Consider the following 57,671-nt stretch of genomic DNA (forward strand, 5'->3'; position numbering starts at 1 on the left):
ACATAAAGGATATGCAACAAAAGTTCATCGGGAGCAAATTATGGCATTGGGGGCAACCCCGATGCATCGGCGCAGTTTTCTGGGCAACCTGCTTGGAGAGCAGCAATCTTTGTTTTAAACACGGGTTTGAAGAAAGGAGGGGGAGAGATTTGAATATCGGTTCCATGATAAAGGGGTTAATGGGAGACAGTAAGCCCGGCAATGCCAAACCGCTTGAATTAAAGGAAGGTCAGGTGGTTCGTGGCTCCGTCGTTAGTGTATCCGATGATGGGGGAGAAGCAGTTCTGCAGATTCAAGGTGTGCAAGTGCGCGCCAAGTTGGAGACTCCACTCCGTCCGGGTGAGACCACGTTGCTTCAAGTGCAGCCTCCAGGTGAAAATGGCATAACGGTAATGAAACCTATGACGGGTACACTTGCTGAGCTGCCACAAGCTTCGCTGAACAACCTGCTTAAGGATGTAGGACTGCCGGATACAAAAGGGAACCGGGAACTGTTACTTGCCATGCAGCGTAGCGGATTGCCTCTCACGAAGGATAATGTGGCTATGGTCCAGAATATGATGACTGCCAAACCTGCACAGGTCCCTGTGGAAGAATGGGTGCAGGCGACAGGAATTGCTTTTCAGCGTGGTCTTCCGGTTACGGCGGAAACAGTAAAAGGATTACACCAGACGGTGTTTGGCCCCCCTCTGCACCAGTTGTTAAGCGGGTTGGCTGACCAGTTGGAAACGATGCTGACTCAAACAACAGGTAAACCGCTATTGCCTGGAGAACAATCTGCTACGTTGAAACCAGCAGTCGTGGCTGGTGCACCTGTTGTACCGAATGCTTCACAGACGGAAGAAGGATTGGCTGTATCAGGCAATGGTCGTCAGGTGACTGGAACCGGAACACCTGCTTTGTCAACGCAACAAGGACAAGCGGCATTGGCAGGATCTATATCCATGACGGATGGCGGGGCAGAGGATGCAGGTACTGCGGTGAAAGGAAACGTGCAGACCGGCGGAGGCACAGGAAATGCTGAAGCCGGGGCAAAGGCAGTTGCCAGCAACGTTGAAACGGCTGGCAAAGGGGGCGCAGGTATTCCGTCTGGAACCGGAATACCTGGAGAGAGCTCGCGCTGGGCTGACGCGGGGCAGGCTGGGAGCCGCCCAGGTACATCGGGGGCGGCTACTGAATCTGTGGCTGGCCGTGTAAGTGCAGGCCAGCCTGAAACAGGCGCGGCCGGGCGGACTGACGGCCGCGCTGAAACGCCTGCTGCTGCAGGGACGCCGTCCGCAGCAGGCCAGGCGGCGCCAGCAGCGCCTACGGCAGCGCAGCTGGCGCCCAAGCTGCTGGCGCTGCTGGACGCCCTGCGCAGCGCGTCCACTGCCGCACCGGCACAGCCTGGTGCGGCAGCACAGGGCGCCCCTGCATCGCAGGGCGGCCAGGCGGCTGCGGTTGCCGGAGGCGTGCCGCAGCCGTTGCCAGCCGGCGCTGATGCGCCGCCGGCTGGCGGTAGTGCCGCAGCACCTGCGGGAGCTGCGGCAGTGCACGCGCCTGTCACCCACGAGGGGGACCCGTGGGTGGGGCGCGTGCTGAAGCTGCTCGGTGCGGAGCACGAGCAGCAGGCCGTTCACGGCGCGGCAGTGCAGCCGCGCGTGGGGGATGCGGCGAGTCCGGCAAATGCGGACACGCTGAAGGGCTTACTGCTGCAACTTGCCAGCAGCGAAGGTGCACCGGCGGCGCTTAAGGATGCCGCCGGACAGGCTGTGCAGTATCTGACAGGTCAGCAGTTATTGCTGACGACAGATCGCAGTGCTACTTTTGCACAGATGCACTGGTTTATTCCGATCACTGGACCGGACGGGGAAGAAACGGCGTCTGTCCAGATTCAATCACGTCGTGGATCTCGTGGAGAGCTGGATGCGTCCAACTGCCGTCTATGGTTTGATCTGGACATGAAAAGTCTTGGGCCTACTCTGGTAGATGTCCATGTGGTTAATAACATTGTCAGTCTGCGTGTATTAAATGATCGCGAAGGAATGGGACCGCTTCTGGAGAGCGGACGAGAGGTGATCCATCAGGCATTGGACAAGCTGGGCTATCAACTGCTGACCTTCAAGGCGGAACCGTGGCCTGCGGGCCAGGAGCCGGGCGCGGAACGAAAAACGCGGGCCTCGGACTATAGTCCTGAACGATACAAAGGGGTGGACTTGAAGGTATGAAAGACGAGTCGTCACAACCGGACCTGCTTTCCAAAAAGGCGGTTGCCCTAAAGTATGTCCCTGGAGAGAGTGAAGCACCTGTTGTTGTAGCCAAGGGGCGCGGCAAAGTGGCAGAAGCCATTCTGGATAAAGCCAGAGAAAACGGCGTGGCTGTTCAGGAGGATGCAGCACTTGTGGAGGTGCTCTCCAAGTTGGATCTGGATGAACAGATTCCGGCAGAACTGTATCAACTGGTCGCAGAGGTGCTAACGTACGTCTACCGTGCAGATCGCATGGCCTCAGGACGTGAGGAAAATGAGTCATGGTAGAACGTAGATTGGGTCAGGACCCAGGATTAAAGCTCACACGACAGCAGAAAGGCCGATTAGGTGAAGAGGCTGCCTGTCAATGGTTGCGAGAGCACGATTATCGGATCATTAGACAGAACTGGCGTTGCCGTAGCGGTGAGATTGACATCATTGCTTCCTACGAGGGCCTGATTGTCTTTGTGGAAGTAAGAAGCAGAAGTGGAGCCGCTCAGTACGGTACACCTCAGGAATCGGTTGATATGCGTAAAATGCAGCAGGTACGTTCAACCGCATCCGTATATTTGCAAATGACGGGAGAGACGGAACTTCAGATCCGTTTTGATGTAATTGCCGTAATGCTTGATCAAGCAGGAGAAATTGTCTCTGTGAATCATATTGTTAATGCTTTTTAAGAATTACATTCGAAGTTACTGCTGCATTAATCGATACGAATTGTATCTTTTTTAATATGAGTCGGTCAGTTATTTCGAAGTACAAGTTTAATTATGTTTTATCTTTGCATTCGTTTTAGTTTTAAAATTAGTTAATATATTAAAGCCTTAGTTCCTATTTATACAGGATCTGCGGCTTTTTTTGATTTAACTATGAAATCATTAAACAGAGGATAGAGCATTGATAATAAAATCATTGTATTTCAGAAATTTATAGATACAAAATGTATCATTTGTAATAAACTAAGAAAGTTGAATTTTAAAGAGAGGTTGGTGGGATGTATGAAAGAGCTTCAGAATACTTCGAACAACACAGTAAAACAAGTATGGGAGTGCCCTCGGATGGAAGTGCTGGATATCAGCGAGACCATGAACGGTGGACAGGGGATTTGGCAATATGTTTGGGACGGAGAATTCTGGAAGCTTGAGCTTATGGTCAGTTAATTTAAGAAGTTAAAGAGGAATGTTTGATCAATAAAATAAATGGTGAGGTGTAGTGAGAAGATGCAGACAAGTATCAAATGGATCATTCGACTAAGTACACTATCTTTATGTTTCATTTTGTTTGGAATCATGTATTCCGGAGTTTCTTATGCAGCCGATCCGTCTACACAGGCAAGTGTATCAGGTAAAGTTATTGATCGTCAGGGATTACCTGTCCAGAACGCTACTGTCAAGTATTGGCTTAATTATCGTGGGGATACGTCAGAGAAAAGCGTGAAGACGGATGGGAATGGACGGTATCATATTATAGAGTCCGTTGAAGACAATACGGACATTACTTTTGTAGTTGAAGCAGAGGGTTATGTGACGTACAGACACTATGGCTCCTACGGATTGTCCGGTGGAGAGCAAATACAACTTGATTTTCGTATTTATGAGCCATCCACGATTGTAGGAACAGTCAAAGATCAGGCAGGCAGACCGGTTCCAGATGCTCGTATAAAAGTAACAAGTGTCTTTGATCGTATAGTGAAAACTGATCAGCAAGGTCGATATGCGGTTACAGGAATTGATTACGCCTATAATCCGAACATTGCAATATGGGTAGATGCCGATGATTATATGTTATATGAACAGGATCGCTTGGGTGTCCGGGAGGGAGGAACCTTGAGAATGGATGTTGTTTTGGCAGAGGCGGCACACGTGCGGGGAAAAGTTGTAGATGAGTCGGGCAATCCAGTAAGTGGGGCTAAAGTTAATGCTGGAGGTTCGGCAACAACAGATGCTCAAGGCAACTATTTAATAAAGCGCGTACCAACAGGGGCTAGAACGATAACGGGAGAAGCAGCAGGATATCTAAAAACGAGCCTGAGCGTTACTCTTGTAAAAGGAGATCATAATACGTTTAATATCGTACTTAAGAAGGATGCAGATATTACACCTCCAGTAACCAAGTACAGATTAGTTCCTATTACAGATACTGTGAACGGGAAAATATACATCAAAGGATTTACATTCAGACTTCAGGCAACAGACGAAGTCAAAGGTTCGGGCGTAAAAACAACGCAATATCGAATTAACGGGGGAGAATGGAAAAACTATGAAGGACCCGTCAAGTTTTATGCCCCTGATGTCAAGGTGGTAGAGTACTATAGTACAGATGTTGCAGGTAACCAGGAGAAGTACAACAAAATGGATTTTATTAATGGCACATTTGAAGGGAATGGCACGTTTGAAGGGGAGAGTTACGACGATTGATTAATCGTTGATATGATATGTGAATCAATAACATGAGAATAAAAGACGGTTCTGACTTTATGATCCCTCGTGGTGAATCAAGATTCAGAGTCGTCTTTTCTGTTGGAATGACCCTAACGGTACTGACCTTTGCCTCCCCTTTGAATCTCGTGATCAGATGGGTGTATAATCAAGAAGGTAAACTGGTATTTTATTATGTCATAAAGAAATTATATTGAATGTACAAGGCCGCGAATCACTATTGCGGTTGCAAATGATTTTATAAACAGGAGGTACGGCCGATGAGTAAAGCTACGAAAACAACAAATGAAGTCAGAAATGCGATTCAAAACCGTCGTACGGTGAAAAAATTCAAAAAAGAAGCTGTTCCTACACAGCAGATTATAGAATTGCTGGATACGGCAGTCTGGGCTCCTAACCATAAACTGCGTGAACCTTGGAGATTTTTGTTGTTTACAGGGAATGGACGGAAGAAACTGGCTGAGGCTATTGATGCAGAAATGGGAGAAGACAACAAATTCTCACCCAATATTATGCAAGTTCCATCCGTTATGCTTGTTGTGCTGGAAGAAGATCCAAGACAGAATATCTGGGACGAAGACTTCGCTGCGGTTAGTGCATTGGTTCAAAACTTTATGCTTGCAGCCTGGAGTGAAGACATTGGAACGTTCTGGGTGACCAAGCCATTTTTGTACGCTCCCAAATTCCGCAAATCGCTTGGAATAGAGGCGGGAGAGAAGATTGTAGGCATGATTTATATGGGTTACCCTGATGTTATTCCTTCTGCCAAAGAACGCACACCAGCCAAGGACAAACTCACTCTTTTTGAATAATAAATTATTGTAGACCTTAGCTATATAAGATCCCCTTACGTTTACAGGGGAAATCCACGTACAAGTACCTTTCTTCACAGAAGAGAAGGGCTTGTACGTTTTTTTGTCATGTTGGCGTATCCGCATTATAAAATCTGCATAAGGAATCCTTCTCGATCTTCCTCTGCTGTTTACAGTTTCATGCCCATTTCACTGCCTTTGCGTAAATCGGCCTGTTCTTCCCTCCATATGCTTCTAAAATAGCTTCAAAATAAATTAAGATCCAATTGACGATACTGGATGGCTTCAGCCACATGAGCTGTCACAATTTCACCTTCATGGTCCAGATCGGCAATTGTCTGCGCCATCTTGATAATCCGATCATGTGCACGCATGCTCAGGTTTAACGTTTGCAGCGTTTGCTCTAACAGTTGCTCTGCCTCTTGGGGGAGATGGATCGTTCGTCGCAAAAGCGTGCCCGAAAGCTGGCTATTCCAACGGACTGAACTTTTGGCATAACGTGTAGCCTGAATTTGATGAGCGTGGATCACTTTTGCCTGCATTTCTTCAGAGGAAGGAGAAGCAGCAGACTTGCGCCACTCGCCTGGTGGAGGAACCTCAACCTGAAGATCAATGCGGTCCAGAAGTGGTCCTGAAATTTTGGCTCGGTACGCGGCAACACGGGCTGGACTACATATGCAGCGTTGCTCCTCCGAATGAGCGGACAAATATCCGCAGGGACAGGGATTCATGGAACATGCAAGCATAAACTGGGCCGGAAAGGTGAAAGCAGCCCGTGCCCGACTAATTGTCACTGTGCGATCCTCTAACGGTTGCCTTAATACCTCCAGCACTTGGCGCTGGAATTCAGGTAATTCATCCAGAAACAATATGCCCCGGTGGGCAAGGCTCACTTCACCCGGTTTTGGGATACCACCGCCTCCAATCAGACCAGAGGTGGATATCGTGTGGTGAGGGGAGCGAAAAGGTCTGTCTGCAATCAGGCCTTGAGGAGCTTCTTTCAATTTGCCTGCGGCACTTAATACTTTGGTGACTTCCAACGCTTCATCTTCTGACAAAGGAGGAAGGATGGAGGGTAGCCGTTTGATTAACATCGTTTTGCCCGTGCCTGGCGGTCCAACGAGCAATATGTTATGCATGCCTGCTGCTGCAATCATAAGCGCGCGTTTTACATGATGCTGCCCTAGAACATCACTATAGTCGTCTGCAAATAATGGTGTTTGTCTCGGCTTCCTATCCGCCATCTTATGAGTCTTATCAGTTATAGGAGCAGCGAGGTGTGCATAATTTTTCAACACGACTGGTCCTGCATTCGAATTGTTTGGTATTCCCACTGAACTAGAGGGTTGATCTGGGTTTTCCGGAGCAATATCCTGTAAATGACGAATGCCAAACACCTGGATACCTCGAATCAGTGACGCTTCCTCCACGTTATCCAAAGGTAGGAGCACGGACGTAAAGCCTTGCCGTTTGGCCAGATCCACCATGGATAAAATGCCCGGCACGGACCTGAGCGAACCGTCCAACGCCAGTTCGCCAACCACTAGTGTCCGTTCCTGGGGAGGAAGTACAAGCTGGCCGCTTGTCATAAGTAAACCAATAGCAATGGCTAGATCAAAGGAAGATCCTTCCTTGCGTAGATCAGCGGGGGCCAGATTGATTGTGATCCGCTGTAAAGGATACTGATACCCGCAGTTTTTAATCGCTGCACGGACACGTTCAACGGCCTCACGAATAGCTGAATCCGGTAAACCGATGATGGACGTCTGTGGCAGACCATTGGATAAATCAGTTTCCACCTCGATCAGAACGCCATCAATTCCGTACAAACACGCACTGTGTAATTTTCCGTACATAACAAAGAAACACCTCACTCGATTCTTGACTCCGCATAATACGGGCCAGTCTACGAATTAAGGTGCTTCCTCAGCTTCTATTAAGCATTTTATATAAAAGGAATCATGGAGTCAACCTGTCATTATCATTGCTGTAGTCATCTTTCCTGATCCCTGAATTTTATTTCTGGAAGGAAATCATTAAATTACTTTGGCCAAAATGGCTACGTATAAACTTTCATTATGTTTATTAAATTTGACCCGAGAAAGCGTGAATCTGTTCGATGGACTTATCTATTATTGTTGTTAAATCATGGGGATGAACTGCTGATTATCTTTATGTTTTACACAATCTAATTTATCATAATTAAATTGAATAGTAAAATCATTTGTGCTCAATTATTCTGTTTTTTTTCTATTTTGTGATAGTATAGATCTATAGTTCCTGTATTATTAGGAATAGATTGCACAATAGGCAGGTGAGAAAGACATATGCAGACTGACAGTTTGAAGCTGGATAACCAATTATGCTTTGCCATATATGCTTGTTCACGTGAGATTACGAAGATGTACCAGCCTTATCTGGAGGTACTTGGCGTAACGTATTCCCAGTATTTGGTGTTGATGGTTTTGTGGGAACGTGAAGAATGTACGGTTAAGGAGATCGGGGAGGCTCTCTATCTCGATTCGGGAACGTTGACACCACTTCTCAAACGTTTGCAGTCAGCAGGACTTATTAATCGCGAACGCTCGGCTCAGGACGAACGAAAAGTATTAATTACACTAACCGACTCGGGCCGTGAGTTGCGGAACAAGGCATTATCCATACCTGAATCCATTCAGGGAGATGCATGTTTGAACAGCACAGAGTTTGAAACATTGCTGGGTCAGTTCAAAGGATTGCTGGAGAAAGTTCACGAAACCAACACCAACGCAGCCAAAAAATAAAATCTAGTTTTACATCAAGGAAACCTCAGTTTTTATCTGGGGTTTTTTCCATATATACCCAAGCATTCACAATATGGGATCATACTCATATCAAAATACTGTCTATTAACCATTAGTTTTTTAAGGAAAGCGTTTTAAAAACGTGTTACAATGAATTGGGCTTGAGTGAAAATAGTCAACATTTGTCTTTTGTTAGTCTACCAACCCGCCTTGTTGCAGTCATGTTGATAGGAGGATTCGAGAATGAATATCCATGAATATCAAGGAAAAGAAGTACTGAAACAGTATGGAGTTACCGTTCCAAACGGAAAGGTTGCTTATACAGTCGATGAAGCGGTCGCGGCCGCTGAGGCATTGGGCAGTCCAGTGACTGTTGTCAAAGCACAGATTCACGCAGGTGGCCGGGGTAAAGCCGGCGGCGTAAAAGTGGCAAAGAGTACGGATGAAGTTCGTGCCTATGCTTCCGAAATTCTGGGCAAAGTATTGGTAACACACCAGACTGGACCAGAAGGTAAAGAAGTGAAACGTCTTCTGATTGAAGAAGGATGCGATATCCGCAAAGAGTATTATGTGGGTGTTGTTGTGGACCGTGCCACAGGCCGTGTAGTTATGATGGCTTCCGAAGAAGGCGGTACTGAGATTGAAGAAGTAGCTGAAGCTACACCTGAGAAAATTTTCAAAGAAATCATTGACCCTGCCATTGGATTGCAAGTGTTCCAGGCCCGTAAACTGGCCTACAGCATTAAGATTCCAAATGAACTGGTGAACAAAGCTGTTAAGTTCATGCTCGCGCTGTACACTGCATTTGTCGAAAAAGATTGCTCTATTGCAGAGATCAATCCTCTCGTTGTTACCGGAGATGGAAACGTTATCGCGCTAGATGCGAAATTAAACTTTGACTCCAACGCCCTGTTCCGTCACAAAGACATTTTGGAACTGCGTGACCTGGATGAAGAGGATGAAAAAGAAATCGAAGCTTCCAAATACGACCTCAGCTACATAGCACTTGATGGCAACATCGGCTGTATGGTCAATGGTGCGGGACTTGCGATGGCAACGATGGATATTATTAAATACTACGGTGGAGACCCGGCCAACTTCCTTGACGTTGGGGGCGGTGCAACAACAGAGAAGGTGACTGAAGCATTTAAGATCATCTTATCCGATGCCAAAGTAGCTGGGATCTTTGTTAACATCTTCGGTGGCATCATGCGCTGTGATGTTATCGCCAATGGTGTTGTTGAAGCCGCGAAGCAGCTTGGCCTGACCAAACCGCTGGTTGTTCGTCTTGAAGGAACTAACGTGGAGCTTGGCAAACGTATTCTGGGTGAATCTGGCCTGAATATCGTTCCTGCTGATTCCATGGCCGATGGTGCACAGAAAATTGTTGCCCTCGTAAAATAAGTTCATTCCTTAGTACCGGAGCTGTCCGGGAATTGAAAAATAACCGTAAGGATGTGAAGCAACGTGAGTATTTTGATCGATAAAAATACAAAAGTCATTACGCAAGGCATTACGGGTTCAACGGGAATGTTCCACACGAAGGGCGCATTGGACTACGGAACCCAGATGGTAGGCGGAGTTACACCGGGTAAAGGCGGAACTAATGTGGATATCACGTTGGAAGACGGTACAGTAGCTAGTCTGCCGGTGTTCAACACTGTGCAGGAAGCGAAGGAAGCTACAGGCGCAACAGCGAGCGTCATTTACGTTCCTCCTGCATTTGCAGCAGATTCCATTATGGAAGCTGTTGATGCTGAGCTGGACCTCGTGATCTGTATTACAGAAGGTATTCCGGTTCTTGACATGATCAAGGTTGACCGCTTCATGGAAGGTAAAGATACTGTCCTGATCGGACCAAACTGTCCAGGTGTCATTACACCAGGAGAATGTAAAATTGGTATCATGCCTGGTTACATCCATATGGCAGGGCACGTAGGCGTTGTTTCCCGTAGTGGAACACTTACCTATGAAGCCGTTCATCAACTGACGACACGTGGTATTGGACAATCTTCAGCTGTAGGAATCGGGGGAGACCCTGTAAAAGGCTCGGAGTTCATTGATATCCTCAAACGGTTCAATGAAGATCCACAGACTCATGCGGTCATCATGATTGGTGAGATTGGTGGTACAGCTGAAGAGGATGCTGCAGATTGGGTACGTGAAAACATGACCAAACCGGTTGTTGGCTTTATCGGTGGCGTAACAGCGCCTCCAGGCAAACGGATGGGCCATGCTGGCGCTATTATCTCTGGCGGTAAAGGTACAGCCAAAGAGAAAATTGCTAAGCTGGAATCATGTGGAATCAAAGTAGCACCAACTCCTGCTGAGATGGGTTCGACTTTGGTGAGTGTACTTGAGGAACGCGGTATTTTGAATTTGTGCACGACACATTAATTCTTTTTCGTTATAATAGAAGAAACGGCTCGGAAATGATTTATTTCTGGTAGACCGACTATTATGGTTACGGAAAAGGTAAGCAACCTTTTGTCCTTGAACAGGGCGAAGGGTTGCTTTTTTGCGTTTTTTTTACGGGAAAAGGGGGAGGAATTGTCTCTCATCTGCGTAAACGCTTGCATTCCGTGGTCACTTAACACACAATATGAGGGAAGATCTCTTCCCGCTTTGGGAGGTTTATGGTATGGAAGAAAGATGGATCTTGTTTGGGTTACATGAGATGGAGGGCATTGGCAAGAAAACAATCTCGAAACTGATTCTGGGACAACATGAATTACCCGAACTATTGAATTATGGGGAAAGCGACTGGGTCGCAGCAGGCTTGCGCAAAGATCAAGCTGCACGCTTGGCTAGCCAATTTACTATCGACTGGATCGAGAGTAAAAGAGAACACGTTTACAATCAGGGGATAGAGGTTATTACTTATCTGGATCAGAAATATCCCATATTAATGAAGGAAACCGTTCAGCCTCCCTGGGTAATGTATGCTCGAGGGGATATTAGTTTGCTACACAATTCGTCTATTGCCATGGTAGGAACTCGTATGCCAACGGTGTATGGGCGCAAAGTTGGAGAAAAGCTGGCAGAGCAATTATGCAATGCAGGACTGACGATTGTAAGCGGGCTTGCCCGTGGTATTGATAGCGTATGTCATGAGGCAGTACTACGTGCTAAAGGAAAAACGATTGCAGTATTCGGAACAGGGATTGATAATATATACCCACCCGAAAATACAAGCCTCGCTGAACGAATCGCGGAGACGGGGCTGCTTTTGTCGGAATATCCACCAGGTACGAGAGCACGCCAAGGATTATTTCCGGAACGGAATCGAATCATTGCTGGTCTGACACTGGGAACATTGGTTGTTGAGGCTGACATTCGCAGTGGTTCACTCATTACAGCAGATGCTGCACTTGAAGCAGGCAGGGATGTATTTGCAGTCCCTGGACCGATTACATCGCCGAAAAGTCGGGGAGCACACAATCTTATCCGTCAAGGGGCTAAATTGGTCACTTGTGCAGCAGATGTATTGGAAGAGTATCGATTGGGCTTGCCAAATGCAGAACAACTTCCTTACAATAGAGGACGTTCGACCGTAACAACCGAGCTTTCCGGGCGAGGGATATTCGCTGAGGTTAAGCTCTCTCCAGATGAACAACGTGTGATTTATCTGTTGGAACAGGGAGAACAATCATTGGATCAAATGGTTGAGCTGCTTGGTTGGGATTTTGGACATTTGCATTCAGTTCTGTTATCTTTAATCATAAAAAAGCAGATTAGCCAATTACCAGGCACTAAATACGCGAGGGTATGACCAAGCTACAACCTACGTAGTGCGTGGAAATATATAATTAGCAGAAGTTATTAACTATGCATAAGCTTACAGAAACAGTTTCATGACAGTTTCATGACTGAGAGGAGGATGAACCTATGGCGGATGCACTCGTAATCGTGGAGTCGCCCTCAAAGGCGAAGACGATAGGCAAATATTTAGGCAGCAAGTTCATCGTAAAAGCTTCGATGGGGCATATTCGCGATTTGCCAAAGAGTCAGATTGGCGTTGAGGTAGAGAATGATTTTAATCCGAAATATATTACGATCCGCGGCAAAGGTTCAATTTTGAAAGAACTGAAGGATGCACGGAAGAAAGTGAAAAAAGTGTATCTCGCAGCTGACCCGGATCGCGAAGGTGAGGCTATCGCATGGCATTTGGCCCATGCCCTTGAACTGGACGATACGGCAGATTGCCGGGTAGTATTTAATGAAATTACAAAACAGGCGGTCAAAGATGCGTTCAAAACGCCGCGGAAAATCAATATGGATTTGGTTAACGCGCAGCAGGCAAGACGTATTCTGGATCGGCTCGTTGGATATAAAATTAGTCCGTTATTATGGAAGAAAGTGAAAAAAGGTTTGTCTGCAGGCCGGGTTCAGTCCGTGGCTGTTAAAATCATTTTAGATCGTGAAAATGAAATTGATGATTTTGAGCCGGAAGAATACTGGAGCATTACCGCCAAGCTGACAGCAGACGGCAATCCGTTTGAAGCCAAGTTTCATAAACTGAACGGGGCCAAAACAGAGCTGGGCAGTGAAGCGGAAGTGCAAGCGATCCTGAAACAGATCGAAGGTGCAGACTTTACGATCAAGGAAGTTAAAGAGAAAGAACGGAGCCGTAACCCTTCCGCCCCGTTTACGACAAGTTCGCTGCAACAGGAAGCGGCGCGTAAATTGAATTTCAGAGCTTCCAAGACGATGTCGGTCGCCCAACAACTATATGAAGGTGTAGACCTTGGAAAAGAAGGCACAGTAGGTCTCATCACGTATATGCGTACGGACTCCACACGAATTGCGGCATCTGCACAAGAAGAAGCCAAAGAATATATCGTTGGTAAGTATGGTGAGCCATTTGCACCTGAGACTCCACGAAACTATTCCAAAAAAGCAGCTAATGCTCAGGATGCGCATGAAGCGATTCGTCCAACTTCAATTTTGCGTGACCCTGACTCAATCAAGTCATTCATGAGTCGCGATCAGTTCCGGTTGTATAAACTGGTATGGGAACGTTTTGTAGCGAGCCAAATGTCTTCGGCTATCTTGGATACACTCTCTGTAGATATTGCTGCGGGGGACACCATTTTCCGTGCAGCAGGTTCGAAGGTACGATTCCAAGGTTTCATGAAGGTATATGTTGAAGGAAACGACGATGGTACAACCGATGAAGATCGTCTGTTGCCCCCGTTGAAAAGTGGAGATGTGCTTGAGAAGCAGGAGATTGAGCCAAAACAGCATTTTACACAACCGCCACCACGATATACGGAGGCAAGGTTGGTTAAGACGCTTGAGGAATTGGGTATAGGGCGTCCGAGTACATATGCGCCAACACTGGAGACCATTCAGAAGCGCGGATATGTTGCAATTGAGGAAAAGAAATTCATGCCGACCGAGCTGGGTGAACTGGTCATCGAACAGATGGAAGAGTTTTTCCCTGAAATCCTGAATGTAGAGTTTACCGCGAACATGGAAGGTGATCTTGACCATGTGGAGGAAGGTTCGGAGGATTGGGTCAAAGTACTCGCAGAATTCTATGAATCTTTTGAGAAACGCCTTGAGTTTGCGGAAGAAGAAATGAAAGAAATCGAGATTGAAGACGAAGTATCCGATGAGATCTGTGAGAAGTGCGGCAAACCGCTGGTTTATAAACTCGGACGTTTTGGCAAGTTTCTTGCGTGCTCGGGCTTCCCTGATTGCCGGAATACCAAACCGATTATCAAGGATATCGGCGTGACTTGTCCGAAGTGTAAGGAAGGTCATGTTGTTGAGCGTCGTAGCAAAAAAGGACGTATTTTCTACGGTTGTGACAAATATCCTGAATGTGATTTTGTCTCATGGGACAGACCTTCAGCCAAACCATGTCCAAGTTGCGGATCGCTAATGATTGAAAAGCGGAACAAAAAGGGAGCACGATTGCAGTGTACTTCATGTGATCATCAGGAGCCGGTGGATGAACCGGATGACGAATCAGCAGATTAGTATATATGTGAATCAATACAATTATAGTGAAATATGAAATTGCTTTATGGGGGTAAATGATTTTGACGAATGAACAACAAGTAACCGTTATTGGTGCCGGGCTGGCAGGAACAGAAGCGGCCTGGCAGATTGCAAGTCGCGGCGTACGCGTAAAATTATACGAGATGAGACCTGTTGTGAAAACGCCAGCCCATCATACGGATAAATTTGCAGAACTGGTATGTAGCAACTCGCTGCGTGCGAATGGATTGACCAATGCAGTAGGTGTGTTAAAAGAAGAAATGAGAATGCTCAATTCTCTTGTATTGTCAGCAGCAGACAAACATGCAGTTCCCGCAGGTGGGGCGCTTGCTGTGGACCGGGATGGATTTTCAGGTGAGATTACATCCACGTTGCACCAGCATCCGCTCATCGAAGTGGTGAATGAGGAATTAACTTCTCTGCCGGAAGATGGTATCGTTGTTGTGGCAACGGGTCCGTTGACTTCACCGGCATTGTCTGAGCAAATCAAGGCACTAATGGGTGAAGAATATTTCTACTTCTATGATGCAGCAGCACCGATCATCGAAAAAGATTCAATTGATATGAATAAAGTGTATCTGGCTTCCCGTTATGATAAGGGTGAAGCGGCATATCTGAACTGTCCGATGACAGAAGAAGAGTTTGATGTCTTCTATGAAGCTCTCATTACTGCTGAGGTTGCTCAATTAAAAGAGTTTGAGAAAGAAATCTACTTTGAAGGCTGTATGCCAATCGAAGTGATGATGAAACGCGGGAAACAGACGGCTCTGTTTGGTCCAATGAAACCGGTAGGTCTGGTTAACCCTCATACAGGAGAGTTGCCACATGCGGTTGTTCAGCTTAGACAGGACAATGCAGCTGGAACCCTGTATAACTTGGTGGGCTTCCAGACGCATCTGAAATGGGGAGAACAGAAACGTGTCTTTTCCCTTATTCCTGGACTTGAAAATGCAGAGTTCGTTCGTTATGGCGTAATGCACCGTAATACATTTATTAACTCTCCTAAACTGCTTCTTCCGACGTATCAGTTTAAAGAGCGTCCAAACCTGTTCTTTGCAGGTCAGATGACGGGTGTAGAAGGATATGTGGAATCTGCTGCATCAGGGCTTATTGCCGGCATGAACGCAGCCAAAGCAGCACTTGGGCAGGAACTGGTGGTATTGCCAGTAGAAACAACACTTGGCAGTATGGCTCAGTATATTACAACTGCTGACTTCAAGCACTTCCAACCAATGAACGCAAACTTTGGTTTGTTGCCGAAGCTTGAAACAAAGATTCGTAACAAAAAGGAAAAAAATGAAGCTCTTGCACAGCGTGCACTGGATGGCATTACTAGTTTTGCTGCGGCAGAAGGTCTAACTGTTCCGGAACGCGTATAAATTATTCGTGGGAGGATGCTGATATCATGGATATGTCATTTCATGCTACAACGATCTGTGCTGTTCGTCATAATGGTAAGGCTGCAATCGCAGGAGATGGTCAGGTGACCATGGGCCAAAGTGTTGTGATGAAGAATACAGCCAAGAAGGTAAGACGTTTGTACCGCGGACAGGTTGTTGCTGGCTTTGCTGGTTCTGTGGCGGATGCGATCACCCTGTTTGAGAAATTCGAAGGTAAGCTCGAGGAGCACCATGGTAACTTGCAACGTGCTGCTGTAGAGCTTGCCAAGGATTGGCGTCAGGATCGGATCTTGCGTAAGCTTGAGGCACTGTTGATTGTGATGGACAAATCAGGTATGCTGCTCATTTCAGGCGGCGGGGAGATAATTGAACCGGATGATGACGTTATTGCTATCGGATCAGGTGGAAACTTTGCCTTATCTGCTGCGCGTGCGTTGAAACGTCATGCAGTAAACCTGGAAGCGAAAGATATTGCGCGTGAATCACTTCAGATTGCCTCGGAGCTATGTGTATATACCAATAATAATATTATTGTAGAAGAGTTATAAGCCAAAGAAATCTCCCGTAGTGGAGCATGATTCTGTAATCTGCTCCAGGACGTCTAGGGGATTCTTTGTCCTTGTTAGGAAAAATAAATTCAACATACTGGTAGGAGGGAAGCAATATGAATACTCAAGCGTTAACACCGAGACAGATTGTTGCAGAGCTTGACAAGTATATTGTAGGTCAAAAGAAAGCTAAAAAATCGGTAGCTGTAGCCCTTCGTAATCGATATCGGCGTAGCCTTTTGCCTGAGCACACTCAGGACGACATTGTGCCTAAAAATATCTTGATGATTGGACCTACCGGTGTGGGTAAAACGGAAATCGCCCGTCGCCTTGCTAAACTGGTAGGTGCGCCATTTGTGAAAGTGGAAGCTACCAAGTTCACTGAAGTAGGTTACGTTGGCCGTGACGTTGAATCGATGGTGCGTGATCTGATTGAGACATCACTGCGGATGGTGAAGCTGGAGCGGACTGAAAAAGTGAAGGACAAAGCTGAAGAAGCTGCCAATGAGCGAATTGTACATATTTTGGCTCCTTCACAGTCTAAGTCCAAGAGTCAGCGTAATCCCTTTGAGATGATCTTTGGTAATAATGGCAACAACGTTCAGGAACAGGATGAGCCAGAACCAGATACCGGGGTTGCCGAACGCCGCCGTAAGATCAAGTTTGATCTGTTGTCCGGCAAGTTGGAGGATGACATCATTGAGATTGATGTCGAAGACACTGCGCCTAACATGATGGACATGTTTGCTGGTCAAGGTAATGATCAGATGGGCATGAACATGCAGGAGATGTTTGGTAGCTTGTTGCCTCGTCGTACGAAAAAGCGCAAGCTCGCTATCAAAGAAGCTCGCAAAGTGTTGATCCAGGAAGAAGCAGGCAAATTGATCGATATGGATGATGTTACACAAGAGTCCATTCGCCGGGCGGAGCAGACAGGTATCATTTTCATAGATGAAATCGACAAGGTTGCCAGTCAAGGACGCGGTAGTGGACCCGATGTATCCCGTGAGGGTGTGCAACGTGACATTCTGCCTATCGTAGAGGGCTCTACAGTGATGACGAAATATGGCCCTGTCAAAACGGATTATATTCTGTTTATGGCAGCTGGCGCATTCCATGTCGCCAAACCCTCTGATTTGATTCCTGAGCTTCAGGGACGCTTCCCAATTCGTGTGGAACTAAGCAGTCTAACACTGGAGGAGTTTGTATCCATTCTGACTGAACCCCAAAATGCACTGACCAAGCAGTATGTTGATCTGTTGCGCACAGAGAATATTGAGATTGAGTTCTCGGATGAGGCTATTCGCGAGATTGCCAAATTGGCTGAATCCGTCAATCAAAATACAGAAAATATAGGTGCACGTCGATTGCATACGATTCTTGAGAAGCTTTTGGAGGATTTATCCTTTGAGGCACCTGAGCTTACACTGGAACGTATGGTGATTACTCCGGAGTATGTCCGGGAGAAATTAAATGATATTGCGCTTGATCGTGATTTGAGTCAGTATATCCTGTAACATGCGGCTGCGGCTAGTAATGTAGTTGTTAAAATGATGTTATAAATGAACGGTATGCAAGAGAGTAGAGAACATTTGTGTGATCGACAAAGGGAAGCGATCCTTTAACGAATCACAAAGGCCCTCTTACTTAACGCATATCGTTTATTTTTGTTTCTATCTAAAGGATTTTGATGTTACAACCGATAAAAGATGTGTGGTTGTTATACGGATCGACAAAACCTAGGACTTGTGCCGCATGTATCCGGAGTTAAAACCTATCGGAGTGGTAGTTATTCTTCCATTCCATACCCAATGATTCCCATTAAAAGAATTTTCCTTATTCCAAGTCTGGTCATCGGTTTAGTCGACAGATTGGTAAATGTTGCGTAAATGCGCAAAATGATGAATTGTTGAAAAGTTTGAAGCCACTAATTGTTTTCTTAAAATTAAAATATATAGACCCCACTGAATTGTTAAGAAAGTGTTGTGTGGGCAAGACGAGTTTTCTTTATTCTTGAAAGATAATTTGTCAATTGATTAATATACAGCTTTGTATGTATACCTATCATATTGTCCTTAAACCCTTAGTATGACGGCAAAAAATTCTAACATTATCAACTATGAAATATTCGGAAATATACATAATTACGGGCGTTATAAGCTCATGCTGAGACTCGAAATTTTTTTTTTATTTTAAGAATGTTAAAGAACAATAAGGGAGAGTATTAACATACTTTTGTTTTGGGCCCGAACATTTACGAAAAAATTCATAATTTGCAGAAAATACACAAAAAGCCCCGTCTTTCAGAAAAGATAGGGCTTTTTTCTTATTGTAATAAATCCCAAACTCGAAGAAACTTATGTTATACGACAACATCAGAGTTAATTCTACTTAAGTCCTAGAAAACCGTGTAAAGACGAATGTTTTTGTCGAAAAAAACATAAGAATTTTCAAGGGAAAAGATACAATCTTTTTCCATAACTTCTAAAGAGAGGAGGGGGATTGTGAATCTTTTAAACGATATCAGCTTTAAAAGATTGCAAGGTGCACTCGATGCGTCCAATATCAGACAACGAACAATTGCTGACAACATCGCGAACGCCGATACCCCGTATTTCAAGCGCTCGGACGTTTCTTTTGAAGAAATGTTGCAAGGGCAAATGAATGGAGATATGCCTGTTCTTAAGGGTAAAGTAACTGATGCAAGGCATTTTGTCATAGGTCCTTCCTCTTCCGTACCCACGCCAGTAGTTAATATGGACCAGTCAACCTCCATGAATAACAACGAAAACAATGTCGATATAGACAGAGAAATGAGTCTTCTGGCGGAGAATCAGTTACGTTATAACGCTTATATTCAGCAAGTGAATGAACAAATTAAAATCATGCGTGTTGGCGTGGAAGGGAGATAACCTAAATTGAACATTAGTAATAGTTTTAGTATCAGTAGCTCAGCTCTGACAGCCCAACGGTTGCGGATGGACGTTATATCTTCCAACATTGCCAACGCAGAGACTACGCGCGCGAGCGTATCCAATGGTGAAGCGGTCCCTTACAAACGTAAAATGGTTGTGCTTGAGCCGAATAAAACGTCATTTGGTACGATGCTGCAAAATCAGATGAGAGGTAGCGGTTCAGGAGATGGCGTAAGAGTAACGGAGATTCGCGAGGATCAGTCACCTCTGAAACCTGTGTATGACCCTTCTCATCCGGATGCAAACGCAGAAGGATATGTATTTATGCCTAATGTGGATATTGCGAAAGAAATGGTCGACATGATCTCTGCTTCGCGTTCCTATGAAGCAAACGTAACAGCACTGAATTCAACCAAAGCGATGATCTCCAAAGCTTTGGAGATTGGAAGATAATCTGCTTAAAAATGAAAATAAGAAAAATACAAACCAGGATGAAGGGGAGGGACATTAATGATTCAGAACAACATGTTTAGCACACAGGGGATACAACCGCTACAGATGAAGAGTGCAACCGAAAGTAAGCCTTCTACACCAGCCGAAACCATTCAGAGCTTCGGTACATACTTACAGAATGCATTAGGGTCCGTTGCAGCACAGGAGGCTCAATCGCATGAAATGTCGAATCAATTTTTGGTCGGCAAAGCGAATGTGGATCAAGTGATGATTGCTTCAGAACAGGCCTTGTTAAGCCTACAACTCACAACTCAAGTCCGAAACAAAGTGGTCGAAGCATACCAAGAAGTTATGCGAACGCAGTTATAGAATAACCTACTTGCGCTTCGATAATAGCGCTGATCATTACAACAAAGCAGCTGCGATGCTGCTCCTGATCGTCAACCTATGAAACGGTTTGGGTTGAGTAAGGACAGACTAAGCAAAGTTTCGGATGGGGTGACAGAGTGAATGAGAGAATCGCCCAGTACAGGGATAAGGCATCCCAGTATTGGAATAGTTTTAGCAAAAAGCAAAAAGTATTATTTATATCCACCTTCCTGTTCCTGATTTTGGCTGCAGTTGTACTCACGATGCAATTGTCCAAAACGGAATATGAAGTTGCTTTTACAGATTTGAATGCAAGTGATTCAGCGGGCGTGATCAGTTATCTCGATTCATCTAGCATTCCATACAAATTAAGTTCAGATGGCAAGACCATATCCGTACCGAGTACAAGTGTTGCAATTGCAAAGGTGAACGTTGGATCTCAAGGGATTATTCAGAATGGTTCATTAGGGTATAAGTCATTCGAGGAGTCATCATCCCCCATCGGGATGACGGATAAAGAGTTTGATGTAAAGTACAACAACGCTATAAACGGAGAAGTTGAACAGTTACTTCAGCGGATGCAAGGGATACAGGATGCTAAAGTACTGGTTAATATGCCGAAAGATAACATCTTTGCTGGTTTAGAAGAACAAGACAAAGCATCAGCATCGGTAGCTCTTCAATTCAAACCGGGTTATCACCCAAATCAGGCAGCGGTAGATGGCTACTTTAACTTGGTTAAGACTGCAATTCCTAATCTGCCTGTTGAGAACATCACAATTACGAACACAGATGAAGCAGAATTGATTCCAACTGCCCGAGGTGGCAGTGGCGGGTTGTCTTCCGAAGTTCAAGAGAACATGGCACTACAGAAAAAGTTTGAAAACGATGTCCGTAATAACGTAAAGCAATTCCTTTCCCAGATTGTAGGCGAAGACAAAGTTAATGTTTTGGTAGCCTCCAAGCTTAATTTTGACAAAGAAACACGTAAGGAAAATCTGGTCACACCTGTTGATGTAGATAATATGAAAGGCATCGAGATCAGTGTGCAGGAGATTCAAAAGAGCTACACTGGCGCAAGCAATCCAACAGGTGGTGTTGCTGGCACAGGACAAGAGGAAGTTCCGGGTTACCCATCATCTGATGCAACCGGTAACTCTACCTCCGAAGAATCATCAAGCACTATAAACTACGATGTTAATCGAATTGCCAAGGATATTATTTCCAGTCCGTATACTGTAAAAGACTTAACCATTAACGTTGCGGTTGAACCACCGAATGGAGAAACAGAATTACAGGGACCGGTTCAGGACGCAATTGAGAACATTTTGGTTAACATTGTTCGTGCTTCACTGGCAGACTCAGGCACTCTAATAAGTGACGCCGATCTGACAAAGAAAGTTTCAGTCATGTCACAAGGCTTCCAGACTGCCTCTGCAGACAATACAGGTTTCCAGCTTTCCTCAACGATGATGTGGGGTGGAGGCGCACTCATAGCGGCATTGATCGCAGCGGTAGTTATTTTGTTAGTACGCCGACGCCGCAAACAAAACGAAGTCGAAGAAGAAGAGATTCCTCTTCCAATAGCAACAGAGTTCCCGTCCATTACGCTGGACAGTGTAACGAACGAAAGTCAGGTGCGCAAACAATTGGAGAGTTTGGCCAAGAAAAAGCCAGACGAATTCGTCAATCTGCTGCGTACATGGCTGGCTGACGAATAGAGGTGAGCGCATTGGCAAAGGCAAGCAGTCAAGGTTTGACTGGCAAACAAAAAGCAGCAATATTGTTGATTACATTAGGTCCGGAAGTATCGGCTCAGATATTCAAACATCTGCGTGATGAGGAGATTGAGCAACTTACGTTGGAGATTGCCAACGTTCGCAAAGTTGATTCTTCTGAAAAGGATATGATCATGGCCGAGTTTCACCAGATCTGTCTGGCGCAGGAATATATCTCTCAGGGCGGTATCAATTACGCCAGAGAAATCCTGGAAAAAGCTCTGGGTTCATCAAAAGCACTTGAAGTCATTAATCGTTTGACAGCTACGCTGCAAGTCAGACCATTTGACTTTGCGCGCAAAGCAGATCCGAATCAAATTTTGAACTTTATTCAGAATGAAAGCCCGCAAACGATTGCCCTGGTTCTGTCTTACCTGCAATTCGAACAGGCAGCAGCGATTCTATCATCCTTGCCACAAGAGAAACAGGCAGATGTCGCTCGCCGGGTGGCTGTTATGGATAGTACTTCGCCGGAAGTCATCTCTCAAGTGGAGCGGGTTCTGGAACAGAAGTTATCCTCTACCGTAACGCAGGATTACACCAATGCAGGTGGTATCGAATCGATCGTTCAGATTCTGAACGGAGTCGATCGGGGTACAGAACGTACTATTTTGGACTCGCTTGAAATTCAGGATCCAGAGCTTGCAGAGGAAATCAAAAAACGCATGTTTGTATTCGAAGATATCGTCAATGTGGATGATCGTTCGATTCAGCGCATTATTCGGGATATCGACAACGCAGATTTGCAGCTGGCACTCAAAGTGGCAAGCGAAGAAGTTCGGGATGCCGTGTTCCGGAATATGTCGAAACGGATGTCCGAAACATTCAAAGAAGAGATGGAATTCATGGGACCTGTGCGATTGCGTGATGTTGAGGAAGCTCAGACACGTATCGTAGGAACGATACGCAGATTGGAAGAAGCCGGTGAGATCATTATCGCACGCGGTGGAGGAGATGATATCATTGTCTAATTTGATTAAATCTTTCCAGTATGTACCCGTTGATGACCGTAAAAAACTTGAAAATCATCATCATTATGGTGGTGCTGAGGAGTCTGAAACGGAATTAAATGGTGTGAGTGCTGAAGGTTCTGAAGTTGAAACACTTCAAGCACGCGTGGACGAAGAAACACAACGTCTTACCGCAGAAATGCTGGAAGATGCCAAGGAGTTTGCAGAAAAGCAAGTACGTGAAGCTTCAGAAGAGGCAGAGCGCATGCTTCAAGAGGCCCGTGAACAGATCGACAGCTGGTGGCAGGAACAACGACAACAGGATGAACATCTGACTGAAGCGCTTCGTTCACAAGGTTTCCAACAGGGTTTTGAAGAAGGCAAAGTACAAGCTGAACTGGATCTCCAGGTGCAAATCGAAAAGATGATGATTGAAGCCCAGGAAGTGCTCAAGGAAGCTTATGTAGCTAAAGATCAGATCATTCAGGAAGCCGAACCGTTCCTCGTGGAGCTCGCTTGCGGGATCGCTGAGAAAGTCATTGATAAGCAACTTACCATTGAACCCGATCATACATTGGAACTGATTCGTCAGAGTTTGTCACGTAAACGGGAACAGGGTTTGATCACACTCTGTGTGGCACCTGATCAGTTTACATTTGTACAGGCAGCTCGTGAAGAATTGTCTCTGTCTATTGACTCTCAGGCAGAATTGCAGATTTTGCCTGATTCAACGGTCAAAGATAAGGGATGTGTCATTCGTTCTTCGTTCGGAAGTGTAGATGCGAGAATTGATACACAGCTTGCTGAGATTAAAAAAGAACTGGTCCGCATAGCACTTGAGGATGAGGAGCGAAAAAATCAACATGAAGGTTCTTAGTTCACAGCGATATATGGAACATTTGCGCCAATTCGATCCTGTTCGTATTAACGGCAAAGTTACTCAGGTCATTGGTCTTATGGTGGAGTCAGAAGGGCCAGATGCAAGTATCGGTGACGTATGTTATATCTATCCTGGGAAATCGGCCAAGCCTCTTCAGGCCGAAGTTGTTGGGTTTCGAGATAACAAAGTGCTGCTTATGCCACTGGGTGAACTTCAATCCATCGGTCCTGGTTGCGATGTAGTAGGTACGGGTAAACCACTCGGCGTTCAGGTAGGCTCCGAATTGCTCGGTAAAGTATTGGACGGACTTGGACAACCGCTGGACGGTTCCCTCCTTCCATCCAGAATGCCGATGTACTCTACCTCCAATACACCGGTTAATCCAATGGATCGTCCACGTGTACTTGAAACGATGGGTGTTGGTGTAAGAGCTATCGACGGATTGTTGACCGTAGGTAAGGGACAGCGTGTAGGTATTTTTGCCGGTTCTGGTGTTGGTAAGAGTACATTGATGGGCATGATCGCTCGTAATACAGCAGCAGATGTCAATGTCATCGCGCTTGTGGGTGAGCGTGGACGTGAGGTACGTGACTTTATTGAACGGGATCTGGGTCCGGAAGGACTGGAACGCTCCGTAGTCATTGTTGCAACTTCAGATCAGCCTGCCCTGATTCGGATTAAGGGAGCAGTTATTGCGACCACTATTGCAGAATATTTCCGAGATCGTGGAATGAACGTGATGCTCATGATGGATTCGGTAACCCGATATGCGATGGCACAAAGGGAAGTGGGTCTGGCTGTAGGCGAACCTCCGGCAATGAGAGGATATACGCCATCGGTTTTTGCAAGTTTGCCCAAACTGCTTGAACGGGCGGGTACAGGACCTACGGGTTCGATTACAGCCTTTTACACCGTTCTGGTCGATGGGGATGACATGAATGAACCGATCGCGGATGCGGTAAGGGGTATTCTGGATGGACACATTGTGTTAAATCGATCCATTGCAAATAAAGGTCATTTTCCAGCGATTGATGTGTTAGCCAGCATAAGCCGTGTTATGAAGGATATTGCTCCAGAAGAGCAGTTGGAAGCCGTTAATAATATGAAACGTTTGATGGCTGTGTACAAAGAATCGGAAGATTTGATCAATATTGGAGCTTACCAGCGGGGATCAAATGCAGCCATAGATGAATCGATAGACCAGATTGATAGTATATGGAACTTTACCAAGCAGAAAGTCGACGAGAAAGTCACTTTAAGTGAAGTACAGGAACGTTTGATTCTTGAATTTGCAAGGAGATGAATGGGTAAACGATGAAATTTCGATATCATTTCCAGAAAGTTGTTGACCTGAAGAGTAATGAAAAAACACAGGCAGAGTGGATGTTATCCACAGCGATCGGTAAACTTCAGACGGAGGAAGAACATCTGATACAACTTCTTAATGATAGAAGTAATCTGATCGGCATTATCCAATCTGCTACGGAAAATACAGCGTCTGTAAACAGTCTGCAGGAGATGCAGCGTTATGTACATCACCTTGACGAGTGCATTTCACGCAAAAACAGTGATGTTAAACATGCTCAGGTCAATGTGCAACGGAATCAGACGTTTCTGAACGGTAAGATGGTTGATGAAAAAGTATGGCTTGGAGCGAGAGACAAGGCAAAAATCAAATTTCAGCAGGAGATGCTCCTCCGGGAACAGAACGATCTGGACGAGATGGCTACTGTACGCTTCGCTGCCAAAGCCGGACGCGCGAATTGATGTGAGCCGGACGCGAAGTTGTCTCGTGAAGGAGGAATAAACGATGGCTGTTAAAGATGATAGCGACATGGAAAAAGAGTCGGGAGGCGGTTGGGAAAAGTTTCTCATGATTTCTATCCCGATTGTATTCACCGTGGTATTGCTAGGTGTACTACTTACACTATTTAATGTAGATATTCGTAATAATTTGTTTGAATTTGCCAACAAGATACCGGTAGTTAAGGAATGGGTACCTGATCCTGTACTGGATCCGGAGAAGGAGAAGCTGGAGAAGAGTGAGCAGCAGGTTGAAAGTGCTGAAGCCACAATCGAAAAGCTGAAATCCCAAGTAACTGCCAAAGAAACAGAGCTCAAGGCAGCACAGGAAGCGACAACAACTGAAGCAAAGAAGGCCACGGACCTTCAGAAGAAGTTGGATGATGCGGAAAAAGCGGCTGAAACGGCTACAGCAGCAACGCCCGAAACGGAATCTGATTATCAGAAACAAATCAAAGATTTGGCTAAAATGTATGCTGACATGAGCCCAAGCAAAGCTGCACCGATTTTGCAAAATATGACGAATGAGGAAATGGTATTGTTGTTAAATGCCATGCAGTCATCTGCTCGGACCAAGGTGCTTGAAAAGATGGACCCGAAAACGGCAGCCGATGTCACCGTGATGATGAAGGATGCCAAACCGTCCGGGGATCTGGCGCTGGATGCGCTGCAATCCAGATTGAAGAAAGAAACCACAGCAACTTCAACTGCATCCACAACCACAAGCAAAAACCTGGATAAAAACCAGCTTAGTCAAACATTTGCTTCGATGTCTGCTTCAAGTGGTGCCAAGCTATTATTGGAAACATACAAGTTAAGTCCTGACAAAACATTGACCATCCTGAATTCAGTAGATGATGCAACACGCTCTCAATTGCTTGAGAACATGTCTTCAGAGGATTCGGTTGAAACTGCAAAAATTTTGAACAGATTAATGGGTAACAAGTAGAACTGATTACTCTGTATAACCGAGAGGAGGTGAAAATAAATGTCGATTGTATATCAAATGGCATCCACAGCATCTGCAAAAGTAACGGGGACAGGTCAGACAACCGGAGCACAATCGAAAGGTTCAGCTGTAGGTGCTAGCGGTGAATTTCTCCAAACTCTTGCACAATCGCTATCTGGAGGAAACACAGAAGGTGATAGTTCAAGCGCTACTGGAAGTTTAACTGCCAATCCGTTGGTGTTTTCCTTTGCTACAAGTGAAGAAGGAGAAGCGGCATCAATCACGGCTATACTGAATTCGTTGTTCACGGACTTGGATTCACTTGACGAAGCTTTGGAAAATGACCCAGCTCTACTTGCAGGTTTGCAAACTCTGATTCAACAGATGTATACACAATTAAGTGATCCTTCAGGTACTAATGCAGAAGGTTCCGACGAGTCTTCGAACGGAGCGGAAAGTGTAAAAACAGTACCCGCAATTGAACTGTCGCAGCATCCTGCAGCAGTACGTTTTGTTCTGCAAGATATGCTTACACAATTAGTAGCTGGAATGAATGATCCTGAGAGTAACGTTGCGAAGAACGCTCCTGAATTCAAACATTTGTTACAATCTCTGCAGAGTCAGCTTCAAGAGGCTGGAGTGGATACCACTAGTAACAAAGGATGGACTGAACTGAAATCCATACTGGATACATTGACTGCAGTTAAGGATCAGACTGCACAAGTTGCTCCAAGTACTTCGCTTCAAACATCCAAACAGGATTCGGTCGTACCACAAGTTCTTGTTGCGGCAGTGGCGAATTCTGGAACCCAGGTGAAAGCTGAAGCTGAGACAACATCTGCTTCAAATGCAGGTGGAGAAGTGGAACACTCAACCATCATTACTGCAGGAGAGCTGTCCTTGCGTTCATCAGGTACAACAGCAGGAAAACCGGCTGAACCTGTAATGCAAACATCACAGTTTGCGAAGGAAATGACCCAGTTTGTTGTTAACAAGCTGGATATTGTCCAGCAAAAAGGATTTTCCGAGGCGACCATCTCACTTCGGCCTGAGCATCTAGGTAAGTTGGATGTTCAAATTACCTTACAGAACGGGCAGTTGGTTGCACGGTTTATGACTGAGCATACGATGGCTAAAGACATGCTTGAACAACAAATGACGCAGCTGCGTTCTTCACTTCAAGCCCAGGGAATTCAAGTGGAACGACTTGAGGTTACCCAGAACAGTTCAATCGGATCACAGATGTATCAGGACGGAGGCCGTCAGCCGGGAAGTAACTCTCAACAACAACGCCGTTCGCGTGAGCGTGAGGAACAATCGGATGATGCTATAGCTACAGCAGGGATTCAAGAAGAATTGCGTAACTGGCGTAGCGAGCAAGTCGAAGGAAATGAATTACAGAGAGATACGTTTAGTGCTGAGGCTTAAACAGAAATGAGGTGAGCATATGGCTAATGAAATTGTTTCAACGAATAATACCTGGCCGAACTATTCGGCAGCCAATAAAGCAACCACAAGTGCCGCAACAAAGGAATTGGGTAAAGATCAGTTTCTAAAAATCCTGATTACCCAGCTGCAAAATCAAGACCCGATGCAGCCGATGGAGGATAAGGAATTTATCGCTCAAATGGCACAGTTCAGCTCAGTGGAACAACTGGTCAATATTTCTACGCAGCTTAAAACATTGAACCAGTCCCTTGGTGCTGTATCCGGTATGATTGGCATGGAGGTAAGTTGGCTTTCTTCTAATAAAGATGATAACGGAACTCTTCGTCAGGGTATTGTAGATTCCATCATTGTAAGAGATAGCGTTCAATACGCAAAAGTGGGCAACGACGAGATTAAGCTGGATGAGATCATTCAGGTGAATTATCCAAAACAGGCAGAAGAGAGTCAAACTCCGGTACAGAACGTTCAGGATGTAACTCCTGAAACGAACGAGAGCCAGGAAGTTGAATCATCCGCTGAAACGGGTGATACGGAAGATAGCGGGAAAACGATATGAGTGATCGCATAACGGTTGGACAATTATACGCAGGCCCGATTACACCGAATATGCTTCAAAGACCCAAAACGGGAGAAGCTTTGGCTATACCCGAAAAACCTTTTGCAAAAGTGCTGGAAGATAACCTTCTGAAATTGAGCAATCATGCTGCCAAACGATTGGAACAGCGTGGTATTGAACTCAAGACTGAGCAAATGGAACAGATTGGTTCTGCTTTGGACAAAGCTGCTGCCAAAGGAGCCAAAGAGTCATTGATTTTAATGCAGGATATGGCTTTTATCGTCAATGTCAAAAATCGTACTGTGGTTACAGCTATGGATAGTGAGAGCATGAAGGATAATGTGTTCACTCAGATTGATAGTGCCGTAATCATTTCTTAACCGGCTGGCCCTTCTCGGGAGCCGGAATGCCGCTGACCGACTGATGCGGTAACCAAATGAAGACTGGGAGGATTTTTAAAAATGATAAAATCAATGTACTCAGGCGTTTCCGGGATGCGGGGTTTCCAAACAAAACTCGACGTAATTGGTAACAATATTGCGAACGTAAACACGGTTGGCTTCAAAGGCAGTCGGGTTATGTTCAAAGATATTATGAGCCAAACAACGGCAGGGGTAACTGCTCCTGGCGATGCAAGTGGTGGTGTCAATGCGAAACAAATCGGTCTTGGTGTAACGGTAGGTTCAATTGATACGCTGCATCTGGCAGGTAGCCCAATGACAACGAATAATCCAACAGATCTTCGGATTAATGGAGATGGATTCTTCTTGGTACGTTTGAGTGAAGATCAGGAAGTACCTTACCTGACTCGTGCAGGGGATTTCCATGTGGATGCTGCACGTAACCTTTTGACTTCGGATGGATTGTTTGTTCTGGATAACGGTGGTGGAAATATTACGATACCGGATGATGTTGTTTCCTTCACGATAGGTCAGGATGGAACAATTAACCAAACCATGGCAGACGGAACCATCGAAGCGGGTCCACAGCTTGGAATAGGTAAAGTTGTCAATCCAGAAGGCCTTGAGAAAATTGGGGGCAACTTGTACCGTATGACAGCAAACGCGAATCCGGATGGGGCGCTGGAACCATTAACAGCGAACAGTGCTGAGGACGGAACAGGAGCAATCATTGCTGGACAGCTCGAGATGTCTAACGTGGATCTGACAGGAGAGTTTACTGAGATGATCGTAGCTCAACGTGGATTCCAGGCAAACTCCCGAATCATTACAACGTCGGATGAAATACTTCAGGAAGTTGTTAACCTGAAACGTTAATAACTGATTAATGAATTTTTAAAACGTGGGGGAGCTTGCTCCTCCCACTCTGATTAAGGGGGCTTAGCATGATTTCGGTTACGCGGTTAAATGGTTCTCCCATGTGGTTAAATGCGCTGATGGTTGAAATTGTGGAAGAGACGCCGGATACGTATATTACTCTGGTAACTGGAAAGAGACTGATTGTGCTTGAAAAAGCCGCTGACGTTATTTCCAAGATTAAAGATTACAACCGTGAAATCGGGGTTCAGGCAGCCACTATTAAAGTGCAGCAAACGGAGGAATCCTGATGAAAAAAATGATGCCCTGGCTTGCAACAATGTTGCTGGCGATAACACTCATTGTGGTGGTTGTGTTTGTATTTATGCAAGGACAGAACGGGAATAAGGACGACACACATACGGCGGCAGCCTCAGAAGCTAAGAAGATGACTGCGGATGAGATTGTAGAGGTTTCCTCTGAGCTTGGAGAAATTAAAACCAATTTGGCTGATACGGATCATGTTGTAGTTGTCAGCTTCTCATTCAAGTTGTCAGACAAAACAGCCAAAGAAGATTTCGAGAAAATCAAAGAAATTACAGTGAAGCCTATTATCATTCAGACGTTTGCGGATACAAAGTCTGAGGAGCTGGCTACAGCGAAGGGCCGCGTACAATTTAATGAGAGATTGACGGGACTAATTAATGAAGCTTTACCTGAAGGTAAGTTGAGCAGCACCAGTTTTTCAGCTTTTGTAATGGCGCCAATGTAAATGAACAGAACACGCTGTAGACCTGTAAGGGGGTGAGAACATGGTGGATGTATTATCACAGAATGAGATTGACGCCCTATTAGCAGCCCTTTCTTCTGGTGAAATGGACGCAGAAGAATTGAAGAAGGAAGAAACTCAGAAGAAAATCAGATCGTACGATTTTAAGCGGGCAGTGCGTTTTTCCAAAGACCATATCAGAAGCTTGACTCGTATTCACGAAAACTTTGCACGCTTTCTCACCACTTATTTTTCAGCCCAACTGCGGACGTTCGTTCAAATCAATGTCGTTCAGGTCGAACAGTTGCCTTATGATGAGTTTATCCGTTCTATTCCTAAGATGACGATATTGAACATTTTTGAAGCGGAGCCACTACAGGGACGAATGGTGATGGAAGTCCATCCAAACGTGGGATATGCGATGTTGGATCGCCTGCTTGGTGGAACCGGAATTGCTCCAACCAAGATCGCATCCATGACGGAGATTGAGACGACCATCATGGAGCGGATATTCAGCCGAGCATTTGAAAGTTTGCAGGAAGCATGGAAAACTGTGTTGGATATTTCCCCAAGGATGGAAGCGCTCGAGACCAATCCGCAATTTATGCAGATTGTATCTCCCAATGAGACCATTGCTCTGATCTCGCTCAGTACCAAAATTGGTGACACGACAGGCATGATCAATCTATGTATACCGCATGTCGTTCTTGAACCTATTATGTCACGGTTGTCAACTCATCAGTGGTTTGTTTCGGAGAAGAAAACGAGAGCTCCGGAGGAGTATGATGCTCTAAAAGAGCGTGTAAACAAAGCCAAGTTACCAATCGTTGCGGAATTGGGAGAATCGAGAATTTCAATTGCAGAATTTCTGGGTCTGTCCGTTGGCGATGTCATTACGTTGAACAAACCAGTTGATGAGGGACTTTCCATAAAAGTGGGTGACAAACTGAAATACATGGGCAGTCCGGGGACAATCAAAGACCGTGTGGCTGTGCAAATAGACAAGATTGTCACCGAAGGAGTTGAAGAATTTGACGAGTAAGGATTATTTATCCCAAGAAGAAATCGATGCTTTGCTCAGGCAATCGGAATCGATAAACAGCTCGGAACCCGCTGAAAAGACGGTTGATGATTTTTTGACCGAGCTGGAGCAGGATGCCTTGGGGGAGATTGGTAACATTACATTTGGTAGCGCGGCAACAGCCTTATCCACGCTATTAGGCCTCAAAGTAGATATTACAACACCTAAAGTTTCTATCATTAGTCGAACGCAGTTTGAAGAAGCTTTTCCTAAGCCACATGTTGCCGTTCATGTGAATTACGTGGATGGATTCGAAGGTATTAACTCACTTGTTATCAAGAAGAGAGATGCCCAAGTCATCGCTGATTTGATGTTGGGTGGAGAAGGAAATCCGGTCGATGAAGAACTGAATGAAATCCATATTAGTGCAGTACAGGAAGCGATGAACCAGATGATGGGTTCCTCTGCAACCTCAATGTCCACGATTTTTAATCGTTTTGTGAATATTTCCCCTCCGGGAATCGATATTCTCAATCTGGAGAGTGGAGAGGGTGTAAGTAATCTTCCAGCAGATGAGACACTTATCCAAGTTTCATTTCGTTTGTTAATCGGGGATCTGATCGATTCCAATCTGATGCAGTTGCTTCCAGTACATTTTGCCAAAAGCATGGTAGATATGCTGATTGGAGGCGCTCAGGAGTCAACTGCCAGCGCACCAGTGGCATCAACACCTGAACCTGCGCCAGCAGCTGTACCAGCAACGCCACCACCGGTTGCGGAGCAGCCGCCCGTTCAGCACCAACAGGCTCCACAGGCTCCACAACAGCCTGCTCAGGACTATAACGGATATGGACAGGCCCCGATGGGTATGCCTCAAGGAATGCCGCCACAGCAGCCGTATGGCATGCCACCGCAGCAACCTTATGGTGCACCTCAACATTACGGTGGAATGCCAAATAGGAATGTTAACGTACAACCAGTTCAATTCGCCAATTTGCAAAATGGGGCGTATGGTCAGGTAGACGAAAACAATTTGAATTTATTGATGGACATTCCCCTTAAGGTCACCGTAGAATTAGGAAGGACCCAGAAGCAAATTAAAGATATTTTGGAACTGTCACAGGGTTCGATTGTCGAACTGGATAAGTTAGCCGGGGAACCTGTCGATATTTTGGTGAATAACAAACTGATCGCCAAGGGAGAAGTTGTCGTTATTGACGAAAACTTTGGTGTTCGTGTTATAGATATCGTTAGCCAATGGGACCGAATTCAGAAATTACAATAAGCACAATTTAGGGAGGACTTGAATCAAGATGGCAAACCGAATTTTAGTCGTAGACGACGCTGCATTTATGAGAATGATGATCCGGGACATTTTGTCCAAAAATGGATATGAGGTTGTTGGTGAGGCACAGGATGGCTCACAAGCAATTGAGAAATTTAAAGAGCTTCGTCCGGATCTGATCACAATGGATATTACGATGCCTGAGATGGACGGCATTGCAGCTTTGAAAGAAATCAAGAAGATTGATGCTAACGCTAAAGTAATTATGTGCTCCGCGATGGGTCAACAAGCGATGGTAATCGACGCTATTCAAGCAGGTGCTAAAGACTTTATCGTTAAACCGTTCCAATCTGACCGGGTTATCGAAGCGATCAGCAAGACACTGGGCGTTTAAGAGACATGATGATGGCTCAGGGTGATATTCCAGGAGGAGCTGGCGTGGGAAGTAATTATTATTTACAGCTTGTATGGGTGATTGTTGTCCTGGCCGTCATCCTGGCCCTTATTGTTTATCTGATCCGTTTTCTAAACAAAAGGAATCAGCAAATGTTCCGGCACGGCACAATTCGTACCCTGGGCGGAGTTGGACTGGGGCAAAACAAGTCATTGCAAATTATGGAAATTGGTGGGTGTGTATATCTGCTTGGTGTAGGTGAAGACATCCAGTTGATAGATAAGGTTTCGGATTTGGAAGAGGCCCAAAGAATCATTGATTCCTTCGAACGAGATGCTGCTGCACAACAAGGAAATCTCTCACCTCTCATTGCCAAGCTCACAAAACGTTTCCGTAAAGAAGAACCGCCGCGGGAAATGGAACTAGAGGACACAACTTCTTTTCACGAAATGTTTGAATTCAAACTTCGGCAGATGCCTAACCGTAAAGAGAAGATGGAAAAGCTCCTGGATAAAGACAATACTACAGATCGGTCGAGGGATTCATGAAGAAAAAGATTTGGTTAGCGTGTTGTTTATTAGGACTTATCAGTCTGGCATCTGTAACGGTTGCCTTTGCCGAACCCATTCCGAATATTGATATTCAGATTGGAAACGGTGATGGAGGGACACCAAGCACGAGTTCACTGTCCATCATTCTGTTAATTACAGTGCTTAGTATTGCTCCAGCAATGCTTGTACTGATGACCAGCTTTACCCGGATTGTAATTGTGCTCGGTTTTATACGTACATCTTTGGGTACACAACAAATGCCACCCAATCAGGTGCTGGTCGGTTTGGCGCTATTTCTGACACTTTTCATTATGTCGCCGACGTTGTCTTCCATAAATCAGGTAGCGCTTCAGCCCTATCTCCAGGGAGAGCTTACGCAAACCGAGGCACTTGAAAAAGCAGCGGATCCCATGAAGAAATTTATGTTTAGTCACACCAGAGAAAAAGATCTTCTGCTGTTTATGAAGTACAATCAGACTGAACAACCAAAGACCTATCAGGATATCCCAATTACTGTTATGGTGCCGGCATATGTAATCAGTGAGTTGAAGACAGCATTCCAGATGGGGTTTATGATTTTTATTCCGTTTCTGGTTATAGACATTGTTGTCGCGAGTACACTCATGGCAATGGGGATGATGATGCTTCCGCCGGTCATGATCTCATTACCTTTCAAAATACTGCTCTTTGTCCTTGTGGACGGGTGGTATCTGGTTGTCAAGTCACTGTTACTGAGTTTTAACACTTGATCCGGAAAGTTAAAGGAGGACGGTCATGACTTCGGAATTTATTATCGGTCTGGCCGGGAAAGCGGTATACACGTCATTGCTGGCCAGCGCACCTATGCTTATACTAGCTCTGGTTGTAGGACTTGCAATCAGTATTTTTCAAGCGACAACTCAAATTCAGGAACAAACATTAGCTTTTGTGCCCAAGATTGTTGCCGTACTTCTGTCAGTACTTTTGTTTGGACCTTGGATCTTAAATATCTTGGTCGATTTCACGTTTAACATTCTCGATAATCTATACAGATACATAGGGTAGGCTTTAGCAGATGGAGACATTGTTGCAAAGTTTCCCTGTCGCTCTGCTTATGTTTTGTCGAATCACATCATTTTTTGTAACTGCGCCAGTTTTTTCGGCTCGAAATGTGCCGGCTTCAGTTAAAATAGGTATCTCTGCATTTGTCACATTATCTGTCTATCTGATTTACGGAATAGACCAGACCGTACCCACAGACCTGAGTTATGTCTTATTGATCATCAGAGAGATTCTAATTGGCCTGCTTTTAGGTTTTGTGGCTTATCTGTTGATGACGGCTGTTCAGACTGCGGGGACCTTTATCGATCTACAGATCGGTTTTGGTATGGCCAATGTATACGATCCAATGACAGGTGCTTCCGCTCCACTTACGGGTAACTTGAAGTATGCATTTGCTATGCTTCTGTTTCTAACGATGAATGGTCACCATTATTTGCTGGATGCGATAGTTTACAGTTACCGGTGGGTACCATTATCTAATGTGTTTTTCCTACGGTTGGCAGATGGAAGTATTGCTGAATTTTTGATTCAGACCTTAGGTCAATCATTTATGCTGGCTTTTCAGATGTCGGCTCCGATTGTAGTTGCGTTGTTTTTGACGGATGTTGGATTGGGTTTTTTGGCCAAAACTGCTCCTCAATTTAATGTATTTGCAGTTGGGTTGCCGCTTAAGTTACTCGTTGGTCTTGCTATTTTGCTTTTGCTGGTTCCCAGTTTCTCCTTTGTATTTAGTCAATTGTTCGAAGCGATATTCAGATCGATGGAAAAATTGCTTGGAACCATTGGACAAAGGCCCGGCTGAGTGAAACGGAGGAAAAGACACGGATGAAACTTCAACTCGACCTCCAGTTGTTTTCAGGGGAGAAGACGGAGAAAGCTACCCCGAAAAAGAGACAGGATACACGAAAAAAAGGACAGGTTGTAAAAAGCGCTGAACTATCTGGCGCATCCATTCTCCTAATCGTGTTTTTGATCATGATGGTATTCAGCAATTTCTATAAAGAACGTATAGTTCGTCTGTTTACAGATATCTTCATCAATCGATTGAGTATGGATATCACCGGAGAGAATGTGATGGCGCTTATGATGCGCTATGGCATTGAAGTTTTGTTATTGATCGCTCCCGTTTTGCTGGGTGCGTTCCTGGTTGCTTTGATCGTTAACTACATGCAAGTTGGTTTTCTTCTTGTAGGGGAAGGTTTGAAGCCAAAACTTGAGAAACTGGACCCGATTAAAGGTTTCAAAAATATATTCTCTCTCCGCTCATTAGTGGAATTTGCTAAATCCATTTTGAAAATGTCGCTTATCGGTTATCTCGTTTACAGTACAATTAAAGGCTACCAGTCAGATATTGCTTCACTTTCTCATTTTTCATTGGATGCTATTTTACATTTCGCTGCGTCGATTACTTTAAGTCTTGGTATCAAGATTGCAGTGGCATTAATGATACTTGCGATATTTGATTACATGTATCAAAAGTATGACCATGAGAAGAAGATTCGTATGTCCAAGCAAGACATCAAAGACGAGTACAAGAAAATGGAAGGTGATCCGCTGATCAAAGGTAAAATCCGGGAACGCCAGCGTCGTATGGCTATGCAGCGCATGATGCAGGAAGTGCCAAATGCGGATGTGATCATCACGAACCCGACCCACTTTGCGGTTGCGCTAAAGTATGAAGGTTCCGAGATGGAGGCACCACAGATTATTGCCAAAGGTCAGGATTATGTCGCCTTGCGTATTAAGGAAATAGCCAAAGAAAACGGTGTTATTACGATGGAAAACAAGCCGCTGGCACGGGCATTGTTCCAGAGAGCCGAGATTGGTGACGCTATACCGGCCGATTTGTTTCAAGCGGTAGCTGAAGTGCTGGCTTATGTATATAAACTAAAGGGCAGAACGAAATAAAAGGGGATCGGAGGCCGTACATTCATTGAAGATTAAAGATATAGCTGTCCTTGCGGGTATCATTGGCATTGTGTTGATGATGATTCTTCCGATCCCAACCTGGCTGTTGGACTTGTTGCTGGTCGTCAATATTTCAATTGCACTGATGATACTCCTTGTTGCAATGAACAGCAAAGAAGCGTTACAGTTTTCTATTTTTCCAGCTTTGCTGTTGATCACTACACTATTCCGACTGGCTCTGAACATTTCGACTACCAAGCTAATTCTTGGTGAAGGGGATGCTGGAGCTGTAGTTGCTACCTTTGGTAGCTGGATTGCTGGAGGGCAAATTGCAATTGGATTTATCGTGTTTTTGATCCTCGTTGTCGTTCAGTTTATCGTTATTACAAAGGGGTCTGAGCGCGTAGCTGAAGTTGCTGCCCGATTCACCCTTGATGCGATGCCTGGTAAACAAATGAGTATTGATGCGGATCTGAATGCGGGTCTGATCAACGAGCAACAAGCTCGTGAGCGTCGTTCCAAAATTGAACGTGAAGCCGATTTCTATGGAGCGATGGATGGAGCAAGTAAATTCGTAAAAGGTGACGCAATTGCAAGTATTATCATCCTCCTGATCAATCTCATTGGTGGATTTATTATCGGTATGACTGTGCATGGGATGGCTTTCGCAGATGCGATGGCAACGTACTCTGTACTGACTATCGGAGATGGATTGGTAAGCCAAATCCCGGCTCTGCTTATTTCCACAGCAGCAGGACTTATCGTCACCAGAGCGTCATCAGAAGGAAACCTGGCAGATGATATTACGGGGCAACTGTTTACATATCCAATACTAATTTATATCGTAGCTTTCGTTATTGCCATGCTCGGTTTCTTCACACCAATTCATGTTATTACTACGCTTCCGTTGGCAGGTGTGTTGGCATATGCCGCGTGGCGTATGCAGAATAATCTGAATTTGAAACAAGTAGCGGAAGAACAGTTGGAAGAAGAACAGCAGATTGAAGAGGTTAGAAGTCCTGAAAGTGTAATTAACCTGCTTCAGGTGGACCCTATTGAGTTTGAATTTGGTTATGGTTTAATCCCGCTTGCTGATAATCAGCAGGGTGGGGACTTATTGGATCGGATCATTATGATTCGGAGGCAGTGTGCTCTTGAACTGGGGTTGGTCGTTCCGGTTATACGGATTCGAGATAATATCCAGCTCAGACCCAATGAGTATGTTATCAAAATCAAGGGTAATGTGGTAGGTGGCGGAGAACTGTTGTTGAATCATTACCTTGCCATGAGTCCTGGCTATGATGAGGAGTCTGTGACAGGTATTGAAACGACGGAACCTGCTTTTGGACTTCCGGCACTATGGATTGATGAAGTAACCAAAGACAGAGCCGAACTTGCAGGATATACGGTCGTTGATCCGCCTTCCGTTGTGGCTACACATCTGACGGAACTGATTAAGAAACATGCGCATGAGTTACTTGGAAGACAAGAAACAAAAGCACTTGTGGATAATCTCAGAGAGAACTATTCTGCCCTTGTGGATGAACTGATCCCTTCTCTACTTTCCATTGGTGATGTACAGAAAGTGCTTGCCAAGTTATTGCGTGAGAAAATATCTATTCGAGATATGGTTACCATCTTCGAGACACTGGCTGACTATGGTACGTATACGAAAGATCCTGATGTGCTGACTGAATACGTCAGACAATCCCTCTCACGTCAGATTACTCAGCAGTTCTCACAGAAAGGTGAGACACTTCGAGTGATCACGGTTGGACCTGGTCTTGAGAAGAAAATTGCTGAAAGTGTGCAACAATCGGATCAAGGCAGTTATCTTGCGCTAGACCCTGTATCTACACAAAGTGTATATCAGAAGCTCAGTGAACAAGTGAACCGTTTGATTCAATCAGGTCAACAACCTGTTGTATTAACTTCTCCAACCATTCGGATGTATCTGCGTCAGGTTATTGAACGTACTATGCAGGACATTCCTGTGCTTTCCTACAGCGAGTTGGAGCCGAATGTTGAAATTCAAAGTATCGGGGTGGTGAACTTATGAGAGTAAAACAATACGTTGTTGAGACCATGCCCGAAGCTATGCTTCAAATTCGCAAAGACCTGGGAAGTGATGCCGTTATTCTGTCCACCAAAGAGATTAAGGTGGGCGGTGTAATGGGAATGTTTCGCAAAAAACGGATCGAAGTTGTAGCTGCAGTGGATAAGAAAGAAAACAAGCAAACAACAAAGCCAGTACAAAATCAATTCACGCCTGTACCTCGTGCATTTGTACCTGAGGCTTATCGGCAAACAGCTCGTTCGTTTGTTGCGGCTTCTGATGAGTCGGTGACAACGAATACAGCTGATCAAAGTGTACAGGACCAATCTGCGGCTGCACCGTCTGTGTTTGAATCGCGTAATATCGGTTCAAACATAGACAGCGGCTCAGGTTCTTCGAGCACGGATCATAAACCGCGACCGCAAGGGGCGGATTTTTCGGGTTCAACAACTGCTCCGAAGCCAACAGGTTCAGACCTGCAGCAGGATAAGTTAATGACTGAATTGCAGGATCTTAAACAGATGGTGACCAGGCTTTCAAAGCAAGGTACTTCTGCGGACCCTGTGCCAGAGGAACTGCATACGATCCGAGAACGTTTGACAGAACAAGATGTTTGGCCTGAAGTATGGGAATCCTGGTTTGATTCAATTCAAGCAAAATGGTCTGAGAATGGATTAAAAGAACAAGATGTAGAGCAAATAGTGAAGCTTGAGGTTATGCACTTTTTGGAGCAACGTATTGAAGAAGGCATTCTTCCTACCACGCGAATCGTCTATGTAGCTGGACCAACCGGTGTAGGGAAAACTACGACAATTGCAAAATTGGCTGCTGAACAAATGTTCAAAAAACAGCGTAAAGTTGGATTCATTACATCAGATACGTATCGGATCTCGGCGGTAGAACAGCTTAGAACGTATGCATCTATACTGAATGTTCCACTTGAGGTGGTGCAATCGCCTGGTGATACACAACGTGCCATTTCTCGATTAGAGAATTGTGATTTGATCTTTATGGATACAGCGGGTAGAAACTACAGAAATGAATTACTTGTTTCGGAACTGCAAAGTTTGCTTGCTCCTGTAGAGAATAGCGAAACCTTTCTGGTCATGAGTATGACTTCCAAAAGTGCTGATATGGTGCAGATCACGGAACATTTCAGTAAATATGGACTGGATAAGGTGATTTTCACCAAAATGGATGAGACTGGGAGCTGCGGTCCGCTATTTAACTTGTTACACCGTTTTCCACTCAAGCTCGCATATGTGGCAAATGGACAAAATGTTCCGGATGATTTGTTGAAACCAGATGCAGATTCGTTGTCCAAACAGTTGCTGGGAGAATGGTCACAATGAAGGATCAGGCAGCTACACTTCGAAGTATGGTCTCCGCGCCATTGGAAATGGAAGGCATTGAGCGAGATATTCGATCCTCGAAAATCATTACTGTGGCCAGTGGTAAGGGAGGTGTTGGCAAATCCAATTTCACACTGAACTTTGCCTTGGCATTGCAGGCTTTGGGGCAAAAGGTACTTGTATTTGATGCCGATATTGGAATGGCTAATATTGATGTTCTTATGGGTACGTCTTCTTCCTATAATCTTTACCACCTGTTGTACCGACAAAAATCCATAAGGGAAATCATACAACTGGGTGCCAGTGGCTTGCCTTACATTGCTGGAGGATCGGGCATGAAAGAGTTGTTCTCATTGTCTGATCGTGATCTGGAGTTTTTCGCCAGTCAAGTCGAGGATATTGCCCAGGAAATGGATTATGTCATCTTTGACACTGGGGCAGGACTCTCCAGAGAGAATATGAAGTTCATCGGTGCTGCTGATGAATGCCTGATTATAACTACACCTGAACCGACTTCAATAACCGATGCTTATGCTTTAGTCAAAGTTATGCACGGCCAGGAAAATGCTACACCCTTTCGGATGATCGTTAACCGGGTGGAAGACGAAAGAGAAGCGGAACGGGTGGCAGAAAAAATAGCTGGAGTGGCGAGGCGGTTTTTGCAGACGGATATTCCGCTGCTTGGGTATATTTCAGAAGACGCCCAGGTAGTCAAGGCGGTTAAAAGGCAAATGCCCTATAGTCTGGCTTATCCGAATGCCAAAGCCTCTAAAGATATAGAGAAACTTGCTCTTCGTTATCTGGCTGTACCTGCAACTCCGGGATCCGGAACCTTGACAGGAATCAGGGGATTTATGAATAAGTGGCTTAAACGAACAACATGATTTCTGAATAAAGGAAACAGGGGTGACACAACATGGCGGCGTATCAAGTATTGGTTGTCGATGATTCCGCTTTTATGCGTAAGATTGTTACGGATTTGATCCAAGCGGATCCGGAATTCAAGGTTACGGCAACGGCATCAAACGGTAGAGAAGCGATTCAAAAATCACTAGAATTGAAACCCGATATTATTACAATGGACGTTGAGATGCCCGAAATGAATGGGTTGGATGCATTAAAATCAATTATGAAGGAATCTTTCGTTCCTGTGATTATGCTCTCTGGTATCAATGAACAAGGCATGAAAGAAACCATTATGGCGCTTGAAGCCGGGGCATTTGACTTCATTCGCAAACCATCTATTTCACATGACCAGGATATTGCTCAAGTTGGTAAAGCCTTGGTTGAGCGCATGCGTGCTGCGATGAATGAGATCAAAAGAAAAGCTGATCGTGAGTTATCCATGAAAAATAGAGACATGTTGCGAGGAGCAGTTGCTCCCCCAACTCAGCCAGTACAGAAAGAACTGCCGGCTAGGGATCGAGCGGAGCCTGTGAAAAAAACGATCGAACCTGTCGAGACGATTCAACGCTCTCTTCGAGAGCGCACTGAAGCCTTTCAGGCCAAAGCCAAGAAACCAATTGAACCATTGTCACCTTCAAAACCAGGTCGCGTAGAGAATAAACCGGAGCCTTTGCCAAAGGCTGAGCGTAATTTGGGGACGAAGGCAGAAAAAGCAGTGAGGTCAGCTAATCCAGTACAGACTCCAAAGGAAGTTCGACTACCTAATGCAGCTAGAGTGGCAGCTGATCAAATAGCGGCAACTTCTGCCTCTGCAAAAGCCAAGGATGTAATCAAGCCTAATCCTGTTCCCAAAGGTGGAGGAGGGCTGGAAGGACCATTCAACAAACTTGTGGCAATAGGTTGTTCTACGGGTGGACCGAGGGCTCTCAAGACATTGCTCGAGCAGTTGCCTGCTGATTTGCCTGCACCGGTCATTATTGTGCAGCATATGCCGCCCAATTTCACACGTTCTCTGGCTCAACGATTGAATACATTCAGTCCACTGCATGTGGTTGAAGCTGAAGAGGGCATGGTTCTGAAAAAAGGAACCGCCTATATAGCACCCGGCGGATTCCATGTGAAAGTTAACAAAACAGCAGACGGGAAGTTTATCGTGAAGTTGACTGAAGATCAACCAGTGAATGGACATAGACCTTCAGTGGATACGATGTTTGAGTCACTTCTACCGTTTACATCTTTACAAAGGCATCTTGTTTTGCTAACGGGAATGGGAAGTGATGGAGCACGTATGATGAAGCGATTATACGAAGCTGGAGTTACATCAACCTTTGCCGAGAATGAAGAAACATGTGTTGTATATGGTATGCCGCGTTCTGCTGTAGAGCTGCAATGCGTTCGTCATCTTCTGCCATTGCAGGAGATTGCTTCTAAACTTGTTCAAGCAGTGAAATAACGGAGTGTAACTCACGGAGGAGGTGCCTCACAATGGACATGAACCAATATTTATCCATGTTTATTGATGAGTCTAATGATCATCTGCAATCGCTTAACGAAAACATGCTTCAACTTGAAGGCAATCCGGAAGACCTGGGCATAGTTCAGGTTATATTCCGCTCTGCTCATACCTTGAAGGGTATGGCAGCAACTATGGGCTTTGAAGATTTGGCATCACTGACACATAAAATGGAAAATGTGTTGGATCTGGTTCGTAATGAGAAGTTGAAAATGCAGGATTACATTTTTGATACCATGTTCAAGAGTCTGGACGCTTTGGAAACTATGGTTCAGGATATTACCGAAGGTGGACAAGGTAAAGCAGATGTGTCGTCAATCGTAGCTTCACTTCAAGCCATTGAAAATGGTGAAATGACAAACGGAAATGGACCTGCTACAGAAACAAACAAGCCGGCTAACGCTTCAATCTCTTCGGCTGTGGAGCTGGATGAATTCCAATATTCAGTGCTGGATCAGTCGATCGCCGAAGGTCATCGTGTGTTCTACGTGGATGTGCTTGTTAGCGAGCATAGCCAGTTAAAAGGTGTACGGGCTTATATGGTCTTTGATATGCTGGAACGTTCAGGTGAAGTCGTTAAAGCTTACCCATCCGTTCAGGATATTGAGCAGGAGAAGTTTGAGCGCAGTTTCTCGTTGTATTACATAACAACTAAAGAAGCGCACGAACTGGAAGAAGGCATCATGAGTATCTCTGAAATTGAAAGTGCAAAGCTCATTCAACTGGATCAGGAGACTCTCCAGCAGATGGCCAATCAGGTAGCAGCTACAGTTGAAGCGCCACCCGCACCAACAGCTGTAGCTGAGGTTCCTTCGCCAGATAAGAATTCTGTACCCAAAGAAGAAGCCACAACGGCACCAGCTAAAACAGCTGCACCGAAGCAAGCTGCTGCACCTTCACGTACCATTCGTGTGGATATTGAACGTCTCGACGTATTGATGAACCTGTTCAGTGAATTGTTGATTGACCGTTCACGTCTGGAGCAACTGGCCAGTGAAACAGGCAACAATGATTTATCCGATACAGTAGCTCATTTAAGTCGAGTTAGCACAGATTTGCAAAATATTGTACTGAAATTGCGGATGGTTCCGGTAGATACCGTATTTAATCGATTCCCGCGCATGATCCGTGATCTGGCTAAGACACTTGATAAAAAAATCGATCTGGTGATTACAGGTGCTGAGACGGAACTGGATCGTACGGTAATTGATGAGATTGGTGATCCGCTTGTGCATTTACTGCGTAACGCGGTTGACCATGGTGTGGAATCCATTGCAGAGCGTGTAGCTGCAGGTAAACCAGAGATGGGTACAGTAAACCTGCGTGCCTTCCACAGTGGAAATCACGTATTTATCGAGATTGAAGATGATGGTAAAGGTATCTATCGCGACAAGCTTTTGAAAACCGCGATCAAACGTGGAGTTGTAACCGAAGAACAAGGTGCCAAAATGAGTGATGATGAAGTGAATCAGCTGTTGTTCGCACCTGGTTTTAGTACTGCTGATATTATCTCGGATATCTCTGGCCGGGGTGTTGGCTTGGATGTAGTGAAATCGAAGATCACTTCGCTTGGGGGTAATGTAACGATTCATTCAACTCCAGGCAAAGGCACGAACTTCTCTGTTCAGCTTCCGTTGACACTATCCATTATTGCTGCAATGCTTGTACGACTTGGTTCTGAGAAATATGCTGTTCCGTTGTCTTCCATTGTAGAGACGGCCATTGTACAACGTGAGCAAGTTCGTAATATTCATGGCAATAAAATGATCACGTTCCGTGAGTCACTGATTCCGTACTTGTCTTTGAGCGAAGTATTCTCTGTACCGGATTTCAATGACGCTGATGAGCAAGAAACAGAAATTGTCGTGATTCGCAAAGGCGACCGTCTTGCAGCCGTAGCTGTTGAAGAATTTATTGGACAAAGTGAGATTGTTCTCAAATCAATGGGAACCTATCTTCCTGCTATTGAAGGAATCTCTGGAGCAACCATTCTCGGAGATGGACAAGTAGCCCTGATTCTTGATCCTAATGCATTTATTAAATAAGCATAGAGCTAAGTCTTACATTTAATAGGGAGGTTTTTTACATGGAAGAAGAGTTGAAAGTCATCGTCTTTAAATTGGGTTCCGAAGAGTATGGTATTGAGGTAGACAAGGTTCAGACGATTGAGCGCATGATGCCAATTACCCGTGTCCCCAAGACACTTTCCTTTGTAAAAGGAGTTATTAATCTACGCGGTGTTGTAATTCCAGTCATTGATCTACGCGGTCGTTTCTCCCTTCCGGAAACGGAATACACGGATCAGACTCGTATTGTTATCGTAGGTGTAGACGACATGCAAGTTGGCTTTATCGTAGATTCTGCTAATGATGTTATTGATATCAAAAGCAGTGCGATCGATAGCCCCCCAGAAGTGGTTGGCGGCGTCAAAGCGAGATACCTGCGAGGTGTTGCTAAATTGGAAGATTCACGCTTGTTGATTATGCTCAACCTAAACGAAGTATTAAATAAAAGCGAGATTGTACAGCTGGAAAGTGTTGAGGGCTAGTACCGTGGAGATGTTCAACCGATTTGAGGTATTCCAGATGGATGTGCTCAAAGAGGTCGGTAACATTGGAGCAGGCAACGCCGCAACGGCGTTGTCTCAACTCCTCAACAGACCGATTGACATGGGTGTACCTACAGTACAAATGCTCCCTTTTGAAGAAGTTGCCGAAAAAGTGGGCGGAGATGAACGCATCGTGGTTACCGTGTTTCTTCGTGTAGAAGGCGAAGCACCGGGAAATCTTTTCTTTATGATGACACCAGAGGCTGCTAAAATGTTGTTGAATAGACTTGCCGGGTTTGATCTGAAAGAAGGACTCGATTTTACAGATATGGAACAATCAGCGCTTTCCGAGATTGGAAATATTTTGGCTGGATCCTATCTTTCTTCTCTGGCAGATTTCACGAAGTTGTCTATGTATCCAACTGTCCCTGGACTTGCCATCGACATGGCGGGTGCCATTCTAAGTTATGGCTTGCTGCAATTTGGCGAGATGGGTGACGCTGCATTGTTGATTGACACATCTTTCTTTGAAGGTGAAGATCAAGTTGAGGGTCAGTTTTTCCTCATTCCGGATCCACCATCCTTTGCAAAGATATTTGAATCACTAGGGGTGCCACTGAGCCATGATTGAGGACAAAAGCGTCGTTAAAGTCGGTATGGCGGATTTAAACATCGCTCATCTTCCTGGTGTAATCCGTACGACTGGCTTGGGTTCGTGTGTGGGATTAACAATGTATGACCCACATTTGAAGCTGGCTGGAATGGCGCATGTCATGCTTCCTACTTCAGAGATCGCCCGTGAAGGGAAACTGAACACTGCGAAATATGCGGATACGGCGTTGCCTGAGCTTTTGGAAAAGATGATTAAACTAGGCGCTTCTCACTCACGTATTGTGTCTAAAATGGCCGGAGGCTCTCAGATGTTTGCCTTTGCTGGCGCTGGAGATACAATGCGTATTGGACCAAGGAATGCAGATTCTTGTCGAGAGTGGCTTCAAAAACTCAATATCCCTCTTCTAGCAGAAGATACGGGTGGGAATTATGGACGAACGATTGAGATGGATTGTGAAACTGGACTTTTGACTATTCGAAGCGTACAAATGGGTGTAAAGGAACTATAAGACTATGATAGGAAACTACCGCATTAATCTTGGAGCAGGCATCGTTGGGTTTATTCTTACTTTTTTTGTAGCATACAGCAGCAATGTGCTGATGACCAGTTTAATTCGCGGATTGATCGGATTCGTAGCCTGGTTTGTCCTTGCATATGGTTTACGCTGGGGATTGGGATTGCTGCTGAACCCTCAGATCGAGGGAAATGGGTATGGTTATGATTCACCAAGTGCTCAAGATCAAAGAGGTTCACAGGTGGACATTAAAATCGAAGACGATGGACAAGAGCTGAATGATTTGCTCAAGAGTGGACAGAACGCTTCATCTGGGGACGATCTTCCGCCATCTGAGACGAAAGCTCCAACGGGATTCGCCCCTTTGGATCCGCCTAAACTTGTCCGGACCAAGGATCCGGAGGAATTGGCGCAGGCCGTTCGTCACCTGACAGACAAATAAGGAGGGTGAAAGTAATTGAACGAGCGTAAAGCTTCACATTTGAACCATTCTGATCTGTGGGAAAAGTGGAAAGAACATGGAGATCTTGAAGCCAAGAAAACGTTGATTGAAAAGTATCTTCATATTGTAAATTATGTATCCGGTCGACTGGCTGTTGGTTTACCCAAAAATGTTCCCAAGGATGACTTGGAGAGCAATGGCGTTATGGGGTTAATTGATGCATTGGAGAAGTTCGACTATGAACGTGGTCTGCAATTTGAAACTTATGCATCATGGAGGGTCCGCGGAGCCATTCTTGACGGTCTGCGTCAAGGTGATTGGGTTCCGCGTTCTGTGCGTGAGAAGGCCAAGCGAATTGAAGACGCCTACCAACAGCTGGAACAAAGTTATCTCAGGTCTGTTAGTGATGAGGAAATGAGCGAGTACTTGGACGTATCCACTAAAGATTTTCAACATATGCTTCAGGAAGTGGCAGTCATGTCACTTTGCTCGCTGGAGGACCCAATTCGTGAGGAAGAGTCTGAGACTCGTCTGTCTTTGATGGTGGATGAGAAAGCCAAAAATCCGGATTATAAAGTGAATGAGTTTTATTTGAAGGAAGCTTTGGTGCAAGGGCTTGACAAGTTGACGGTAAAAGAGAGAACGGTTGTTTCACTCTTGTATTACGATGATCTTTCTCTTAGTGAAATTGCTGAGGTTATGTCTCTTTCTCCGTCTCGTATATCCCAGTTACATTCCAAGGCAATATTACGATTACGCGGCACGTTGGACAAACAGAAAGATTTGTTGATGCGTAAAGATTAATAGAGAGAAGTAATATCATTGGAGTTTGGGGAGTGGAAAGTCTAAAAGGGGGAAGAATTGCGGTGACACAGCGGACTGCTTTGGAACAATGTTTAAACATTGTTTTATCGGACGACAAATGCACAGCCTACCTTGAATTTTCCAAAGAGGAAGAAGGCTTTGCCTGCACGATCGATGAACTTGAACAATTTGTGGCAAACAAGGGCATCAAACAAGGTGTATCGCGAGAGGCATTATTACTTTTTGTGAACAACCCTGAAACCTATTTGAAAGATAAATACAAGATTGCAGAAGGTGTCGCTCCCATTCAAGGAACAGATGGCTTCATCAAGGTCCTGGTTGGAATGGACGATACGAATGAACGACGACCACTGGAATCGGAAGATGGAACTGTCGATTACAAAGAAGTGACCCGATTAAACAATGTCCGTAGTGGTCAGATCATTGCAGAGCGGATCGCTCCTAGCGATGGCATACCAGGCAGGGCAGTAACGGGTGAGGAAATTCCTTATCGTCCGGGAAAAGAAGCTCGGTTTAAAGTTGGGAAAAACGTTGTGATTAACCCGGATGGTTCTGCGATGTATGCTGCACTGGATGGGCTGGTTACCAAAACGGACGGTAACAAACTGAATGTGTTTCCGGTTTATGAAGTCAATGGTGACGTTGACTACAATAACGGTAATATCGACTTTGTAGGCACAGTTGTCATACGAGGCAATGTACTTACCGGATTTAAAGTAAAAGCAGCAGGTGACATTCGTGTCGTCGGAGGTGTCGAAGGAGCTGAACTGGAAGCAGGCGGCTCAATCGAAATTACCGGTGGTATTATTGGATATAACAAAGGACTGGTACAAGCAGGCCATAATGTTAAATGTACTTTCATTCAAGAAGGCAACGTAGATGCCGGTGAAGATGTTCTGGTTTCCCAAAGTATTATGCATTCTAATATTCGTGCTGGCCACGGTGTCATCTGTGCGGGAACCAAAGGTCTTATTGTTGGTGGCTCGATCCAGGCTGGTCAGAACGTCTCAGCGCGTGTTGTGGGCAACAGCATGTCCACGGTCACTTCCATAGAAGTTGGTGTGCTGCCAAAGCTGCGTAACGAACTCAATGATTTGCGTAAGGAAGTCAGAGAACAGATGGATTCCTTGGACAAAACGAAGAAAGCTTTGACATTGCTGGATCAATTAGCTGCCGCTGGACAACTAACTCCAGATAAGATGTCGATGCGAATCAAACTGAATGCTACGCAGAAATCTGCTCTTCGTATAAGTGAAGAAACGAAAATGCGTATCTTTGAAATTGAAAAGGCACTTGAAGATACAAGTAATGCTCGTGTTGATATTCTGAAGATGATTTATGGAGGCTCTAAAATAGTTATCGGCAGATACACGAAATTTATTAAAGATCCAGTGAGTCGAATTTCATTTTATTATCACGATGGTGATATTACGATGGTTCCATACGTTTAAGTACAGCATTCAGGCACAGGAAGAAATCCATTCGAAACCGTGAGGTGAGCGTATGAGTTTCAAAGCAGTGGAGTTGCAGATTGCGGTACCACGAACAAGTGAAGCGGGACGTTATCAAAGTGAAGCCCAGCAGCGACCGATTACGGATCAGAATCTTTTGGCAGAGCAAACGTCGAAAGAAGCAAATGAAGCAAGGCAACGAAGTGAAGCAATGGACGAAACTTCACAGACTTCGGTGCGTGATGGGCATAACCATGATGGAGATCAGCAGAGTGGTTCCGATGGACAGGAGACGGTTCAGGCTCAAGCTCAAGAAACTGTGAAACCTGCAGAGCACCCTTACAAGGGAAAACACATAGATCTGTCTTTATAATAAATGGTTGTTATGGACATGCAGTCTTGCGCACCGATGGTTGAATCAGAAGGAGAGAACCCAATTTGTCACCATGGATCATTATTGTCATATTAGGGGCCTGCGCCATCGCCTACGCTTGTATTATGCCACGGAAAAACAAGGTGCAAGAGCCTGGGCATCAACTGGTGCAGGAGATGGAATCTACGCTTGAGCACTACATGACCGAGATCGAAAATGATAATGATGCTCTTATTCAACGTGTGGCTGAAATGAAGGGAGAAGCGACAGCAGCCGATCAACGTATGCAATTGCAACTTCAGGAATTACAGCAGCGGTTGGATCAGCTGGAACAGAGCAAAAAGAACGAAGCTGTCGCATCACCTGTTCCACACTCCGGTAATGTATCTGTACAATCTTCCGAAGGTTTGCAAGCACAAGCACTCGTGAAAAGTGTACAAGCAGAGGCGGCCCAGCAGGCGTTAGAAGCAGACCAACAGACCAGTGAAGTCGAATCTTTGCCTGGGCGTGAATCGATTAAAGATCGATATGCAGAACTCTTTAATCTACATGCTGAAGGTAAGTCGATGGATGCCATATCCAAGCAGACAGGCATTCAGCGAGGTGAGGTACAGTTAATACTGCAACTGGCAGAACGGGAGGAAAGCTAAGTCATGGACAAGCGATCCTTATGGATTGGTCTGGGGAGCGGCATGATTATTGGTGCAGTTTTGCTTCAACTGGCCACAGTTGGACAAAATGCATTGTCGGATAGTAATCTGGACCCCGAGCAGACTGCCAATATGACCAAAGAACAGCTTGAAACAGCTGCAAAAAGCCTGGATATGAAGGTGGTCGGTTCTGAAGAGGAATTGTACACAGAAGCTGAGTGGGTAGAGAAGAAAAAGCAGGAAAGCAGTGAGTTGCAAGGGGAAACAGCAACACCACCTGAGACAGTAACCTCTACGGAAACACCTACCGAGCCTGAGAAGCCACAAGAGCCTGCTACAAGTGAAGTTGAAGGGCAGAAAGAGATAACTGAGCCGAAAACAACAGAACCTGTAACGCCAAGCAATCCGAAAGGCGCAACAGTATCATTTAAAGTACGTTCAGGCAACAGTCTGGCGATCGTTGCAGCAAACCTAAAAACTGCGGGAATCGTAGATGATGCTCAAGCATTCATAAAGGCTGGCAAGGCTGAGCGAATCAATACCAAAATCCAGGTGGGTACCTATGCGCTTGAAAAAGGCGAAAGTTTCAAATCCATTATCGCAAAAATCACGAAAGAACCGTCAAACTGAGCATGCTCGGACAGGACGGTTTTTGCGTATTAAACGGTACATTTTCAAAGCTTGATAATAATTAGCGCCTGAGTTACATATCAAGTTTAAAATGATTCGATACTAGCAAAAAACGAAAAGTAGTTTTTAGCTTCAAAGACTGTTGCATCGGACAGTCAGTTATGCTATATTAGATAACGGTGTTAAAACACACGCATGTGCTAATTTTGTTGAGGGTGCTTTCCTTATGGAGAGTCTTGGCGAAAAATGATGCCGGCGGAGGACACAATAAAAACCATATTAGGAGGTGTGTGAAGATGGCAGTAATCTCCATGAAGCAGCTTCTCGAAGCTGGGGTACACTTCGGTCACCAAACTCGTCGTTGGAACCCAAAAATGGATCGTTATATCTTCACTGAAAGAAACGGAATTTACATCATCGATTTGCAAAAAACGGTGAAAAAAGTCGAAGAGGCTTACAATTTCGTTAAAGGAATCGCAGGAGAGAATGGTAAAATTCTTTTCGTGGGTACTAAGAAACAAGCTCAAGATTCTGTTAAAGAAGAAGCTGAACGTGCTGGTCAATTCTACATTAACCAACGCTGGCTCGGCGGTACCCTGACTAACTTCCAAACTATTCAAAAACGTATTGATCGTTTGAAACAGTTGGAAGCTTGGGAAGAAGACGGTACATTCGCTGTATTGCCTAAAAAAGAAGTAATCTTGCTTCGCAAAGAAAAAGATCGTCTGGAGAAATTCTTGGGCGGTATTAAAAATATGAAAGGCCTGCCAAGCGCCCTGTTCATCATCGATCCACGCAAAGAGCGTATCGCTGTTGCGGAAGCTCGCAAATTGGGTATCCCAATTGTTGGTATCGTTGATACTAACTGCGATCCGGATGAGATCGATTATGTTATCCCAGGTAATGACGACGCGATCCGCGCTGTTAAATTGCTTACAGGTAAAATGGCTGATGCTGTAATCGAAGCTAACCAAGGCGAAGAAACTTCCGCTTAATAGATTCGAACATATGTTATAAACTAAATGAAAAGGGTGGTTGGCAGGTGGATAACCTCTCACTGCCCTTTTTTTAGAGTGTACGTACAATACTTAATGTTGGAGGGAATTTATAATGGCAGTTAATGCGAGTGCAGTAAAAGAACTTCGCGAAAGAACGGGCGCTGGTATGCTCGATTGCAAAAAAGCACTGGAAGAAGCAAACGGTGATGTAACAAAAGCAGCTGAATTGTTGCGTGAGAAAGGTCTTTCTGCAGCAGCAAGCAAAGCAGGCCGTGCAGCAACTGAAGGCGTTGTTGAATCTTACATCCACGCTGGTGGACGTATTGGTGTCTTGGTTGAAGTTAACTGTGAAACAGACTTCGTTGGTAAAACGGATCAATTTAAGGATTTCGTTAAAGATGTAGCTATGCAAATCGCTGCAGCTAATCCTAAATTCGTTACACGTGAAGAAGTTCCTGCAGATGAGCTGGAAAAAGAAAAAGAAATCCTGAAAGCTCAAGCTCTTAACGAAGGCAAACCAGAAAAAATCATTGAAAAAATGGTTGAAGGCCGTATCGGTAAATACTACGAAGAGTACTGCCTGCTGGAACAAACTTTTGTTAAAGATCCAGACAAAACGATCTCTCAATTGCTGAACGAAAAAATCAGCCAAATTGGTGAAAACATCTCCATCCGTCGTTTCGTTCGTTACGAACTGGGTGAAGGTCTTGAGAAAAAAGTAGACAACTTCGTAGAAGAAGTAATGTCCCAAGTAAACAAATAAGACGGTTTCTATAAACCGGCGAGCAGAATTGATTTTCGAAGATATAAGAATGATGAAACTTCGAAGCGTAAACTCCCTTATATCTCAGGAAAACAGTGCCTTACCGGTTAAACGTTTTTCCTAAAAGAGCGGAACACAACTGTGTTCCTTTCTTTTTAAGCAGGAGGCCATGCGCGAGAAGTTTTGTTGGTTGAACACCAAGCGTGTTCGATTCAAAGTGGAGGGTGAATAATTGGAACAGCCAGTATTTAAACGTGTTGTCTTAAAGGTCAGCGGAGAGTCTCTTTCCGGTCAAAACGGCTACGGTATTGATGCAGATACGATCTCGTCGATTGCCCAACAGGTAAAAGAGGTTGTTGCACTTGGTGTACAGGTTGCTATTGTATGTGGCGGCGGAAACATCTGGCGTGGAATTGCCGGTAGCGAAAACGGCATCGATCGTGCAACTGCCGATTATATGGGTATGCTGGCGACAGTAATGAACTCGCTGGCACTGCAGGATGCTTTGGAACAGATTGAAGTGCCTACGCGTGTACAGACATCTATTGCAATGCAACAGATTGCAGAGCCTTATATTCGTCGTAGAGCTATTCGCCATCTGGAGAAAGGCCGGGTCGTTATTTTTGCAGCAGGTACAGGTAACCCGTTCTTTTCCACGGATACAACAGCAGCACTGCGCGCAGCGGAGATTGAAGCAGAAGTTATCTTGATGGCCAAAAATAAAGTTGATGGTGTATACTCAGCAGATCCGTTTAAGGACAGTACAGCTGTGAAATTTGATCAGTTGACTTACATGGATATTCTTAACAAAGACCTTGGTGTAATGGATTCAACGGCATCCTCGCTTTGTAAGGACAACAACATCCCGTTGATCGTATTTGCCATTACGGAACAAGGTAACATCAAACGTGTTGTTCTGGGCGAACGTATCGGAACAATCGTTAAAGGGAGTGTAGATTAATGCCACAAGCGGTTAAACAACATGCCGAAGAGCGTATGGAAAAAGCAATTCAAGCATTGCGTCGTGACCTGGCTACTTTGCGTGCAGGCCGCGCAACTCCAGCTCTTCTGGACCGAATTCAGGTAGAGTATTATGGAGCAATGACGCCATTGAATCAACTCGCTAATATCAGTACTCCGGATTCCCGTACACTGATGATTCAGCCTTGGGACAAATCCTCCATGAGTGACATCGAGCGTGCCATCATGAAATCGGATCTGGGTCTTACTCCAGCCAATGATGGTAGCATGATCCGTTTGTCTATTCCGGCATTGACGGAAGAACGTAGAGCGGAACTTGTTAAGCTGACGAAGAAGTTCGGTGAAGAAGGTAAAGTAGCGATTCGTAACATTCGCCGTGATGCGAATGATGACATCAAGAAACTGGAAAAGTCAGATATTTCTGAGGATGAATCCCGGAGACATCAAGATGATATCCAAAAATCGACCGACAAGTTTATTGCTGAAGTCGATAAGGTACTCGCTGCCAAAGAAAAAGAAATCATGGAAGTGTAAGACAAGCGCAGCCCCTCCAATACGGTGGGGTTTTGTCTCTTTTTCCAAGCTTCAGATAAAGAAACTTCAGGGATTTTGGAGGAACAGGAATGATCAAACGGGTTCGGTCGTGGTGGAATGGGGCTGACAAGCAGGAAACGCTGACTATATCCGAGGACAATATCCCGCAGCACGTCGCCATCATCATGGACGGCAATGGACGATGGGCCAAACGTTTGGGGCTGCCGCGTATAGCCGGGCACCAAAATGGCATGAAGGCGGTCAAACGTGCGACCATCGCGGCGGATGAACTGGGCATCAAATATCTGACGATGTACGCTTTTTCGACAGAAAACTGGACGCGTCCAAAAGAAGAAGTGGATTTTCTGATGCGACTTCCGCAAGAATTTCTAGCTATAGAGCTGGATGAACTTATAGAAAAAAATGTGCGCATTCGCATGATGGGCCAAGAGGAACATTTACCTTCTCATACCATTAATGCCTTGCGGGAAGCCATTCGTCTTACGGAACATAATACAGGTCTCGTTTTGAATTTTGCAATGAACTATGGAAGTCGTCGTGAAATGACGGACTGTGTTAAACAGATCGCTCTGCAGGTGAAATCGGGGGAACTATCGGCAGAGGATATAACACCTGAACTCATTGATAGACATATGCTGACGGTTGACATGCCTGATCCGGATCTGCTGATCCGGACGAGCGGAGAGTTGAGATTAAGCAACTTTATGCTTTGGCAGCTTGCATATAGTGAATTATGGTTTACGGATATATACTGGCCCGAATTTGGCAAAAAGCATTTGCTTGAAGCAGTAGCCGAATATCAGCGCAGAACAAGGCGTTACGGCGGTTTGAAATAGATGGAGGATGAAGCCGTTGAAACAGCGACTAACGACAGGAATCATAGCAGGTGTGTTGTTTTTAGGTTTTTGCATGCTGGGCGGACCCTGGTACCATGGTTTGGTATTGCTTATGGCTCTCATCGGTTATTATGAATTTGTTAAAATGACCGGGGTGATGCCTTTTTCAGGTGTGGCCCTGATTGGATATGCTGGTGTGTTTGCCATTGTGTTTCCTTGGGAAATGTTTTGGGAGGCAAGACCGCTATCCTTATTTCAGGTCATCTGGATAGTAATGCTTGTACTGATGACAGCTTCGGTTGTCACCAAAAATAAGGTTCCCGTGAATACAGTGGCCATGCTTTTCCTCGGCGTGTTGTATATAGGGATCGGTTTCTATTACATTGCAGAATCCAGACATCTGCATCATGGGTTGTTCTGGACGTTCCTGTTGCTGGGCTCCATATGGGCCAGTGATGCAGGAGCTTATTTTGTAGGGAAACTCATTGGTAAAAACAAACTGTGGCCTTCTATCAGTCCAAACAAAACTATAGAGGGTGCACTGGGTGGCATCGTAATTGCAATTGTTACTTCTGTTATTTTTGCATTAGTATCAGATGGTTTGCTTTCCTGGCAGAGAGCGATTGTGATCGGAATTGCCTGTGCAGTTGTAGGTCAGATGGGTGACTTGATCCAGTCTGCATACAAACGTGTATATAATATCAAGGATTCAGGCAGTCTTCTCCCAGGGCATGGAGGCATTCTTGATCGGTGCGACAGCTGGATTGTTGTTTTTCCATTCGTACATATACTAATGCTACTGCCCTACTAAAGAAGAACATGAGTCTGAGATAACAGCATTGTTCGCCGTAGGCATTGGATAATTAAAGATGAGGTGCAGCATGAAAAAAATTGCGATTCTTGGGTCAACCGGTTCCATTGGAACCCAGACACTGGATGTAGTTGACATGCATCCAGAACTCTTTCAAGTGGAGGGACTGGCTGCCGGAGGCAATACAGACCTGCTGATCGAACAAACCAAACGTTACCGGCCGAACAAAGTATCAGTGGGGTCCAAAGAACTGGCGGAGAAGATAGCTCCACATTTGCCAGCAGGAACGCAACTATTTTATGGCAACGAAGGACTCGTAGAAGTTGCGGCAGGAACCGATGCGCATACGGTTGTTACAGCGGTGGTGGGCAGTATTGGATTGGAGTCAACGCTTGCTGCCATAGATGCAGGCAAACAGATCGGACTGGCCAATAAGGAGACATTGGTTACAGCGGGGCATATCGTTACGACAAGAGCGGCTGCCAAAGGAGTCTCTTTACTGCCCGTTGATAGTGAGCACTCTGCGATATTCCAATGTTTAAATGGTGAAAACAGAGAACGCCTGACAGGCATCACGCTCACCGCTTCAGGTGGATCATTCCGTGATCTTACCCGTGAACAGTTGAAGAACGTGACTATAGAGGATGCACTTAAACATCCGAATTGGTCAATGGGCTCCAAAATCACGATAGACTCGGCAACGATGGTTAACAAGGGTCTTGAGGTCATTGAAGCACATTGGTTATTTGGTCTTCGATATGATCAGATTAATGTATTGCTTCACCCAGAGAGTGTTATTCATTCATATGTGGAATTTGATGACACAAGCATCATCGCACAACTGGGGAATCCGGATATGCGAGTTCCAATTCAATATGCACTGACTTACCCTGACCGCTTGCCATCACCAGCACAGCGTCTGTCTCTTGCTCAAGCTGGGAAATTACATTTCCGTGATATGGATATGGAACGGTTCCCGTGTTTAAGAATGGCGTATGAGTGTGGTAAAATGGGAGGAACCGCAACAACGGCGTTTAATGCAGCCAACGAGGTTGCTGTAGCCCGTTTCTTGCGTAAAGAGATTTCATTCCTTAAAATAGAAGATATTATTGCTTCTGTGCTGGAAGCACACCACAATGTGGACGAGCCTGATCTGCAGGAGATCGCACGTTGTGATCAGGAGAGCCGTAAGCTTGCGGCCAGTCTGTAATCTCTTTTTTCATAACAAATTGGAAGAAGTGATTCTCTTGTGCGGCATCAGAGAATAATGATAATCTAGAGGGACAGACTGCGGTATGTGCCGTGAAGGAGGATGGATAGGGATTGGAAACCATACAAGTGGTATTTCTAACGGTGCTCATGTTCTTTGTCATCGTGACGGTTCATGAATGGGGGCATTATTATTTTGCCAAACGCGCCGGTATTCTTGTACGGGAGTTTGCGATCGGTTTTGGTCCCAAATTGTTCTCATATAAAAGAAACGAGACCCAGTTTACATTGCGTTTGTTGCCTTTTGGTGGATATGCACGGATGGCAGGGGAAGATCCGGAACTGGTAGAGATCCAGGAAGGACAGACCATTGCGGTAAGATCAGCGGATGACCAGGTGAAGATGATCTATCTGGACCAGCTGGATAACCGTAAAAATGTAATACGTGGTGAAGTCATCTCCATTGATATGGAGAGAGCGCTGAAGCTTCAACTCGATGTAGATGGAGAGATTCAGGAGTATCGTATTCATCCTCAAGCAATGTTGGTAAGTCGAGGTAAACAAACGCAGATTGCACCGAAAGATCGTCAATTCGGCAGCAAAACTGTTGGACAGCGTGCATTGGCTATTTTTGCGGGCCCACTCATGAACTTTATCTTGGCCTTTGTGCTGTTTGCTGTATATGCGCAGATGGCAGGAGTTCCAGTGGAAAATCCAAAAAATCTTGTAATTGGTGAAGTGCTTGAAGGTGGGGCAGCGGATCAGGCGAACCTGCAAAAGGGCGATATTATCGAAACCATCAATGGTACTGCAATTGGTACGGATTCACAAAAAATGGTGTCGATGATTGCCGATTCCAAAGACAAGCCGATGGAATGGACGCTGCGCCGGGGTTCGGATACGTTTAATATAACGATTACTCCACGTGCTGTAGAAGGACAAGAGGGCGGTAAAGTGGGAATTGTACCTACGTTACCAACCCGATCTGTTGGATTTGTAGAGACATTTAAAGTCTCAGGCGTGGCCATGGTTGACACAACCAAAATAATATTTGAAGGTTTTAAACATCTGATCAATCAGTTCAACATGGATGATATT

At 45.1% G+C, this 57,671-nt stretch carries 61 protein-coding genes (2 of these 61 running past the window's edge); 60 read left to right on the plus strand and 1 reads right to left on the minus strand.

What is annotated here, in order from left to right; genetic code table 11:
• The 7 genes from CXK86_RS02795 to CXK86_RS02820 all read left to right on the plus strand — a co-directional run.
• Positions 1-118: the end of a ribonuclease HII gene (locus CXK86_RS02795; RefSeq protein WP_083669772.1), read on the plus strand. The gene continues 584 nt to the left of window position 1, outside the view; only the last 118 of its 702 coding nucleotides appear in the window; its start codon lies off the left edge, out of view; it ends in the stop codon at positions 116-118.
• 31 nt (positions 119-149) lie between these two features.
• On the plus strand, positions 150-2,207 hold the full coding sequence (locus tag CXK86_RS02800) for a hypothetical protein (protein WP_076249827.1): 2,058 nt from the start codon (positions 150-152) through the stop codon (positions 2,205-2,207).
• A complete protein-coding gene (locus tag CXK86_RS02805) occupies positions 2,204-2,515 on the plus strand; it encodes an EscU/YscU/HrcU family type III secretion system export apparatus switch protein (RefSeq protein WP_036609395.1) in 312 nt (103 codons plus the stop codon). Before CXK86_RS02800 ends, CXK86_RS02805 begins: the two co-directional genes overlap by 4 nt.
• The gene (locus tag CXK86_RS02810; protein WP_076249826.1) at positions 2,509-2,907 is read left to right on the plus strand and encodes a YraN family protein; all 399 of its coding nucleotides are present in this window, start codon (positions 2,509-2,511) and stop codon (positions 2,905-2,907) included. The genes CXK86_RS02805 and CXK86_RS02810 overlap by 7 nt, the downstream gene beginning before the upstream one ends.
• 321 nt (positions 2,908-3,228) lie before the next feature.
• On the plus strand, positions 3,229-3,390 hold the full coding sequence (locus CXK86_RS31805; protein WP_139331839.1) for a paeninodin family lasso peptide: 162 nt from the start codon (positions 3,229-3,231) through the stop codon (positions 3,388-3,390).
• Between the two features lie 60 nt (positions 3,391-3,450).
• Positions 3,451-4,647 (plus strand): carboxypeptidase-like regulatory domain-containing protein, encoded by a 1,197-nt coding sequence (locus CXK86_RS02815; protein WP_076249825.1) that lies wholly within the window; start codon positions 3,451-3,453, stop codon positions 4,645-4,647.
• 281 nt (positions 4,648-4,928) lie between these two features.
• Positions 4,929-5,480: a nitroreductase family protein gene (locus tag CXK86_RS02820; RefSeq protein WP_076249824.1), complete on the plus strand. Its 552-nt coding sequence runs from the start codon at positions 4,929-4,931 to the stop codon at positions 5,478-5,480.
• 245 nt (positions 5,481-5,725) lie between these two features.
• On the opposite strand, the gene CXK86_RS02825 is transcribed toward CXK86_RS02820, so the two are convergent.
• Positions 5,726-7,336, minus strand: coding sequence for a YifB family Mg chelatase-like AAA ATPase (locus CXK86_RS02825; RefSeq protein WP_076249823.1), 1,611 nt, complete (start codon positions 7,334-7,336; stop codon positions 5,726-5,728).
• 471 nt (positions 7,337-7,807) lie between these two features.
• On the opposite strand from CXK86_RS02825, the gene CXK86_RS02830 reads away from it, so the two are divergent.
• From CXK86_RS02830 to rseP, 53 genes are all read left to right on the plus strand, one after another.
• Positions 7,808-8,263, plus strand: a complete 456-nt coding sequence (locus CXK86_RS02830; RefSeq protein ID WP_036609387.1) for a MarR family winged helix-turn-helix transcriptional regulator — start codon at positions 7,808-7,810, stop codon at positions 8,261-8,263.
• Positions 8,264-8,506: 243 nt separating this feature from the next.
• Positions 8,507-9,667, plus strand: coding sequence for an ADP-forming succinate--CoA ligase subunit beta (gene sucC / locus CXK86_RS02835; RefSeq protein WP_036609384.1), 1,161 nt, complete (start codon positions 8,507-8,509; stop codon positions 9,665-9,667).
• Positions 9,668-9,730: 63 nt separating this feature from the next.
• Positions 9,731-10,660 (plus strand): succinate--CoA ligase subunit alpha, encoded by a 930-nt coding sequence (gene sucD, locus CXK86_RS02840; protein ID WP_074094556.1) that lies wholly within the window; start codon positions 9,731-9,733, stop codon positions 10,658-10,660.
• A 244-nt stretch (positions 10,661-10,904) separates the two neighbouring features.
• Complete coding sequence (dprA, locus tag CXK86_RS02850; protein WP_076249821.1) at positions 10,905-12,035, plus strand: DNA-processing protein DprA; 1,131 nt, start codon at positions 10,905-10,907, stop codon at positions 12,033-12,035.
• Between the two features lie 116 nt (positions 12,036-12,151).
• Positions 12,152-14,251, plus strand: coding sequence for a type I DNA topoisomerase (gene topA, locus CXK86_RS02855; protein ID WP_047842473.1), 2,100 nt, complete (start codon positions 12,152-12,154; stop codon positions 14,249-14,251).
• A 56-nt stretch (positions 14,252-14,307) separates the two neighbouring features.
• Positions 14,308-15,651, plus strand: a complete 1,344-nt coding sequence (gene trmFO / locus CXK86_RS02860; protein WP_370511405.1) for an FADH(2)-oxidizing methylenetetrahydrofolate--tRNA-(uracil(54)-C(5))-methyltransferase TrmFO — start codon at positions 14,308-14,310, stop codon at positions 15,649-15,651.
• A 26-nt stretch (positions 15,652-15,677) separates the two neighbouring features.
• Complete coding sequence (gene hslV, locus CXK86_RS02865; RefSeq protein ID WP_017689194.1) at positions 15,678-16,220, plus strand: ATP-dependent protease subunit HslV; 543 nt, start codon at positions 15,678-15,680, stop codon at positions 16,218-16,220.
• A 116-nt stretch (positions 16,221-16,336) separates the two neighbouring features.
• Positions 16,337-17,737 carry an ATP-dependent protease ATPase subunit HslU gene (gene hslU, locus CXK86_RS02870; protein ID WP_047842474.1) on the plus strand — a complete coding sequence of 467 codons (1,401 nt, stop codon included), beginning with the start codon at positions 16,337-16,339 and terminating at the stop codon, positions 17,735-17,737.
• Between the two features lie 987 nt (positions 17,738-18,724).
• Positions 18,725-19,132, plus strand: coding sequence for a flagellar basal body rod protein FlgB (gene flgB / locus CXK86_RS02875; protein ID WP_036670359.1), 408 nt, complete (start codon positions 18,725-18,727; stop codon positions 19,130-19,132).
• Positions 19,133-19,138: 6 nt separating this feature from the next.
• The gene (gene flgC, locus CXK86_RS02880; RefSeq protein WP_017689191.1) at positions 19,139-19,588 is read left to right on the plus strand and encodes a flagellar basal body rod protein FlgC; all 450 of its coding nucleotides are present in this window, start codon (positions 19,139-19,141) and stop codon (positions 19,586-19,588) included.
• 57 nt (positions 19,589-19,645) lie between these two features.
• Positions 19,646-19,957, plus strand: a complete 312-nt coding sequence (gene fliE / locus CXK86_RS02885; RefSeq protein WP_017689190.1) for a flagellar hook-basal body complex protein FliE — start codon at positions 19,646-19,648, stop codon at positions 19,955-19,957.
• Positions 19,958-20,094: 137 nt separating this feature from the next.
• On the plus strand, positions 20,095-21,678 hold the full coding sequence (fliF, locus tag CXK86_RS02890; RefSeq protein ID WP_076249820.1) for a flagellar basal-body MS-ring/collar protein FliF: 1,584 nt from the start codon (positions 20,095-20,097) through the stop codon (positions 21,676-21,678).
• A gap of 11 nt (positions 21,679-21,689) precedes the next feature.
• The gene (gene fliG, locus CXK86_RS02895; protein WP_036609368.1) at positions 21,690-22,706 is read left to right on the plus strand and encodes a flagellar motor switch protein FliG; all 1,017 of its coding nucleotides are present in this window, start codon (positions 21,690-21,692) and stop codon (positions 22,704-22,706) included.
• Positions 22,699-23,562: a FliH/SctL family protein gene (locus tag CXK86_RS02900; protein ID WP_076249819.1), complete on the plus strand. Its 864-nt coding sequence runs from the start codon at positions 22,699-22,701 to the stop codon at positions 23,560-23,562. The genes fliG and CXK86_RS02900 overlap by 8 nt, the downstream gene beginning before the upstream one ends.
• Positions 23,549-24,868 (plus strand): flagellar protein export ATPase FliI, encoded by a 1,320-nt coding sequence (gene fliI, locus CXK86_RS02905; protein WP_036609365.1) that lies wholly within the window; start codon positions 23,549-23,551, stop codon positions 24,866-24,868. The genes CXK86_RS02900 and fliI overlap by 14 nt, the downstream gene beginning before the upstream one ends.
• A gap of 11 nt (positions 24,869-24,879) precedes the next feature.
• Positions 24,880-25,332 carry a flagellar export protein FliJ gene (gene fliJ, locus CXK86_RS02910; RefSeq protein WP_036670362.1) on the plus strand — a complete coding sequence of 151 codons (453 nt, stop codon included), beginning with the start codon at positions 24,880-24,882 and terminating at the stop codon, positions 25,330-25,332.
• Positions 25,333-25,375: 43 nt separating this feature from the next.
• Positions 25,376-26,317 (plus strand): MotE family protein, encoded by a 942-nt coding sequence (locus tag CXK86_RS02915; protein ID WP_076249818.1) that lies wholly within the window; start codon positions 25,376-25,378, stop codon positions 26,315-26,317.
• A gap of 39 nt (positions 26,318-26,356) precedes the next feature.
• Entirely contained in the window at positions 26,357-27,745 is a 1,389-nt protein-coding gene (locus CXK86_RS02920) for a flagellar hook-length control protein FliK (RefSeq protein WP_076249817.1), read from the plus strand.
• A gap of 19 nt (positions 27,746-27,764) precedes the next feature.
• Entirely contained in the window at positions 27,765-28,322 is a 558-nt protein-coding gene (locus CXK86_RS02925) for a flagellar hook capping FlgD N-terminal domain-containing protein (RefSeq protein ID WP_047842480.1), read from the plus strand.
• 50 nt (positions 28,323-28,372) lie between these two features.
• On the plus strand, positions 28,373-28,702 hold the full coding sequence (locus CXK86_RS02930; protein WP_370511413.1) for a TIGR02530 family flagellar biosynthesis protein: 330 nt from the start codon (positions 28,373-28,375) through the stop codon (positions 28,700-28,702).
• Between the two features lie 81 nt (positions 28,703-28,783).
• A complete protein-coding gene (gene flgG / locus CXK86_RS02935) occupies positions 28,784-29,599 on the plus strand; it encodes a flagellar basal body rod protein FlgG (RefSeq protein WP_076249815.1) in 816 nt (271 codons plus the stop codon).
• 68 nt (positions 29,600-29,667) lie between these two features.
• The gene (locus CXK86_RS02940; RefSeq protein WP_017689179.1) at positions 29,668-29,889 is read left to right on the plus strand and encodes a flagellar FlbD family protein; all 222 of its coding nucleotides are present in this window, start codon (positions 29,668-29,670) and stop codon (positions 29,887-29,889) included.
• The gene (locus CXK86_RS02945; protein ID WP_036609360.1) at positions 29,889-30,350 is read left to right on the plus strand and encodes a flagellar basal body-associated FliL family protein; all 462 of its coding nucleotides are present in this window, start codon (positions 29,889-29,891) and stop codon (positions 30,348-30,350) included. The genes CXK86_RS02940 and CXK86_RS02945 overlap by 1 nt, the downstream gene beginning before the upstream one ends.
• A gap of 40 nt (positions 30,351-30,390) precedes the next feature.
• Positions 30,391-31,389 carry a flagellar motor switch protein FliM gene (fliM, locus tag CXK86_RS02950; RefSeq protein WP_036609359.1) on the plus strand — a complete coding sequence of 333 codons (999 nt, stop codon included), beginning with the start codon at positions 30,391-30,393 and terminating at the stop codon, positions 31,387-31,389.
• Positions 31,379-32,653 (plus strand): flagellar motor switch phosphatase FliY, encoded by a 1,275-nt coding sequence (gene fliY / locus CXK86_RS02955; protein ID WP_036609358.1) that lies wholly within the window; start codon positions 31,379-31,381, stop codon positions 32,651-32,653. The genes fliM and fliY overlap by 11 nt, the downstream gene beginning before the upstream one ends.
• Positions 32,654-32,681: 28 nt before the next feature.
• Positions 32,682-33,047 (plus strand): response regulator, encoded by a 366-nt coding sequence (locus CXK86_RS02960; protein WP_017689175.1) that lies wholly within the window; start codon positions 32,682-32,684, stop codon positions 33,045-33,047.
• Positions 33,048-33,058: 11 nt separating this feature from the next.
• A complete protein-coding gene (locus CXK86_RS02965) occupies positions 33,059-33,595 on the plus strand; it encodes a flagellar biosynthetic protein FliO (RefSeq protein ID WP_101313439.1) in 537 nt (178 codons plus the stop codon).
• Complete coding sequence (fliP, locus tag CXK86_RS02970) at positions 33,592-34,347, plus strand: flagellar type III secretion system pore protein FliP (RefSeq protein ID WP_036609355.1); 756 nt, start codon at positions 33,592-33,594, stop codon at positions 34,345-34,347. The genes CXK86_RS02965 and fliP overlap by 4 nt, the downstream gene beginning before the upstream one ends.
• 25 nt (positions 34,348-34,372) lie before the next feature.
• Positions 34,373-34,642 carry a flagellar biosynthesis protein FliQ gene (fliQ, locus tag CXK86_RS02975; protein ID WP_017689172.1) on the plus strand — a complete coding sequence of 90 codons (270 nt, stop codon included), beginning with the start codon at positions 34,373-34,375 and terminating at the stop codon, positions 34,640-34,642.
• 10 nt (positions 34,643-34,652) lie between these two features.
• Positions 34,653-35,441 carry a flagellar biosynthetic protein FliR gene (gene fliR, locus CXK86_RS02980; RefSeq protein ID WP_036609353.1) on the plus strand — a complete coding sequence of 263 codons (789 nt, stop codon included), beginning with the start codon at positions 34,653-34,655 and terminating at the stop codon, positions 35,439-35,441.
• A 23-nt stretch (positions 35,442-35,464) separates the two neighbouring features.
• The gene (gene flhB / locus CXK86_RS02985) at positions 35,465-36,547 is read left to right on the plus strand and encodes a flagellar biosynthesis protein FlhB (RefSeq protein WP_179086416.1); all 1,083 of its coding nucleotides are present in this window, start codon (positions 35,465-35,467) and stop codon (positions 36,545-36,547) included.
• Between the two features lie 25 nt (positions 36,548-36,572).
• Positions 36,573-38,606 (plus strand): flagellar biosynthesis protein FlhA, encoded by a 2,034-nt coding sequence (gene flhA, locus CXK86_RS02990; RefSeq protein ID WP_036609349.1) that lies wholly within the window; start codon positions 36,573-36,575, stop codon positions 38,604-38,606.
• On the plus strand, positions 38,603-39,955 hold the full coding sequence (gene flhF / locus CXK86_RS02995; RefSeq protein WP_076249813.1) for a flagellar biosynthesis GTPase FlhF: 1,353 nt from the start codon (positions 38,603-38,605) through the stop codon (positions 39,953-39,955). The genes flhA and flhF overlap by 4 nt, the downstream gene beginning before the upstream one ends.
• Positions 39,952-40,839 carry a MinD/ParA family protein gene (locus CXK86_RS03000; protein ID WP_036670376.1) on the plus strand — a complete coding sequence of 296 codons (888 nt, stop codon included), beginning with the start codon at positions 39,952-39,954 and terminating at the stop codon, positions 40,837-40,839. The genes flhF and CXK86_RS03000 overlap by 4 nt, the downstream gene beginning before the upstream one ends.
• Positions 40,840-40,871: 32 nt before the next feature.
• Positions 40,872-42,314 (plus strand): chemotaxis-specific protein-glutamate methyltransferase CheB, encoded by a 1,443-nt coding sequence (cheB, locus tag CXK86_RS03005; RefSeq protein WP_047842490.1) that lies wholly within the window; start codon positions 40,872-40,874, stop codon positions 42,312-42,314.
• 32 nt (positions 42,315-42,346) lie between these two features.
• Entirely contained in the window at positions 42,347-44,419 is a 2,073-nt protein-coding gene (locus CXK86_RS03010) for a chemotaxis protein CheA (RefSeq protein ID WP_076249812.1), read from the plus strand.
• 41 nt (positions 44,420-44,460) lie between these two features.
• Positions 44,461-44,922, plus strand: coding sequence for a chemotaxis protein CheW (locus CXK86_RS03015; protein WP_036609340.1), 462 nt, complete (start codon positions 44,461-44,463; stop codon positions 44,920-44,922).
• A gap of 10 nt (positions 44,923-44,932) precedes the next feature.
• Positions 44,933-45,553, plus strand: a complete 621-nt coding sequence (locus CXK86_RS03020) for a chemotaxis protein CheC (RefSeq protein WP_091017763.1) — start codon at positions 44,933-44,935, stop codon at positions 45,551-45,553.
• Complete coding sequence (locus CXK86_RS03025) at positions 45,546-46,043, plus strand: chemotaxis protein CheD (RefSeq protein WP_017689162.1); 498 nt, start codon at positions 45,546-45,548, stop codon at positions 46,041-46,043. Before CXK86_RS03020 ends, CXK86_RS03025 begins: the two co-directional genes overlap by 8 nt.
• Positions 46,044-46,047: 4 nt before the next feature.
• A complete protein-coding gene (locus CXK86_RS03030; RefSeq protein ID WP_017689161.1) occupies positions 46,048-46,491 on the plus strand; it encodes a hypothetical protein in 444 nt (147 codons plus the stop codon).
• 15 nt (positions 46,492-46,506) lie between these two features.
• Entirely contained in the window at positions 46,507-47,295 is a 789-nt protein-coding gene (locus tag CXK86_RS03035; protein WP_076249811.1) for a FliA/WhiG family RNA polymerase sigma factor, read from the plus strand.
• A gap of 62 nt (positions 47,296-47,357) precedes the next feature.
• Positions 47,358-48,767, plus strand: coding sequence for a flagellar assembly protein A (locus tag CXK86_RS03040; protein ID WP_076249810.1), 1,410 nt, complete (start codon positions 47,358-47,360; stop codon positions 48,765-48,767).
• Between the two features lie 52 nt (positions 48,768-48,819).
• The gene (locus CXK86_RS03045) at positions 48,820-49,140 is read left to right on the plus strand and encodes a hypothetical protein (RefSeq protein WP_076249809.1); all 321 of its coding nucleotides are present in this window, start codon (positions 48,820-48,822) and stop codon (positions 49,138-49,140) included.
• Between the two features lie 65 nt (positions 49,141-49,205).
• On the plus strand, positions 49,206-49,790 hold the full coding sequence (locus tag CXK86_RS03050; protein ID WP_036670381.1) for a hypothetical protein: 585 nt from the start codon (positions 49,206-49,208) through the stop codon (positions 49,788-49,790).
• 3 nt (positions 49,791-49,793) lie between these two features.
• Positions 49,794-50,420 (plus strand): endolytic transglycosylase MltG, encoded by a 627-nt coding sequence (locus CXK86_RS03055; RefSeq protein ID WP_076249808.1) that lies wholly within the window; start codon positions 49,794-49,796, stop codon positions 50,418-50,420.
• 296 nt (positions 50,421-50,716) lie between these two features.
• Positions 50,717-51,415, plus strand: coding sequence for a 30S ribosomal protein S2 (gene rpsB / locus CXK86_RS03060; RefSeq protein WP_017689155.1), 699 nt, complete (start codon positions 50,717-50,719; stop codon positions 51,413-51,415).
• A 115-nt stretch (positions 51,416-51,530) separates the two neighbouring features.
• Entirely contained in the window at positions 51,531-52,181 is a 651-nt protein-coding gene (gene tsf / locus CXK86_RS03065; RefSeq protein ID WP_036609326.1) for a translation elongation factor Ts, read from the plus strand.
• A 232-nt stretch (positions 52,182-52,413) separates the two neighbouring features.
• Positions 52,414-53,142: a UMP kinase gene (pyrH, locus tag CXK86_RS03070; protein ID WP_017689153.1), complete on the plus strand. Its 729-nt coding sequence runs from the start codon at positions 52,414-52,416 to the stop codon at positions 53,140-53,142.
• Positions 53,142-53,696, plus strand: coding sequence for a ribosome recycling factor (gene frr, locus CXK86_RS03075; protein ID WP_036670384.1), 555 nt, complete (start codon positions 53,142-53,144; stop codon positions 53,694-53,696). Before pyrH ends, frr begins: the two co-directional genes overlap by 1 nt.
• 89 nt (positions 53,697-53,785) lie before the next feature.
• A complete protein-coding gene (locus CXK86_RS03080) occupies positions 53,786-54,553 on the plus strand; it encodes an undecaprenyl pyrophosphate synthase (protein ID WP_017689151.1) in 768 nt (255 codons plus the stop codon).
• 16 nt (positions 54,554-54,569) lie between these two features.
• Positions 54,570-55,364 (plus strand): phosphatidate cytidylyltransferase, encoded by a 795-nt coding sequence (locus CXK86_RS03085; RefSeq protein ID WP_036670385.1) that lies wholly within the window; start codon positions 54,570-54,572, stop codon positions 55,362-55,364.
• Between the two features lie 70 nt (positions 55,365-55,434).
• Entirely contained in the window at positions 55,435-56,574 is a 1,140-nt protein-coding gene (locus CXK86_RS03090) for a 1-deoxy-D-xylulose-5-phosphate reductoisomerase (RefSeq protein ID WP_076249807.1), read from the plus strand.
• Between the two features lie 113 nt (positions 56,575-56,687).
• Positions 56,688-57,671 carry the 5' portion of an RIP metalloprotease RseP gene (gene rseP / locus CXK86_RS03095; protein ID WP_076249806.1) on the plus strand. Its footprint extends 288 nt past the window's final position, so only the first 984 of its 1,272 coding nucleotides appear in the window; its start codon is at positions 56,688-56,690; its stop codon lies beyond the right edge, outside the window.

Source organism: Paenibacillus sp. BGI2013 (assembly GCF_002843485.1).
GTDB classification, from domain to species: domain Bacteria; phylum Bacillota; class Bacilli; order Paenibacillales; family Paenibacillaceae; genus Paenibacillus; species Paenibacillus amylolyticus.

Coding starts and splice junctions, on each gene's coding strand:
- CXK86_RS02930 (WP_370511413.1), top strand. CDS start 28,373: ATGCTTCAAAGACCCAAAACGGGAGAAGCTTTGGCTATACCCGAAAAA.
- hslV (WP_017689194.1), top strand. CDS start 15,678: ATGGATATGTCATTTCATGCTACAACGATCTGTGCTGTTCGTCATAAT.
- CXK86_RS03055 (WP_076249808.1), top strand. CDS start 49,794: ATGGACAAGCGATCCTTATGGATTGGTCTGGGGAGCGGCATGATTATT.
- hslU (WP_047842474.1), top strand. CDS start 16,337: ATGAATACTCAAGCGTTAACACCGAGACAGATTGTTGCAGAGCTTGAC.
- CXK86_RS02945 (WP_036609360.1), top strand. CDS start 29,889: ATGAAAAAAATGATGCCCTGGCTTGCAACAATGTTGCTGGCGATAACA.
- CXK86_RS03045 (WP_076249809.1), top strand. CDS start 48,820: ATGAGTTTCAAAGCAGTGGAGTTGCAGATTGCGGTACCACGAACAAGT.
- tsf (WP_036609326.1), top strand. CDS start 51,531: ATGGCAGTTAATGCGAGTGCAGTAAAAGAACTTCGCGAAAGAACGGGC.
- CXK86_RS02820 (WP_076249824.1), top strand. CDS start 4,929: ATGAGTAAAGCTACGAAAACAACAAATGAAGTCAGAAATGCGATTCAA.
- flhB (WP_179086416.1), top strand. CDS start 35,465: ATGAAACTTCAACTCGACCTCCAGTTGTTTTCAGGGGAGAAGACGGAG.
- CXK86_RS03000 (WP_036670376.1), top strand. CDS start 39,952: ATGAAGGATCAGGCAGCTACACTTCGAAGTATGGTCTCCGCGCCATTG.
- CXK86_RS31805 (WP_139331839.1), top strand. CDS start 3,229: ATGAAAGAGCTTCAGAATACTTCGAACAACACAGTAAAACAAGTATGG.
- fliE (WP_017689190.1), top strand. CDS start 19,646: ATGATTCAGAACAACATGTTTAGCACACAGGGGATACAACCGCTACAG.
- CXK86_RS03010 (WP_076249812.1), top strand. CDS start 42,347: ATGGACATGAACCAATATTTATCCATGTTTATTGATGAGTCTAATGAT.
- CXK86_RS03030 (WP_017689161.1), top strand. CDS start 46,048: ATGATAGGAAACTACCGCATTAATCTTGGAGCAGGCATCGTTGGGTTT.
- dprA (WP_076249821.1), top strand. CDS start 10,905: ATGGAAGAAAGATGGATCTTGTTTGGGTTACATGAGATGGAGGGCATT.
- CXK86_RS02925 (WP_047842480.1), top strand. CDS start 27,765: ATGGCTAATGAAATTGTTTCAACGAATAATACCTGGCCGAACTATTCG.
- CXK86_RS02805 (WP_036609395.1), top strand. CDS start 2,204: ATGAAAGACGAGTCGTCACAACCGGACCTGCTTTCCAAAAAGGCGGTT.
- fliP (WP_036609355.1), top strand. CDS start 33,592: ATGAAGAAAAAGATTTGGTTAGCGTGTTGTTTATTAGGACTTATCAGT.
- CXK86_RS02965 (WP_101313439.1), top strand. CDS start 33,059: ATGGCTCAGGGTGATATTCCAGGAGGAGCTGGCGTGGGAAGTAATTAT.
- fliJ (WP_036670362.1), top strand. CDS start 24,880: ATGAAATTTCGATATCATTTCCAGAAAGTTGTTGACCTGAAGAGTAAT.
- fliM (WP_036609359.1), top strand. CDS start 30,391: ATGGTGGATGTATTATCACAGAATGAGATTGACGCCCTATTAGCAGCC.
- CXK86_RS03080 (WP_017689151.1), top strand. CDS start 53,786: ATGATCAAACGGGTTCGGTCGTGGTGGAATGGGGCTGACAAGCAGGAA.
- fliI (WP_036609365.1), top strand. CDS start 23,549: ATGAAGGTTCTTAGTTCACAGCGATATATGGAACATTTGCGCCAATTC.
- CXK86_RS03025 (WP_017689162.1), top strand. CDS start 45,546: ATGATTGAGGACAAAAGCGTCGTTAAAGTCGGTATGGCGGATTTAAAC.
- flgG (WP_076249815.1), top strand. CDS start 28,784: ATGATAAAATCAATGTACTCAGGCGTTTCCGGGATGCGGGGTTTCCAA.
- CXK86_RS03020 (WP_091017763.1), top strand. CDS start 44,933: ATGTTCAACCGATTTGAGGTATTCCAGATGGATGTGCTCAAAGAGGTC.
- CXK86_RS02915 (WP_076249818.1), top strand. CDS start 25,376: ATGGCTGTTAAAGATGATAGCGACATGGAAAAAGAGTCGGGAGGCGGT.
- rpsB (WP_017689155.1), top strand. CDS start 50,717: ATGGCAGTAATCTCCATGAAGCAGCTTCTCGAAGCTGGGGTACACTTC.
- CXK86_RS02815 (WP_076249825.1), top strand. CDS start 3,451: ATGCAGACAAGTATCAAATGGATCATTCGACTAAGTACACTATCTTTA.
- trmFO (WP_370511405.1), top strand. CDS start 14,308: ATGATTTTGACGAATGAACAACAAGTAACCGTTATTGGTGCCGGGCTG.
- flhF (WP_076249813.1), top strand. CDS start 38,603: ATGAGAGTAAAACAATACGTTGTTGAGACCATGCCCGAAGCTATGCTT.
- CXK86_RS02810 (WP_076249826.1), top strand. CDS start 2,509: ATGGTAGAACGTAGATTGGGTCAGGACCCAGGATTAAAGCTCACACGA.
- CXK86_RS02940 (WP_017689179.1), top strand. CDS start 29,668: ATGATTTCGGTTACGCGGTTAAATGGTTCTCCCATGTGGTTAAATGCG.
- sucC (WP_036609384.1), top strand. CDS start 8,507: ATGAATATCCATGAATATCAAGGAAAAGAAGTACTGAAACAGTATGGA.
- CXK86_RS02825 (WP_076249823.1), bottom strand. CDS start 7,336: ATGTACGGAAAATTACACAGTGCGTGTTTGTACGGAATTGATGGCGTT.
- fliR (WP_036609353.1), top strand. CDS start 34,653: ATGGAGACATTGTTGCAAAGTTTCCCTGTCGCTCTGCTTATGTTTTGT.
- frr (WP_036670384.1), top strand. CDS start 53,142: ATGCCACAAGCGGTTAAACAACATGCCGAAGAGCGTATGGAAAAAGCA.
- fliQ (WP_017689172.1), top strand. CDS start 34,373: ATGACTTCGGAATTTATTATCGGTCTGGCCGGGAAAGCGGTATACACG.
- CXK86_RS02920 (WP_076249817.1), top strand. CDS start 26,357: ATGTCGATTGTATATCAAATGGCATCCACAGCATCTGCAAAAGTAACG.
- CXK86_RS02830 (WP_036609387.1), top strand. CDS start 7,808: ATGCAGACTGACAGTTTGAAGCTGGATAACCAATTATGCTTTGCCATA.
- CXK86_RS03090 (WP_076249807.1), top strand. CDS start 55,435: ATGAAAAAAATTGCGATTCTTGGGTCAACCGGTTCCATTGGAACCCAG.
- CXK86_RS02960 (WP_017689175.1), top strand. CDS start 32,682: ATGGCAAACCGAATTTTAGTCGTAGACGACGCTGCATTTATGAGAATG.
- cheB (WP_047842490.1), top strand. CDS start 40,872: ATGGCGGCGTATCAAGTATTGGTTGTCGATGATTCCGCTTTTATGCGT.
- topA (WP_047842473.1), top strand. CDS start 12,152: ATGGCGGATGCACTCGTAATCGTGGAGTCGCCCTCAAAGGCGAAGACG.
- CXK86_RS03015 (WP_036609340.1), top strand. CDS start 44,461: ATGGAAGAAGAGTTGAAAGTCATCGTCTTTAAATTGGGTTCCGAAGAG.